Source organism: Pseudoxanthomonas taiwanensis, from assembly GCF_010093135.1.
Lineage (GTDB): Bacteria > Pseudomonadota > Gammaproteobacteria > Xanthomonadales > Xanthomonadaceae > Pseudoxanthomonas > Pseudoxanthomonas taiwanensis.
The window spans coordinates 1-51,274 of record NZ_PDWK01000015.1 but is presented as its reverse complement, the minus strand read 5'-3'; the positions used below and the strand labels follow the sequence as shown (position 1 = coordinate 51,274).

Here is a 51,274-nt window from a genome sequence, read left to right as displayed (position 1 = left end):
TGCAGACGGTGGCCGTGTTCCGCCTGGCCGCCGACGCGCGCCCGGCGCCGCAGGCGGCCAGGGCGCGGGGCGAGGATCGTGCGGCCCCGTCCAGGCCGGTGCCGGCCGGACTGCGCCGCATCACCGCGCCGGCACCCGCCGCCGCGGACGTGGCCGACGGGCAGGACTGGCAGGAATTCTGACGCCTCCCCCTGCGTGCCGGCGCGGCCGGGCACGCGGCGTCGGATGGGCCGGCCCCTTCGCGGGGCCGGTTTTTCTGTGGGCCGGTGCCCCGGCCCGGACGGGCCGTCAGGCGATGGCGATGCCGGCCGCCTCCAGCGCGGCGCGGGTGGGCGCGTCGCCCTCCGGCGTGACCGGACGGGTCAGCTCCCACAGGAAGCGCACACGGAAACCGGCCGCCGCTGCGTCCTGCGCGGTCCACAGCACGCAGTAGTCGCGCGCCAGGCCACACACGTGCACTTCGGCGATGCCGCGCTCGCGCAGCCAGCCGGCCAGCCCGGTCGGCGGGCGGGTGCCGTCGGGGCCGTGGTTCTCACGGAAGGCGCTGTAGGAATCCACCTGCGGGCGGGTGCCCTTGCGCAGCACCAGGTCGGCGGCGCTCCAGTCCACGCGCGGATCCAGCGCGGCGCCGGGCGTGCCCTGCACGCAGTGGTCCGGCCACAAGGTCTGCGGCTGGCCATGCAGCCGGATCTGCTCGAACGGCCGGCGGCCGGGATGGCTGCTGGCGAAGGAGGCGTGGCCGGGCGGGTGCCAGTCCTGGGTGGCGACCACGGTGCGGTACCGGCGCTGCCGCAGCAGCGCGGAGATGTCCGCCACGATGGCGTCGCCCTCGTGGCAGGGCAGCGCGCCGCCGGGCATGAAGTCCGGCTGCAGGTCGACGACGATCAGGGCGGTGGATTCGGGATGCATGGCGTGCGGGGCGGGCCGCGCCGGCGCCGGGCCGGCGCGGCCGCCCGGGTCTCAGGCGATGGAGGCCTCGTAGATGGACTGGATGGAGGCGTCCAGGGCGCGGTTGAACTCCTCGTCGCTCTGCTGCGCGGTCAGGCCTTCGGTGAGCGCGCGGCTGAAGCTGGCGATCACGCCCGGATTGCGGGCCAGCAGGGCATTGGCCTCCTCGCGGCTGTAGCCGCCGGACAGCGCCACCACGCGCAGCACCGACCTGTGCTCGACCAGCTCGCGGAAGAAGCCGTCCACGCTGGGCAGGGTGAGCTTGAGCATCACCGGGGTGGCCGGGTCGATGGTGTCCAGGCGCTGCAGGATGCCGCGCTTGAGCTCGGCCTCGATCGCGGCCTTGTCCGGGGCCTTGATGTCCACTTCCGGCTCGACGATCGGCACCAGGCCGGCGGCCAGCACCTTGCGCGCCAGCTCGAACTGCTGGTCCAGCACCGCGGCGATGCCGGCGGGGTTGTTGGCCTTGATCACCGAACGCTCCTTGGTGCCGAACACGCCCTTGGCCTTGGCCGTGGCCAGCAGCTCCTCCAGGCCGGGGATCGGCTTCATCAGCTGCACGCCGCCGTCCTCGGCCTCCAGGCCCTTGTCGATCTTGAGGAACGGCACCACGCGCTTGTCCTCCCACAGGTAGCGCGCGGCCTCCTTGCCGGCGAAGCTGCCGTCGAGGGTGCGCTCGAACAGGATCGCGCCGAGGATGCGCTCGCCGGTGAACGCCGGGCTGGTGACGATGCGGGTGCGCATCTGGTGGACCAGCGCGAACATCTCATCCTCGTTCGAGTACGCCGACTCGTCGATGCCGTACAGCTTCAGGGCCTTGGGCGTGCTGCCACCGCTCTGGTCGAGCGCGGCGATGAAGCCCTTGCCGGATGCGATGCGGTCCCGCTGTTCCTGGTTGATGGTCACGACTGCTCCCTTGGCGTTGAAGGTGGAACGGATGGGCGAATCTTAGCCTCCCGCGCGTGGCCGGACCGTAACCGCGGCTGGCGACAGCGCTGTCGTGCGGGCGCCCGGCGGGCGCCGGCGGTGGGACCGTCTTGGACCCATGCATGCCGCCGCCGCCGTTCCCGCCGCTCCGCCGCCGGCCGACGCCGCGGCGCTGCGCCGCTTCCTGGACCGCCACCGCCGCCTGTTCGTGCTCACCGGCGCCGGCATCAGCACCGGCTCGGGCATCCCCGACTACCGCGACGCCGACGGCGCCTGGAAGCGGCCGCAGCCGGTGTCCTACCAGGCCTTCACCGGGCAGGCGGCGGTGCGGCGCCGCTACTGGGCACGCAGCCTGGCCGGCTGGGCGCCGTTCGCCGCGGCGCGGCCCAACGCCGCCCACCACGCCCTGGCCGCGCTGGAGCGGCAGGGGCGGATCGGACTGCTGGTGACCCAGAACGTGGACGGCCTGCACCAGCGCGCCGGGAGCACGGCGGTGGTGGACCTGCACGGCCGCCTGGGCCGGGTGGTGGGCCTGGACTGCGGCGCGCGCACGCCGCGCGCGGGCCTGCAGCCGCGCCTGCTGGCGCTCAACCCCGGCTGGGAGCGGCTGCTGGCGCGGGTGGCGCCGGACGGCGACGCCGGCCTGGAGGCCGACTTCTCGGAATTCCGCGTGCCGGACTGCGAGGCCTGCGGCGGCCTGCTCAAGCCGGCCGTGGTGTTCTTCGGCGAGGCGGTGCCGCGGGCGCGGGTGGAGGGGGCGGTGGCCGGCCTGCACTGCTGCGACGCCGTGCTGGTGGTGGGCTCCTCGCTGATGGTCTATTCCGGCTACCGCTTCGTGCGCCTGGCCGCCGAGGCCGGCCTGCCGGTGGCAGCGGTGAACCGGGGTCGGACCCGCGCCGACCCGCTGTTGCGGCTGAAGGTGCAGGCCGACTGCGGCCAGGTGCTGGCGGCGCTGGCCGGCGGTGATCCGGCCGCGACGCAGTGATCCGCCGTTGGCGTTGAAGCGGGACCGGCGCGGCGCTGGAATGCGTCCCTCCGGTTCCCGTGACGTCCATGAGCCTGCTGTTCACCCCGCTCGACCTCGGTCCGCTGTCCCTGCCCAACCGCATCGTCATCGCGCCCATGTGCCAGTACTCGGCGCACGAGGGCTGCGTGTCGGAGTGGCACCACATGCATCTGGGCAACATGGCCCTGTCCGGGGCCGGCCTGCTGATCCTGGAGGCGACCGCGGTGGAGCCGCGCGGGCGCATCACCCACGCCGACCTGGGCCTGTGGAACGACGACCAGGAGGCGGCGCTGGCCGCGCTGGTGGCCGTGCTGCGGCGCTGGGCGCCGATGCCGCTGGGCATCCAGCTGGCCCATGCCGGGCGCAAGGCCTCCACCGTGCGGCCATGGGAGGGCGGCGGCCCGGTCGCCGCGGACGACCCGCGCGGCTGGACCACCGTGGCGCCCTCCGCGCTGCCGTACGACGCCGGGCACGGCGTGCCACAGGCGCTGGACGAGGCGGGCATCGGGGCGCTGGTGGAGGCCTTCGCCGCATCGGCGCGGCGCGCCGCGCGCATCGGCCTGGACCTGGTCGAAATCCACGCCGCGCACGGCTACCTGCTGCACCAGTTCCTCTCGCCGCTGAGCAACCGCCGCCAGGACGCGTACGGCGGCAGCCTGGAGAACCGCATGCGCCTGGTGCTGCGGGTGTTCGACGCGGTCAGGGCGGCGCTGCCGCCGCAGGTGGCCGTGGGCGTGCGCATCTCCGCCACCGACTGGGTGGACGGTGGCTGGGACCTGGAGCAGAGCCTGGCGCTGGCACGCGCGCTGGACACGCGCGGCTGCCACTTCATCCACGTCTCCAGCGGCGGCCTGGATCCGCGCCAGCGGATCGAGGAGGCGCCGGGCTACCAGGTGCCGTTCGCGGCGGCCATCCGCGCGCAGGTGCGTATGCCGGTGATCGCGGTGGGCCGGATCACCCGGCCGCGCCAGGCCGAGGCCATCCTCGCCGAGGGCCGTGCCGACGCGGTGGCGCTGGCGCGCGGCATCCTCTACGACCCGCGCTGGCCCTGGCACGCTGCCGCCGAGCTGGGCGCGCAGGTGCGCCCGGCGCCGCAGTTTCTGCGCTGCGAGCCGAAGGAGGCGCGCGGGCTGTTCGTCCGCTGAGGCCAGGGCCCGGGACGGCGGCGGTAACAGATGCAACCGGCGCCCACGCGCGGCGCCGGCCTCGCCTACCATGGCGCCCGTATGCGCCACGACCACATCCTCGCCCTGGTCTGCCCGGACCGCACGGGCATCGTCTACCGGGTCAGCGGCCTGCTGTTCGAGCAGGGCTGCAACATCCTCGACGCGCAGCAGTTCGGCGACCCGGAAAGCGGCCGCTTCTTCCTGCGCGTGCACTTCGACGTGCCCGCGCCGGAGGCGCTCGGGCAGGTGCGCGCGCGCTTCGCGGAGGCGGCCGCCGCCTTCGGCATGGACTGGCAGATCCACGACGCGCGCCGCCGCGCGCGCCTGCTGGTGCTGGTCAGCCGCCAGGGCCATTGCCTCAACGACCTGCTGTTCCGCACCCACAGCGGCCAGTTGCGCGCCGACATCGCCGCGGTGGTGTCCAACCATCCGGACTTCGCAGCGCTGGCGGCTTCCTACGGGGTGCCGTTCCACCACCTGCCGGTGGACGCAGGCAACCGCCCGCAGCAGGAGCAGGCGATCCTGGACCTGGTCGAGCGCGAGCAGGTGGACCTGGTGGTGCTGGCCCGCTACATGCAGGTGCTGTCGCCGCGCATGTGCCAGGCCCTGGCCGGGCGCGCGATCAACATCCACCACAGCTTCCTGCCCAGCTTCAAGGGCGCACGCCCGTACCACCAGGCGCACGCACGCGGGGTCAAGATCATCGGCGCCACCGCCCACTACGTCACCGCCGACCTGGACGAGGGGCCGATCATCGAGCAGGACGTGGCGCGCGTGGACCACGGCATGACCCCGCGCGACCTGATCCGCGTCGGCTCGGACATCGAGTCGCAGGTGCTGGCGCGCGCGGTGCGACTGCACGTGGAGCACCGCATCCTGCTCAACGGCCACCGCACCGTGGTGTTCCGCTGAGGCCGCACGGCGGTCGCGTCAAGTGCCGCTTTTCCATTCCCCCCGGTATGGGGCCGATCCGCGGAAAGCCTTGGGGCGCCTGGCTTTCCGCTGCACCGCAATAAAATTCACATTCGTGTGAGTGAGTATTGACGGCGGCTGCCGGGGCCGGCAGTATCCGGGCCGCACCCGCGTTTTAACCAGCATCCTGGGAGGGATTCGGAGATGGGGCGTCGTCTGCTGGCGGCCGCGTCCGCGGCCGCGTTGTTCGCCATGCCTGTGTCGCTGCTGGCGCAGGCCACCAACTAGGCCATCGAGGCCGAGCGCCAGGCCGCCGCGCCTGCCGAGCTCGACACGGTGGTCGTCACCGCCACCCGCCGCAGCGAGCCGTTGAAGGACGTGCCGCTGAGCGTGACCGCGCTGTCGCAGGAGGAGCTCGACTCCAAGGGCATCGTCGGCTACGAGGGCCTGGGTTATGAGACGCCGGGCGTGGTGCTCAACCGCGCCAGCGCCAACTTCAACAACTTCACCGCCCGCGGCATCGCCACCAACGGCTACGGCGCCGGCCTGCAGAGCACGGTGGCCATCTACATCGACGAGCTGCCGATCTCCGCCAACGGCAACTCCACCGTGCTCGACCCGAGCCTGTACGACGTGGAGCGGGTGGAGTTCCTGCGCGGTCCGCAGGGCACGCTGTTCGGCTCCGGCTCGCTGGCCGGCGCCCTGCGCATCATCACCCGTGCCCCGGACCCGAACGCCTTCGACGCCTCGTTCCTGGCCGACCTGGGCATCACCGGCTCCAGCGCGCTGCGCCAGCGCTACAACGCCATGGTCAACGTGCCGCTGGCGGAGGACCGCCTGGCCCTGCGCGTGGTCGGCTTCGCCCGCAACGAGGAGGGCTACATCGACAACGTCGGCACCGGGGTCGAGGACGCCAACAGGCTCAAGGCCTCCGGCGGCCGCGTCACCCTGCTGTGGGAGCCGACCGACCGCCTGTCGGCGCAGCTGCGCGTCTCACGCGAGGAGAGCGCGCCGGAGGATTCGTTCCTGGTCAACCCGGAGCTGGGCAAGGACAAGCGCTACTCCGACCGGCCGGACCTGTTCACCGGCACGATGACCAACTACAACGCCACCATCAACTACCAGTTCGATGGGGCCAGGCTGACCAGCTCCTCGACCCTGTCCGACTACGAGGCGCTGTTCAACGTGGACCTGGCCGGCACCTACGGCCATGCCTTCGCCTTCGCCCTCGACGCCCCGGCCGAGTACCGCACCTTCGTCCAGGAGACGCGCCTGGTGTCCGACACCGGCGGCCGCTTCGACTGGGTGCTGGGCGCCTTCTACTACAAGCGCGACCGCGACGTTTATTACGCCTACCGCTCCAACGAGGACTACCTGGCGCGCAGCGGCATCACCGGCCTGCCGGACGAGTACTATCTGAAGTTCCACTCCTACGACGTCACCCGTGAGCAGGCTCTGTTCGGCCAGCTGACCTGGCGCTTCACCGACGACCTGTGGGCCAACCTGGGCCTGCGCTACGGCAGCATCGAGGCGCAGGGCTTCACCCGCGAGGGCGGCTACAACTCCGACTACCTGACCCTGGCCTACTACTGCAGCTTCTTCAACGTCTGCGGCCTGCAGGCCACGCTCACCCCGGTCGAGGCGGCCACCGGCGTCAAGGCCAGGGAGACCGCGCCCTCGTACCGCGCCAGCCTGTCGTGGCGGCCGACGCCGTCCATCACCACCTACGCGGCGGTGGCCACCGGCTTCCGCGCGCCGATCGTCAACGCCCAGGCCGGCAACGCCAGCACCCTGGACCCGGACGACATCGTCATCCCGTATGGCGCCGACTCCGACGAGCTGGTCAGCTACGAGCTGGGCATGAAGGGCCGCTGGCTGCAGGGCCGCCTGGCCGGCAACATCGCCCTGTACTACATCGACTGGAACGACATCCAGGTGCAGGCCAACCGCGTCTCCGACTCGGTGCAGTTCGTCACCAACATCGGCGGCGCCTACAGCCGCGGCGTGGAGTTCGAGCTGATGGCCATGCCGACCCTGGGCTGGACCTTCGCCCTCAACGGCGCGTTCAACCAGACCAGGGTGGACGACCTGACCGCGGCCGAGGCGGCAATCTCCGGCACGGTGAAGGGCGCGCGCCTGGCCGGTCCGAAGTTCAGCGGCTCGTTCACCGCCGCCTACGACTTCGACCTGTTCGACAACGCGGCCGGCAAGGCCTCGCTGGCGGTGGTGCACGTGAACGGCTTCCCGAACTCGTTCCCGTACGTGCCGGGCCAGCCGGGCGTGCCCAGCGCGACCTTCGGCCACACCGACAGCTACACCTTCGTCAACGCCACCCTGGCGGCGGTGTTCGAGAATTGGACGGTCGGCCTGTACGCCGAGAACCTGTTCGACGACCGCTCGGTGACCTACGTGCACCCGGAGGCCTTCCTCGACGGGCGCTTCGCCACCCTGCGGCCGCGGACGGTGGGCGTCCGCGTCGGGTACCAGTTCTGATGGCCGGCATCGCGGGCCATACGGGCACCGCACCGGGCGCGCCAGTGGCGCGCCCGGGCCCGTATGCGTGGTTCGTGCTGGCGATCCTGTGCTTCGTCTACGTCCTGAACTTCCTGGACCGGCAGCTGCTGTCCATCCTGGCCAAGCCGATCCAGGACGAGCTGGGCGTGAGCGACAGCCAGCTGGGCCTGATCGGTGGCCTGTACTTCGCCATGTTCTACTGCATCCTGGCCATCCCGGTCGGCTGGCTGGCCGACCGCGGCAACCGGGTGCGGGTGCTGGCCTTCTCCTGCGCGCTGTGGAGCGCGGCCACCGCCGCCTGCGGTATGGCCTCCAGCTATCCGCAGCTGGTGGCCGCGCGCATGACCGTGGGCGTCGGCGAGGCCGGCGGCGTTCCGCCGTCGTACGCGATCATCTCCGACTACTTCCCCTCGGGCACCCGCGGCACCGCGCTGAGCCTGTTCAACCTCGGCCCGCCGATCGGCCAGGCCCTGGGCGTGGCCTTCGGCGCCTCCATCGCCGCCGCCTACTCCTGGCGCCAGGCCTTCATCTGGGTCGGCGTGGTCGGCGTCATCACCGCCACCGCGGTATGGCTGCTGGTGCGTGAGCCGGCCAAGGGCGGCCTGGACCGCGGTGCCGTCCCGGCCCCCGCGCCGGAGGCGGGCAAGGGCGGGGCGCCGTTCTGGCCGACCCTGCGCGCATTCTTCGCCAGCCCGGTGCTGCGCGGCATCGCCCTGGCCTGCGGTGCGACCCAGTTCATCACCTACGCCATGCTCAACTTCACCGTGCTGATGCTGATGCGCGAGAAGGGCATGAGCCTGGAGCAGGTGGCGGTGTGGTACGCGCTGGTGATGGGCGTGGGCATCGCCGCCGGCATGGCCGCCTCCGGCTGGCTGATCGACCGCCTGGCGCGCCGCTCCAAGGCCGCCTACGCCTGGCTGCCGGCCCTGGGCCTGGCCCTGGCCGTGCCGCTGTTCATCGCCTTTGTCTCGGCCGGCAGCTGGCAGCTGGCGCTGGCGTTCCTGCTGCTGCCCACCGGCCTGAACTACTTCTACCTGTCGCCGGCGGTGACGCTGGTGCAGGAGGAGGTGCGCCCGGACCAGCGCGTGCTGTCCGGCGCGCTACTGCTGCTGGTGATGAACCTGATCGGCCTCGGCCTGGGCCCGACCTACCTGGGCGCGGCCAGTGACTTCTTCCGCGCGCAGGGTACCGAGCGCCCGCTGCAGATGGCGTTCTACTCGCTGCTGCCGTTCTACGCGCTGGCCATTGGCATGTTCCTGCTGGTGGCGCGGCGCATCCGCCAACAGACCATGCAGGAGGCAAACCGATGATCCGTTCCGCCGCCCGCCTGTGCATCGCCGCCGCGGCGCTGTGCTGCGCCCTGCCGCTGGCGGCCCGCGAAACGCAGGGCCCGGTCGTGGAGGCGCCGGCAGGCGCCGTGCGCGGCCAGGCCGTGGACGGGCTGCACGTGTTCCGCGGCATCCGCTACGCCGAGGCCCCGGTGGGCCAGCTGCGCTGGAAGCCGCCCGTGCCGGCGCGCCGCTGGGACGGCGTGCGCGACGCCACCCGTTTCGGCGCGTCCTGCCACCAGCCACCCTCGCGTCCGGGCAGCCTGTATGCGCCGGCGGAGATGCCGGCGATGAGCGAGGACTGCCTCTTCCTCAACGTGTGGGCGCCGCAGGACGCCAGGGACGCGCCGGTGTTCGTGTGGATCCACGGCGGCGCCCTGTCCGGCGGCACCAGCAGCGACCCGATGTACGACGGCGCCGCGCTGGCGCGGCAGGGCCTGGTGGTGGTCTCGATCAACTACCGCCTGGGCGTCCTCGGCTATCTGGCGCATCCGGACCTGAGCAGGGAGTCGCCGGAGGGCGTGTCCGGCAACTACGGCCTGCTCGACCAGATCGAGGCGCTGCGCTGGGTCCAGCGCAACATCGCCGCCTTCGGCGGCGATCCGGGCAACGTCACCATCGCCGGCGAGTCGGCCGGCGCGCTGAGTGTGATGTACCTGATGGCCTCGCCGCAGGCGCGCGGCCTGTTCCACAGGGCCATCGCCCAGAGCGCCTACATGATCACCATGCCGGCCCTGCGCGAGACCGTGCACGGCACGCCGTCGGCCGAGCAGACCGGCCTGGAACTGAGCCGCAGGCTGGGCGTGCGCGGCCTGGCGCGGCTGCGCGCGATGGATCCGCAGGAGCTGACCATCAAGGCCGCCCTGGCCGCGTACATGCCGCTGGGCAACGTGGACGGCAAGGTGCTGCCGGCGCAGCTGGTGGACGTGTTCGACCGCGGCCAGCAGGCGCCGGTGCCGATCCTGGCCGGCTTCAACGAGGGCGAGATCCGCTCGCTGCGCTTCCTGCTGCCGCCGCCGCCGGCCGACGCGGCCACCTACGAGGCCGAGATCCGCGCCCGCTACGGCAGCCTGGCCGAGGCCATGCTGGCCCGCTATCCATCCACCGACCTGGACGCGGCGATGCTGGCCACCACCCGCGACGCCATGTACGGCTGGACCGCCGAGCGCCTGGTGCGCGCGCAGACCGCGCTGGGCCAGCCTTCGTACCTGTACTTCTGGAACCACGGCTATCCGGCCATGGACCAGTCCGGGCTGCACGCCTTCCACGCCAGCGAGATCCCGTACGTGATGGGCACCCGGGCCGGTACCCCGCCGGCCTGGCCGAAGGTGCCGGACACCACGGCCGACAACGCCATGGCCCGGGCCACCCGCGAGTACTGGGCCTCGTTCGCCCGCGACGGCAGGCCGGCGGCCGCCGGCCTGCCGGCGTGGCCGGCCTATGGCGAGGCACGCGCCTACATGGCCTTCGCCGGCACCCCGCAGCCGGGCGAGCACCTGATGCCGGGCATGTTCGAGCTGGTGGAGACGGTGGTGTGCCGCCGCCGCGCGCAGGGCGACCAGCCCTGGCACTGGAACGTGGGCGTGATTGCGCCGGTGCTGCCCGAAGGAGTGGCTGGATGCCCGTGATGCACGGCCAGATGCAGGACTGGCCGCTGACCCTGGACAAGTTCTTGGAGCACGGCGCCAAGTGGCATCCGCAATCGGAAGTGGTGACCGCCGGCGTGGGGGATGACCGCACCGGCTACGCCGAGCTGCACCGGCGCGCGCGCCGCGCCTCGGCGGCGCTGGCGGGCCTGGGCATCGGCCGCGGCGACATGGTCGCCACCCTGGCATGGAACACCCGCGCGCACATGGAGGTGTGGTTCGCGGTGATGGGCATGGGTGCGGTCTGCCACACCCTCAACCCGCGCGTGGGCGAGGCCCACCTGGGCGCGATGCTGGCGCAGTCGCAGGCGCGCCTGGTGGTGGCCTCGGCCGACCTGGTGCCTTTGGCGCAGCGCATCGTCGGCCGTGCCGGCACCGGCGCGCGCATCCTGGCCATCGACGCCGGCGCCGCAGAGGCCGGCGTGGAGGCCTTCGAAGACCTGCTGCAGGCCGCCGCCGGCGAGGTGCCCTGGGGCGGTTTCGACGAGCACAGCCCGTGCGGGCTGTGCTTCACCTCCGGCACCACCGGCGCGCCCAAGGGCGTGACCTACACCCACCGCGGCGTGTTCCTGCACACCCTGCGTGCGCTGCAGGCCGACACCATGGCCCTGTCCCGGCGCGACAGCGTGCTGCTGGCCGTGCCCATGTTCCACGCCAACGCCTGGGGCGTGCCGTTCGCCGCCCCGGCGGTGGGAGCGAAGCTGGTGCTGCCCGGACGCCACCTGGACGGCGCGCGCCTGGCCGGGCTGATCAACCGCGAGTCGGTGACCGTGGCCATCGGCGTGGCCACGGTGTGGCTGGGTCTGGTGGACCACCTGGACGCGCACGGTGGCGAGGTGCCTTCGCTGCAGCGCGTGCTGGTCGGCGGCGCGCCGATGGCGCCGGCGCTGATGCGCCGCATCGAGGAGCGCCTGGGTGTGGAGGTGCAGACCAGCTGGGGCATGACCGAGCTTTCCCCCACCGGCACCGTGGCCCTGCCGGGCGATCCGCAGCGCGCCGCACACCTGTCCGGGCGCCCGGCGCTCGGTGTGGACCTGCTGCTGACCGACGCCGAGGGCGTGCCGCTGCCGCGGCAGCGCGGCTGCGAGGGACACCTGCGCGTGCGCGGCTCCAGCACCGTGTACCGCTACTTCGGCCAGGAGGAGCCGGCGGTGGACGCCAACGGCTGGTTCCCCACCGGCGACCTGGCGCGGATCGACGAGCACGGCAACCTGACCATCACCGGGCGGGCCAAGGACCTGATCAAGTCCGGCGGCGAATGGATCAACCCGGCCGAGATCGAGGAGATCGTCGGCCGCATCCCCGGCGTGTCGCTGGCCGCGGTGATCGGCCGCGCCCATCCCAGGTGGGGCGAGCGCCCGGTGCTGGTGGTGGAGCTGCGTCCGGGCGCGGAGCTGGACGACGCCACGCTGCTGGACGCGCTGCGCGGCGAGGTCGCCTCGTGGTGGGTGCCGGACGAAGTCATTCGCGTGGAACGCATGCCTTTGGCAGGGACCGGCAAAATTGACAAAATGCGGCTCAGGGCCGAGTTCGGCTGCGCGCAGCGGCGGCAGGAGGCGTGATGTCTCCGGTCCGCGCATATCCGAAGCGGCATGGGAGGCTGCAGGGTGCCAGCAAAGGCTACGACTTCCAGAACCCGCCAGGGCGGCGACGGGACGAAGCGCACGAAGGCCGTCGGTCCGCGGCGCATGACCAAGGCCGAGCAGCGCGCGGAGATGACCGAGCAGATCCTCGACGCGGCCGAGCACCTGTTCTCGCGCGAGGGCCTGTACGGGGTGACGCTGAAGGACGTGGCCAAGCGGGTGGGCGTGCACCACACGCTGGTCAACTACTACTTCCACGACAAGCAGACGCTGTTCGACGCGGTGATCGCGCGCCGCGCCGGCGTCACCAGCAGCGCTCGCATGCAGGCGCTGGACGCCTACGAGAAGGCCTGCCGGGGCAAGCCCACCGTGGAAGGCGCGCTGCGCGCGTTCCTGGACACCGACCTGGACCTGTACAGCCAGGGCGGCGAGGCCTGGAAGAACTACGGCGCGCTGGGCGCGCTGATGTCCAACACCCGCCACGGCGCCGAGCTGATGGACCAGCACTTCGATCCGGTGGTGCTGCGCCTGATCGGCCTGCTGCGGCAGGCCATGCCGGAGGCGGCCGACGAGGACATCTTCTGGGGCTACCACTTCGTCACCGGCGCGCTGATGCTCACCCTGGCGCGCACCGGGCGCATCGACCGCCTCTCCGGCGGCCTGTGCCGCTCCGACGACTACGAGGCGGTCAAGGCCCGCATGGCCAGGTTCATGGCCGCGGGCTTCAAGGCCATCTGCAAACCGCGGAAGGGGACGCGCGGCAAGTCCGGCTGAGCCCGGCCGGCGCACTCCCGTTCCGCACCAGACGACAGACGGGAGTTCGATGATGCCACTTGAGGGACGTACTGCGATCGTCACCGGCGCCGGCGGCGGCCTGGGCCGCCAGCACGCGCTCTACCTGGCGCGCAAGGGCGCGCGCGTGCTGGTCAACGATCTGGGCCAGGACGCGGCGATGGCGGTGGCCGACGAAATCCGCGCGGCCGGCGGCCAGGCCCTGGCCTTCGCCGGTTCGGTGACCGACGAGGCCGCGGTCGGCGAGATGGTCGGCCGCGTGCTGGCCGAATGGGGCCGGATCGACATCCTGGTCAACAACGCCGGCATCCTGCGTGACAAGAGCTTCGGCAAGATGGACCTGGCCGACTTCCGCCTGGTGGTGGACGTGCACCTGATGGGCGCGGCGATCTGCTGCAAGGCGGTGTGGGATGCGATGCGCGGACAGAAGTACGGCCGCATCGTCATGACCACCTCCTCCAGCGGCCTGTACGGCAACTTCGGCCAGGCCAACTACGGTGCGGCGAAGATGGCGCTGGTGGGCCTGATGCAGACCCTGGCCATCGAGGGCGCCAAGTACGGCATCAAGGTCAACTGCCTGGCGCCGACCGCGTACACGCGGATGATGGAGGGCATCCTCCCGCAGGAGCAGCTGGACACGCTGGATCCGGCGCTGGTCAGCCCGGCGCTGCTGCCGCTGGTGGTGGAGGACGCGCCCACCCGCGCCATCCTGTGTGCCGGCGCCGGCCATTTCGCCCGCGCCTATGTGACCCTGACCGAGGGCACCTTCGTCGGCGGCGGCGAGGACGCCGGCGAGCGCCTGATGATGGCCTGGGACGCGGTGTCCAGCAGCACCCACCAGATCGTGCCCGAGTACGGCTTCACCCAGGCCGAGCGCGAGGTCGCCAGCGCCTGGCGCCACGCCGCCAATCGAACCTGAGCCGGGCCGCGCCCGTGCACCGCCGCGGGGAACCGCCGCGCCGCGGTTCCCCGGCTTCCGCATGAACAGGGAATTCCCATGACCGACGTGTTCATCGTCTCGGCCGTGCGCACGGCCATCGGCACCTTCGGCGGCAGCCTGCGCGACGTGCCGCCCTCGGACCTGGGCGTGGCCACCGCCCGCGAGGCCATCGCCCGCGCCGGCGTGCCCGCCGGCGCGGTGGGCCATGCCGTGTACGGCCGGGTGCGGCCCAGCGAACCGGCCGACGCCTCCTGGCCCGGGGGATCGCGGTGAAGGCGGGTGTGCCGGTGGAAACCCCGGCGCTGCCCGTCAACCGCCTGTGCGGCTCCGGCCTGCAGGCCATCGTCTCGGCGGCGCAGGCGCTGATGCTGGGCGACTGCGAGGTGGCCCTGGCCGGCGGCGCCGAGTCCATGAGCCGCGTGCCGTTCCAGCTGCCGACCCAGCGCTGGGGCCGCAAGCTGGGCGACGCGGTGCTGGTGGACGGGCTCAACGAGGGCCTGAAGGATCCGTTCGACAAGGTGCTGATGGGCGTCACCGCCGAGAACGTGGCCGCGCGCCACGGCATCGGCCGCGAACGCCAGGACGCGCTGGCCGCCGAGAGCCACCGCCGCGCCGCCCGCGCCATCGCCGAGGGCCGCTTCGAGGGCCAGATCGTGCCGGTGAAGGTGGGCCGCCGCGGCAGGGAGACCGAGTTCCGCGTGGACGAGCACGTGCGCCCCGGCACCAGCGTCGCGGAGCTGGCCGCGCTGCGCCCGGTGTTCAAGGCCGACGGCACGGTGACCGCGGGCAATGCCTCGGGCATCAACGACGGCGCCGCCTCGGTGGTGCTGGCCACCGGCGAGGCGGTGCGCCGCCATGGTCTGAAACCGCTGGCGCGGCTGGTGGCCTACGCCCACGCCGGCGTGGAGCCGCTGTACATGGGCATGGGCCCGGTGCCGGCGGTGCGCAGGGTGCTGGCGCGCGCCGGGCTCACCGTGCAGGACCTGGACGTGGTCGAGTCCAACGAGGCCTTCGCCGCCCAGGCCTGCGCGGTGGCCGACGCGCTGGGCTTCGACCCGGAGAAGACCAACCCCAATGGCAGCGGCATCTCGCTGGGCCATCCGGTCGGCGCCACCGGCGCGATCATCACCGTCAAGCTGGTGCACGAGCTGCAGCGCACCGGCGGCCGCTACGGCCTGGCCACCATGTGCATCGGCGGCGGCCAGGGCATCGCCGCGGTGTTCGAGCGGACCTGACCGGGCCGGCGCGGTGCGCGGGGGCCGGCCGGCGGCTATGCTCGGCCGGGATCCCAACAGGAGGTGGTCGATGCGTCCGGTTCCCTGCCTGCTGTCCCTGCTGCTGGCCGCGCTGTCGGCCCTGCCCGCGTCGGCCGAGGTGGCGCGCGCGCAGCGCCCCGAGGTGGCCGAGGCCGCGCAACGCCTGCGCGACCAGGTCGTCGCCTGGCGGCGCGATTTCCACCGGCATCCGGAGCTGTCCAACCGCGAGGAGCGCACCGCCCGCGTGGTGGCCGAGGCGCTGCGACGCATGGGCCTGGAGCCGCGCACCGGCATCGCCGGCCACGGCGTGGTGGCGGTGGTCCGCGGCGGCCGCCCCGGCCCGCGCATCGCCCTGCGCGCGGACATGGACGCGCTGCCGGTGGCCGAGCGCACCGGCCTGCCGTTCGCTTCCACGGCCACCGCCGAATACCGCGGGCAGACCGTGGGCGTGATGCACGCCTGCGGCCACGACGCGCACACCGGCATCCTGCTGGGCGTGGCGCGCGCGCTGGTGGACATGCGCGAGCGCCTGCCCGGCGAGGTGCTGCTGGTGTTCCAGCCGGCCGAGGAGGGTGCGCCGCCGGGCGAGGAGGGCGGTGCGTCGCTGATGCTCAGGGAGGGCCTGTTCGACGCGTTCCGCCCGGAGGCGGTGTTCGGCCTGCACGTGTTCTCGTCGGTCCAGGCCGGGAAGATCGCGGTGCGCGGCGGCCCGCTGATGGCCGCTTCGGACCGCTTCGCGATCACCGTGCGCGGCCGGCAGACCCACGGCTCGAGGCCGTGGGGCGGCATCGACCCGATCGTGGCCGCGGCCGACCTGGTCGGCACCGCGCAGAGCATCGTCAGCCGCCGCACCGACATCGCCCGCCTGCCGGCGGTGGTGACCTTCGGCGCGATCAACGGCGGGGTGCGCTACAACATCATCCCGGACGAGGTGGAGATGGTCGGCACCATCCGCACCTTCGACCCGCAGATGCGCGAGGCGATCCTGGCCGACCTGCGCAACGTCGCCCGGCACGTGGCCGCCGCGCACGGCGCCACGGTGCAGGCGCAGGTGCCCGAGGGCGAGGGCAACCCGGCCACGGTCAACGACCCGGCCCTGACCGCGCGCATGCTGCCGAGCCTGCAGGCGGTGGTGGGCACGGAGAACGGGTACGAGCCGCCGCTGCAGATGGGCGCGGGGGACTTCGCCTACTACGCGAAGGAGGTGCCGGCGATGTTCTTCTTCGTCGGCGCCACCGCGCCGGGCATCGATCCGGAAACGGCCCCGTCCAACCACTCGCCGGAGTTCCTGTTGGACGAAACCGCGCTGGACGTGGGCCTGCGCGCGCTGCTGCAGGTGGCCCTGGACTACCTGGAAGGCGCCGGCGCCTGAGCGCACGCCGGCGCCTGGCGGTGGCCGGCTACAGGCCCAGCCACTGCCGCAGCGGGTGCGACGGGTCGGCCAGCAGGCGCGCGGCCAGCAGCAGCGACACCGTCACCAGCAGCGGCCGGACCAGCTGCGCACCGCGGCGCACGGCCAGGCGCGAGCCCAGGTGCGCGCCGAGCACCTGGCCGGCGCCCATCACCAGGCCGACCTTCCACAGCACCGTGCCCGAGGCCAGGAACACCGCGAAGGCGCCGAGGTTGGAGCCGAAGTTGAGGAACTTGGTGTGGGCGGTGGCCTTGAGCACCGGATAGCCGGCCAGGGCCACGAAGCCCAGCATCAGGAACGAGCCGGTGCCCGGCCCGAACACGCCGTCGTAGAAGCCCACCACCGGGACGAAGCCGGCGCCGAAGGCCAGCGGGCCCAGGCGCCGCTGCCGCTCCACCGTGCCGATGTCGCGCTTGAGGGCGAAGTACAGGGCGATGCCGGCCAGCAGCAGCGGCAGCGCCGCGCGCAGCCATTGCCCCGGCACCACGGTGGCCAGCATCGCCCCGCACGCCGCGCCGGCCGCGGCGGCCGTGGCCATGGGCAGCTGCGCGCGCAGGTCCACCAGGCCGTGGCGCGCGTAGTTCCAGCTGGCCGAGCCGGAGCCGAACAGCGACTGCAGCTTGTTGGTGCCCAGCACCTGCAGCGGCGGGATGCCGGCCAGCAGCATGGCCGGGATGGTGACCATGCCGCCGCCGCCGGCGATGGCGTCGATGAAGCCGGCCGCCACGGCGGCCAGGAACAGCGCCGGCAGCAGGTGCAGGGCAAGGTCGGTCACGGCGTGGGGCGCGGTCGCGGATGCGCTTACAGGTCGAAGCCCAGCAGCAGCGGATCATGGTCCGAGCTGCGCCACGGGCCGGGCTCGTTGCGGCCGGCGTAGCCGGCCTCGTCCGGCTCGTCGGCGTTGACGTGCCACTCGGCGGCGCCGCGCAGGTGCGCGGCCAGCGCCGGGCTCAGCAGGGCGTGGTCCAGGCGCCCGCTGTGGCCACGGTAGACATAGCTCCACGGCCGTTCCACCCCGGCCACCTCGAAGGCGTCGCGCCAGCCGCCCTCGCTGCGCAGCCAGTGCAGCGGGTCTTCCATGGCGTAGGCGTTGAAGTCGCCCAGCAGCACCACCCGCTCCAGGTCCGGGCCCAGCGGCCGGCCGGCCAGCCACTGGTGCAGGCGCCGGGCCGATTCCAGGCGCAGCGCGTTCCAGCAGCCCTGGCCGTCGCCCTGGTCGGCGTCGGCGCCTTCGGCCTCGCTGCAGCCCTTGGACTTGAAGTGGTTGGCCACCACCACCAGCGGCACGCGCCCGCCCTTGCGCACGAAGGCCTGGGCCAGCGGCACGCGGCTGCGCTGGCCGAACGGGCCGCCTTCCAGCATCGCGGGCCGGCCCCTGGGCACGACCCGGTCGGCGCGGTAGATCAGGCCCACGCGGATGGTGTCCCCGCCCGGGCCGTGGCCGGTGTCCACGAAGCGCCATTGCGCGCCATCGGCGTTGAGCGCCTCCACCAGCTGGGCGATGCTCGACTCCGGTCCGTAGCCGTCGTTCTCCAGCTCCATCAGCGCGGCGATGCCCGCGTCCAGCGCCTGGATGGTGGCCACCAGCTTGGCCAGCTGCGCGCGCATGGCCGCCTCGGTCCTGGCGCCGCGCGGGGTGGGGAAGCCGCCCCCGCGGCCGTCGCCGTTGAACAGGTTCTCCAGGTTGAACGCCGCCACCTTCAGCGTGCCCGGCACGGTGGGCGGGGCCGGGCGCGGCGCCGGCTGCAGCGCCAGCGGCGCGGTCAGCTGCAGGCGCCAGCTGCCGTGGCGGTGCTCGAGGATGCCCTCGGCCGCGGTGATGGTGCTGCCCACGCGCGGCGCGCGGCCGCCTTCCAGGTAGGGCACCGGGCCGTGCGGGCGGCCGCTGCCGCCGTCGTCCAGCAGCAGGCGCAGGCGCGCGTTGTCGGCCGCGATGCGGGCGTGTTCGGCGCTGCCCGGACGGGCCAGCTCCGCCGGCTGCCACAGGCGTCCGCCGAAGCTGGCCAGCAGCTCGCCGTACCGCCCCAGATCGTGGCTGCCGGCCACGGTGAGCGGGGCCTGGATGCGCCCGGCCATGCCTTCCAGCGGCTCCCAGTCCCCGGGCACGGCGGTGATCAGCTGCGGCTGCGGCGTCCGGCCGGGGCGGCAGGGGCCGACGGCGGCCGCCTCGATCGCGGTCAGGCTTTCGCGCCCGGAGCCCAGCTCGGCCACGGTGCCGCGCACCCGGCAGCGCGCGCCCACCGCCAGCGTGTCCGGCGCGGCCACGCCCTCCGGCAGGCGCACGAAGATGCCGTCGGAGGTGCGCGGATCGCCGTCGCCGCCGTCCTGCAGGTAGAAGCCTTCCAGCCCGGTGCGGAAATCCGCAGTCACCGTGCCTTCGACCGTGACCGCCTGTCCAAGCAGCGGACTGCGCGCGTCCGCGCCCTGCACCTGGCCGATGGCGAGCGGGCTGGCGGCATCGCAGGCGAAGGCGGCGGCGCACAGCAGCAGCGACCAGGCGTGACGGGACGGACGGGGGGACATGGCGGATCTCCGTGGACGTAAACGCAAGACGCCGCCCGGAGGCGGCGTCTGTGCGGATGCGGGTGGGGCTTACTGCAGGTTGGCCAGCATCCAGTCGACGGTGGCCTGGACCTGCTCGTCGGTCAGCGCCGGGTTGCCGCCCTTGGGTGGCATCACGCCGGCCGCACCGGTGAAGCCCTCGATGGCGTGCCGGTACAGGGTTTCCTTGCCCTGGGCGATGCGCGCGGCCCAGGCGCCCTGGGTCAGGGTCGGGGCGTTGCCCACGCCGGTCTTGTGGCAGGCGCCGCAGAGGTTGTCGAAGATCACCGCACCGTCGGTGGTGCCGCCGTAGGCGACCTGCGAGGCGGCCGCGGCGGCGGCCGCGGCGGCGGCGGCCGCCTGGGCGGCGGCGCCGGTCTCGCCGGCGTAGACCGCGCCGACCGGGGCGATGCGCTCCTCGGTGCGCTTGGCCGCGCTCGGCGAGACCTCGGGCGGGATGCGGGTGTGCAGGTAGGCGGCCAGGAGGATCAGGCCCAGGGTGAGCACGGCCAGCAGGCCGATCACCATCGAGAAGCGCTTCAGGAATTCAAGGTCGTAGTTACGCACATCCCATCCTTATGGCGCGTGGCCCCGGCCACATGCTGACCGGCGATTATAGAGCATGGTCTCCGCCCGGCCGGAAGCGGTGCCGCCCCGGTGGCGCGCGCGTCCCAGGCATCGCAGCGGCCTGGTGCGGCGCAGCAGGCACGGGGCCCGGCCCGGCACCGCGGCCGCCGGGGCCGGCCTGGCGCCAACCGGCCGCAATCCCGGTGCCTGCGGGCTTTTCCCGCGTCCCGGGCGGGGCCGGCCGCGGCCGCCGGGCCCGCCCGGCGGATTCCCGGAGGGGGCCGGAGTTGACAGCGCTGCCAACCGTCCGGAAGCCTCTGCGCCGAGCCTGCCCCGTGCCGCGGGGCCGGGGTGCATCCACCTGACGCGGAGGGACCACCTTGACCAGCAGCATGCTTCCAGGCGCCCGCGTGCCGGGCATCCGTTTCCGCTTTCCCCTGGCCGCCGCGCTGGCACTGGCGGTGGCACTGCCCGGCGGCGCCGCGCCGGGGCAGGATGCCGGCGATGGCCGCATCCATCCGGAGCGCTGGCCGCAGGTGCAGTGGCCGTTGCCGCCCGATCCGGCGCTGGAGCGCCAGGTCGAGGACCTGCTCTCGCGCATGAGCTTGGAGGAGAAGGTCGGCCAGGTGGTGCAGGGGGACATCGCCAGCATCACCCCGGAGGACGTGCGCCGCTACCGCCTGGGCTCGATCCTGGCCGGCGGCAGTTCCGACCCCGGCGGCCGCTACAACGCCCCGCCCGCCGACTGGCTGGCCCTGGCCGACGCCTTCTACGAGGCCTCGATGGACACCTCCGGCGGGCACAACGCCATCCCGGTGATCTTCGGCATCGACGCGGTGCACGGGCAGAGCAACGTGGTCGGCGCCACCCTGTTCCCGCACAACATCGGCCTGGGCGCCACCCGCAACCCGGAGTTGATCCGCCAGATCGGCCGTATCACCGCCATCGAGACCCGTACCACCGGCATGGAGTGGACCTTCGCGCCCACCGTGGCGGTGCCGCAGGACGACCGCTGGGGCCGCACCTACGAGGGCTATTCGGAGGACCCGAAGCTGGTGGCCGGCTATGCCGCGGCCATGGTCGAGGGCCTGCAGGGCAAGCCCGGCACGCCGGAGTTCCTCGACGCCCACCACGTGGCCTCGTCGGTGAAGCACTTCCTCGGCGACGGCGGCACCACCGACGGCCGCGACCAGGGCGACACCCGGGTCAGCGAGGAGGAGCTGCGCGACGTGCACGGCGCCGGCTATCCGCCGGCGGTGGCGGCCGGCGCGCAGATCGTGATGGCCTCGTTCAACAGCTACCACGGCACCAAGCTGCACGGGCACAAGCCGCTGCTGACCGACGTGCTCAAGGGCCGGATGAACTTCGGCGGCTTCGTGGTCGGCGACTGGAACGGCCACGGCCAGGTCGCCGGCTGCACCAAGGACGACTGCCCGGCGGCGCTGCTGGCCGGCCTGGACCTGTACATGGCGCCGGACAGCTGGAAGGGCGTGTACGAGAGCACCCTGGCCGCGGTGAAGGCCGGCACCATCCCGATGGAGCGCCTGGACGACGCGGTGCGGCGGATCCTGCGGGTGAAGTTCCGCCTGGGCCTGTTCACCGCCGGCAAGCCTTCGCAGCGCCCGCTGGGTGGCCGCTTCGAGCTGCTCGGCGCGCCCGAGCACCGCGCGGTGGCGCGGCAGGCGGTGCGCGAGTCGCTGGTGCTGCTGAAGAACAACGGCGGCCTGCTGCCGCTGGATCCGCGCAAGCGCCTGCTGGTGGCCGGCAGCCACGCCAACGACGTCGGCCGCCAGTCCGGTGGCTGGACCCTCAACTGGCAGGGCACCGGCACCACCCGCGCCGACTACCCCAACGCCGACACCATCTGGGAAGGCATCCAGCGAGCGGTGCAGGCGGCCGGCGGCAGCGTCGAGCTGGCCGAGGACGGCCGCTACACCCGCAGGCCGGACGCGGCCATCGTGGTGTTCGGCGAGGAACCCTACGCCGAGTTCCAGGGCGACCTGGCCAACCTGCTGTACAAGCCCGGCGACGATTCGGACCTGGAGCTGCTGCGCCGGCTGAAGGCCGACGGCATCCCGGTGGTGGCGGTGTTCATCAGTGGCCGCCCGCTGTGGGTCAACCGCGAGATCAACGCCGCCGACGCCTTCGTCGCCGCGTGGCTGCCCGGCTCGGAGGGCGCCGGCGTGGCCGACGTGCTGCTGCGCACCGCCGACGGCGCCATCGCCCACGACTTCAAGGGCAAGCTCAGCTTCTCCTGGCCGCGCCGCGCCGACCAGTACCGCAACAACGTCGGCCAGCCGGACTACGACCCGCTGTTCCCCTACGGCTACGGCCTGACCTACGCGGACAAGGGCGACCTGCCGCCGCTGCCGGAGGACTCGGGCATCCGCGGCGAGGCCGCGCCGGTGGGCGTGTACTTCGTGCGCGGCCGGGTCGCGGCCGGCATGGCGATGCGGCTGGAGGACGCCGGCGGCGGTGCGGTGCCGGCCGACGCAGTGCCGGCGGCGCTGCCGGACCGCAGCCTGGCCCTGCGCGGGGTGGACCACAACGCGCAGGAGGACGCGCGGCGCATGCAGTGGTCCGGCCAGGCGCCGGCGGCGGTGGCGCTGCTGGCCGAGCGGCCGCAGGACCTGTCCCGCGAGACCAACGGCGACGTGCTGCTGGTGCTGACCCTGCGCCGCGAGTCGGCGGTGGCCGGGGCGGTGGGCGCGGAGGGGGACTGCGGCGAGGACTGCGGCGCCAGCCTGCCGCTGCAGGCGGCGCTGGCGCGGCTGCCGGAGAACGCCTGGACCACCCTGGGCCTGCCGCTGAAGTGTTTCGCCGCCGCCGGCGCCGACATGACCCGGCTGCAGACCCTGCTGCGCCTGCGTGCGGACGGCCCGCTGGCGCTGTCGGTCTCGCGCGTGGCCCTGGGCTCGCTCAGCGACGCCGAGCACGTGGCCGGCTGCCCGGCCGCCAACTGAGTTCACCGGGGAGGCGCGCCGCGCCGCCCACCTCCCTTGCGCCCGCCGCCGTGCGGGCGCTTTTCTTTGGACGCTCAGGCCGCGCGCGCGTCGGGCACGATGCGCAGCGGATCGTCCCACCGCGCCAGCAGCTCGGCCTGGCGCGCCAGCGCGCGCTGCAGGTGCGCCTCCTTGACGTGGCCGTAGCCACGGATCTGCTCGGGGATGCGTGCGATCTCCACCGCCAGGTCCAGGTTGCCGGCATCCAGCCTGGCCAGCAGGCGCCCGACGGTGGCGAAGTAGTCGTCGATCAGCTGCCGCTCCGCGCGCCGCTCGGCGGTGCGGCCGAACGGGTCGAAGGCGGTGCCGCGCAGGAACTTCAGCTTCGCCAGCCAGCGGAACGCGGTGAGCATCCACGGGCCGTACTCGCGCTTGACCAGGCGGCCCTGCTCGTCGCGGTCGGCCAGCAGCGGCGGGGCCAGGTGGAAGCGCAGGGTGTACCCGCCCTCGAACTGCTGCTGCAGGCGGCGCAGGAACGGCCCGCTGGTGTACAGCCGCGCCACCTCGTACTCGTCCTTGTATGCCATCAGCTTGAAGGCGTAGCGCGTCACCGCCTCGGTCAGCGCGGTGGAGCCGGGCACGCGCGCCTGCTCGGTGGCGCGCACGCGGTCCACCAGCTCGCGGTAGCGGCGTGCGTAGGCGGCGTCCTGGTAGTCCGTGAGGAAGCGCTCGCGGCGGGCGATCAGCTCGTCCAGGTCGCGCGACAGGCGCAGATCGTCCACCGGCAGCAGGACAGGTTCGCCGGGGCCGTGCTCGGGCAGGACCTGGCGGCCGTGGCCGTGCTCCTGCGGGCGCGGCGCGCTGGGGCTGCCCCACTCGCTGCCTTCCCACTGTCCCGGCGGCAGCTCGCGCAGCTCGGCGGCGCGGCCCGCGTCGTGGCCGCCGGCCCCGACCTGCAGGCCGGCGGCGCGGGCCACCGCCTCCGGGTCCACCGCGGCCAGGCGGCCCCAGGCGAAGGCCTGCCTGTTCATCTCCACCGCCGCGCCGTTGAGCTCGATGGCGCGCATCAGCGCCGCGTGGGACAGCGGCACCAGGCCCAGCTGCCAGGCGTAGCCGAGCATGAACAGGTTGGTGGCGATGGCATCGCCAAGCAGCGCGGTGGCCAGCTGGGTGGCGTCGAGCAGGCGCGGCTGCCGCCCGCCCAGGGCCAGGCGTACCGCGGCGATGATCTCGGCCGCGGGGAAGTGCAGGTCCGGGCGGGTGGTGAAGCTGCCAGGCATGGCCTGGTAGGTGTTGAGCACCACCTCCGAGCGCTCCGGGCGCACCTTGGACAGCGACCAGTAGTCGTTGACCACCACCATGTCGCAGCCCAGCACCAGGTCGGCCTCGCCGGCGGCGATGCGCACGGCGTGGATGTCCTCCGGGCGCCGCGCCAGGCGCACATGGGTGGTCACCGCGCCGCCCTTCTGCGCCAGGCCGGTCTGGTCGAGCACGGTCGCGCCCTTGCCCTCCAGGTGGCCGGCCATGCCCAGCAGCGCGCCGATGGTGACCACACCGGTGCCGCCCACGCCGGTGATCAGGATGTTCCAGGGCCGCTCCAGGCCGGTGCGCACCTGCGGCTCGGGCAGGTTGTCGAGCAGGGCCTCGGCCTGCGCGCGCGGGCCCTTGCGCAGGCGCCCGCCGTGCACGGTGACGAAGCTGGGGCAGAAGCCCTCGACGCAGCTGTAGTCCTTGTTGCAGTTGGACTGGTCGATCTGGCGCTTGCGCCCGAACTCGGTCTCCAGCGGCAGCACCGAGACGCAGAAGCTCTTCTGCCCGCAGTCGCCGCAGCCCTCGCACACCAGCGAATTGATCACCACGCGCCTGGCCGGGTCCTCGAGCTTGCCGCGCTTGCGCCGGCGCCGCTTCTCGGTGGCGCAGGTCTGGTCGTAGATCAAGATCGACACGCCCTTGACCTGGCGCAGGCGCCGCTGCACTTCGTCCAGTTCCTTGCGGTCGTGGAACTCCACGCCCGGCGGGAACAGGTCGCGGCGCGACCATTTGCCGATGTCGTCGCTGACCACGACGATGGTGTGGATGCCCTCGGCGCGCATCTGCCAGGCGATGTCCGGGACGCTCAGCACGCCGTCCACCGGCTGGCCGCCGGTCATGGCCACCGCGTCGTTGTAGAGGATCTTGTAGGTGATGTTGACCCCGGCGGCGACGGCCTGGCGGATGGCCAGTGAGCCGCTGTGGAAGTAGGTGCCGTCGCCGAGGTTCTGGAACACGTGCCCGGTCTCGGTGAACGGCGCCTGCCCCGCCCAGGTGACGCCTTCGCCGCCCATGTGGGTGAAGGTGTCGGTGTTGCGGTCCATCCACGTGACCATGTAGTGGCAGCCGATGCCGCCGAGCGCGCGCGAGCCCTCGGGCACGCGCGTGCTGGTGTTGTGCGGGCAGCCGGAGCAGTAGTGCGGCACGCGCGGGAAGTTGGCGCGCGGCAGCGCCATCTCCGCCTCCTTCTGCTCCATCCAGCGCAGGCGCTGCTCGATGGACTCGGTGGTGAAGAAGCGCTGGATGCGCCGGCCGATGACGCCGGCGATGGTGGCCGGGGTCAGCTCGCCGGTGGAGGGCAGGATCCACTCGCCCTGCTCGTCGTACTTGCCGACGATGCTCGGCCGCCGGCCCCAGGCCTCCGGCCAGTTGTAGAACTGCTCCTTCATCTGCCGCTCGATGAAGGCGCGCTTTTCCTCCACCACGACGATGTCCTCCAGCCCGCGGGCGAAGGCGGCGATGCCCTCCGGTTCCAGCGGCCAGCTCATGCCGACCTTGTACACGCGGATGCCGATGTCGCGGCAGGCTTCCTCGTCCAGACCCAGGTATTCCAGCGCCTGCAGCACGTCCAGGTAACTCTTGCCGGTGGTGACGATGCCCAGCCGCGCGCGCGGCGAGTCCAGCACGATGCGGTCGATCCGGTTGGCGCGGGCGAAGGCCTGCGCCGCGCGCACCGCGTAGCGGTGCAGGCGCATCTCCTGCTCCAGCGGCGGATCGGGCCAGCGGATGTTGAGTCCGCCCGGCGGCAGCTCGAAATCCTCCGGCAGCACGATCCGGCGCGCGAACGGGTCCACGTCCACCGAGGCGGAGGATTCCACCGTCTCGGCGATGGTCTTGAAGCCGATCCAGCGCCCCGTGTAGCGGCTCATCGCCCAGCCGACCAGGCCCAGGTCGAGGATGTCCTGCACCCCGGCCGGGTTGAGCACCGGCATCATCGCGCTGACGAACTCGTCCTCGCTGCCGTGCGGCAAGGTCGAGCTGCGGCAGGCATGGTCGTCGGCGGCCAGCGCCAGCACGCCGCCATGCCTGGAGGTGCCGGCGGCGTTGCCGTGCTTGAACACGTCGCCGCAGCGGTCCACGCCCGGGCCCTTGCCGTACCACATGGCGTACACGCCATCGACCTTCGCCCCGGGGAACAGGTTGGTCTGCTGCGTGCCCCAGACCATGGTCGCGCCCAGGTCCTCGTTGAGGCCCGGCTGGAAGCGCACCTTGGCCGCTTCCAGGTGCTTGCGCGCGCGCCACAGTTCCAGGTCGAAGCCGCCCAGCGGGCTGCCGCGGTAGCCGCTGATGAAGCCGGCGGTGTCGAGCCCGGCCGCCGCGTCGCGCAGCTGCTGCATCAGCGGCAGGCGTACCAGCGCCTGCACGCCGGACAGGGAGATGCGGCCCTTCTGGCGCGTATACCGGTCCTCCAGCGTGTACTGGAGGTCGACCGGGGCGGAGGAGGGAGCGGGGGGGACGGTGCTGTTCATGGCGGGCCCTGTGCGGCGGGCGCGACCGGGCGGCGCCGGCCGGGGCGGATGATAACAAGGGTCCGTTGTGTGACGGTTGCCACGCAACGGGTGTGCTTCATGCCGCTATCCTCGGGGGTCCTGAACGTCCTGAGCACCGGGGGAACGCGCGATGGGGTTTCGCACGTGGTTGTGTCTTGGATCGCTCCTGCTGGCAGCGGCGGCGCAGGCGCAGTCGTTGCCGGCGCCGCGCGAGTTCTACTTCGACGAGGACCGCTACACCACCCGGCCGATCGTGGCCGTGCCCGGCGAGGGCGGGGGGGGGGTGGAGCGGCTGGCCGCGCGCGTGCAGCGCCGGCCCGAGGACGTGGAGGCCAGCGCGCAGCTGGCGCACGTGGCCATGCGCTCGGGCCGCACGGAGCTGGGCCACAGCCTGTACCAGGGCGCGCAGCGCAACGCCGCCAACAACACCCGGCTGCAGCGCGCGGTGACCTGGAACTACGCCTGGGACCTGTACCGTGCCGGCGAGGTGCAGCAGGCGCTGGAGCAATGGCGCACGCTGATCGGCGGCTGGCCCAAGGCGCCGTCCTGGCAGCCGCCGACCCTGGCCCTGGCGCTGTGGCGCCTGGGCCGGCAGCGCGAGGCGGTGGCCTGGTACGCGGCGGCGGTGCGCACCGAGCCGACGCTGTGGACCGACGCGGCCAACTTTCCGCGGCTGCTGCCGGACTGGGACGAGGCCGACCGCGCGGTGCTGGCCGAGGTGCTGGAGGCCTGGCGCGCCGACCCGCCGTCCTGGCCCTGAGCCGGCATGCGAAAATGGGCCGGCGCCGGACCGGCGCCCGACGGCCCCTCCCGTGACCTGCACCCAGCCGGACATCCACCCGCAGCGCACCCGTGGGCACGCCGCGGCGTGCCGTGCCCGTGGCGTGCGCCGCGGTCGGCGCCGTGCGGTGGACGCGCGGAGCCCGCCAGGCCGGCGCCGCGCGCCCGGTGGCTGGGGCCTGGCCACGCCGCGGCCGCGCCGGGCGCGCCGCGGCTATCGCGGCCGCTGGCGCCGCAACCGAGCTGACAATGGCATTTGACGCTTTCGCCCTGATCCTGGCCATGCTCGCCCTGGGCATGGCCATGGCCCGCACCACCCTGCTGCCGGACAACGCCGCCGACACCCTCAACCGGGTGGTGCTGTACGTGTGCCTGCCGGCGGCGGTGCTGCTGTACGTGCCGCGCCTGCACATGCAGTGGTCGCTGCTGGGCGTGGCGGCCACGCCCTGGATCCTGATGCTGGCCACCTGGCTGCTGGTCGGCCTGGCCGCGCGGATCTGGAAGTTCGGCCGCGGAGAGTATGCGGCGCTGCTGCTGCTGGTGGGCCTGGGCAACTCCAGCTTCGTCGGCTACCCGATGGTGCGCGCGCTGCTGGGCGAGCACGCGGTGCAGTACGCGGTGGTGTACGACCAGTTCGGCACCTTCATGCTGCTGTCCAGCGTGGGCCTGTACATCTGCGCCCGCTACGGCGGCAACGGCACGCCGGGCGCGCGCCGGATGCTGGGGCGCGTGCTGCGCTTCCCGCCGTTCTGGGCGCTGCTGTTCGGCCTGACCCTGATGCCGGAGCGGCCGCCGGAGTGGATCGCCGCGGGCCTGCAGCGCCTGGCCGACGCCATGCTGCCGCTGGTGATGCTGGCGGTGGGCCTGGCCATCCGCCTGCGCCTGCCGCGCGGCGAGCTGGGCCCGCTGGCCGCCGGCCTGGGCCTGAAGCTGGTGGTGATGCCGGCCATCGCCCTGCCGCTGTCGCTGCTGTTCGGCATGCCGAAGGAGATGCTCTCGGCCAACGTGCTGGAATCGGCCATGCCGGGCATGGTCTCGGCCGCCGGCCTGGCCATGGCCCACGGCCTGGCCCCGCGCCTGTGCGCGGGCCTGGTCGGCTACGGCATCGTGCTGTCGCTGGCGACCCTGCCGGCCTGGGCCTGGCTGCTGGCGCACGTGGCCTGAGCGCCGCGCGCTCAGGCCGCCGGCACCGTGCGCGTGGCCGCCCAGGCGCGCAGGGCCTCGACCTGCTCGGCCATCAGCACCGACAGCGGCCGGGTGCCGCGGATCTCCTGCATCAGCAGCGTGGTGTCCAGCGGGCGCTGCTCGGCATGGGCGGCGTACAGGCCGGAGACGATGGCCTGCTCGATCTCGGCGCCGGAGAAGCCCGCGCCGGCCGCGGCCAGCGCGGGCAGCGCGAACGCCTCCGGGTCCAGGCCGCGTTCGCGCAGGTGGATGCGCAGCAGCTCCACCCGCGCCTCCGGGCCGGGCAGGTCCACGAAGAAGATCTCGTCGAAGCGGCCCTTGCGCAGCAGCTCGGCCGGCAGGTGCTGCACCTGGTTGGCAGTGGCCACGAGGAACACCGGCGCCTTGCGCTCGGCCATCCACGTCAGCAGATAGCCGAGCACGCGCCGCGACACGCCGCCGTCGCCCTCGCCGGCGTCGGCCGCCACCCCCTTCTCGATCTCGTCGATCCACAGCACGCATGGGGCCAGCTGCTCGGCCGAGGCCAGCGCGGTGCGCAGGTTGGCCTCGGTCTCGCCGTGGTACTTGGCATAAAGCGTGCCGAAGTCCAGGCGCAGCAGCGGCACCTGGAACTCGCCGGCGATGGCCTTGGCCAGCAGCGACTTGCCGCAGCCCTGCACGCCCAGCAGCAGCACGCCCCGCGGCGGGTCCCGGCCCGGGGGCGCGTTGCCGGCGAAGGCCGCGCGGCGCAGGCCGATCCAGCGTTTGAGCCGGGCCGCGCCGGCCACCTCGGAAAAGCCGGCCGCGTCGTACTCGTAGTGCAGGTGGCCGCTGCGGTTGAGCAGCTCGTACTTCAGCCGGGCCAGCTGCGGCAGGTCGGAGGCGGTGAGGGCGCCGTCGGTGTGGATCAGCTGGCGGGCGATGCGGCGCGCGTCGTGCAGGTCCAGGCCCTGCAGGGGGCGCACGATCTGCTTCCCCGCCCCCGGGTCGGCCTCGCCCCGGCGCCCGCCGTTCTCGCGCGCGTAGGCCGCGGCCTCCTCGCGCACCAGCTTCAGCAGCGCGGCCGCGTCCGGCAGGCGCGGGGTGAAGCGCACCGCCAGGCTTTCCAGCTCCGCCGGCAGCTCCACCTTCGCGCCGACCAGCACGACCACGTGCGGCTGGCAGTGGCGGCGCTGGATGATGTCGCGCAGCAGGCGCTGGTGGCTGGCGTAGCCGAGGTAGGGGTGGAAGTCCAGCAGCAGGTAGATGCCGCGCTGTTCGGCGGCCTGGATGGCGCGCAGCACCGAGGAGGCGTCCGGCGGGCCCTCGGGCGGATCCTCGCGGTCCAGGTCCAGGCGGCGCAGCCCCTCGGTGATGGTCCAGCGGTACAGTGCCCGCCACACGTGCAGCAGGGACTGCCGGAACAGCTCCACCACCCGGTCCTCGTCGCGTGTCTCCACCACCACCAGCGGGGTGTTGGCGCGGATCAGGGCGGTCAGGTCCTGCAGCTGGCTCATACGGCGGTCCGGGGGGATCCGCGCCACGATAGCAAGCCGGCCGGCGCGCTTCCTACCGCCGCCACGGCACGCGGTGTACCCTGCCGGCAGGCCAATCGGGAGGCAGCCGCGGATGAAGACGATTCTGGTGGCCGGTTCCAAGGGCGGCGTGGGCAAGACCACAATCGCGACCCACCTGGCGGCCCATTCGGCCCTGCAGGGCAGGCGTACGGTGCTGGCCGACGCCGACCCCCAGCATTCGGCCACCCGCTGGGCGCAGCGGCGCGCGGCGCTGGACAGCGCGGTGCTGCCGGTGGACGCCACCCGCCGCAACTGGCGCGCCGCGGTGCCGGCCGACAGCCAGCAGATGGTGATCGACGCGCGCGCCGGCGCCCTGGCCGGCGACCTGGAGGGGCTGCTGGAGGCCGCCGACGCGGTGGTGGTGCCGGTGCAGCCCTCGGCCCTGGACATCGAGGCCACCGTGGAATTCCTCAACACCCTTGGCAAAGTGCCGCGGGTGCGCCAGCGGCGCCTGCCGGTGGGGCTGGTGCTCAACCGCACCCGGCCGTGGACGCACGCCTCCCGGCAGGCGCTGGAGATGCTGCAGGGCTGGCCCTACCCGGTGCTGGCGCAGCTGCGCGACACCCAGGCCTACGTGGTCCTGGTGGGTCTGGGGCGCAGCCTGTTCGACTACCGTTCGGCCCAAGTGCGCGAGCATCAGGCCGACTGGGAACCGCTGCTGAAATGGATCGCCAAGGCATGAACGGGGAGCCCGCGTGCGCGAACTGATCCTGCTGCGCCATGCGCACGCCGAGCCGGCCGCGCCGGGCCAGGCCGACATCGACCGGCCGCTGTCGGCGCAGGGCCTGGCCGAGGCCGAGGCCGCCGGGCGCTGGCTGCTGGCCCAGGGCCTGGTGCCCGACTGCGTGCTGTGCTCGCCGGCGCGGCGCGCCCGCGAGACGCTGGAGGCGGTGCTGCAGGTCGCCGGCTACGTCGAGCAGCGGCTGGAGCAGGCCATCTACGAGGCCACGCTCGGCACGCTGATCGGCCTGCTGCAGGAGCACCGGGAGGTCGAGCGGCTGATGCTGGTGGGCCACAACCCCGGCATGGAGCGGCTGGTGGCGCTGCTGCACAGCGGCCAGTCCGGCCAGTACCGCGGCATGCCCACCGCGGCGGTGGCGGTGCTGTCGCTGCCGGGGACGGACATCGAGCCGGGCGTGGGTCGCCTGTCGGCGTTCTGGTGGCCCTGAGCGCATGGTGCGGCCGGTCCGGGAACGCAGGTGGATGCCCTGGTTCCTGCTGGCGGCGTTGCTGGCGCCGCCCGGCAGCGCCGCGCCGGTGTCCGCGTCGCAGCCGCCGCTGCGGGTCGATCCGGCGCGCAGCCACCTGGGCTTCGAGGTCCGCACCCGCGTCGGCCACCGCCTGGGGGGCGAGTTCCCGCGCTACGAGGGCCTGGTCGAGCGGCTGGCCGACGGCCGTCACCGCGTGCGCCTGCGCGTGGCCACGGCCGAGGCGGTCATCCCCGGCCGTCCGCGCTACACCGCCTGGATGCGCGGCGAGCACTTCTTCGACCCCCTGCGGTATCCGTGGATGGAGTTCGTGTCCGAGCCCTACGACCCGGCCGTGCTGGCCGCCGGCGGTCCGCTGCGCGGCCATCTGACCCTGCGCGCGCACACCCACGCCGAGGTTCTGGAGGTGGCACCGGCCGCCTGCGCCCGTCCCGGCCGCGACTGCCCGGTGTCGGTGCGCGGGGACATCGACCGCGGCCGCTACGGCATGGCCGACTGGCGGATGGTGCTGTCCGACCGGGTCCGCTTCGTCATGCAGGTGTGGCTGCGGGAGGAGGCGCCATGAGGCTGCCGCTGCGCCTGCTGCTGCTGACCCTGCTGCTGCCGCTGGCCGCCTGCGCCACGCTGTCCCCGGAGAAGCGCGCGCAGGCCGAGGCCGTGGCCCTGGCCGCGCGCGACACCACGGTGAACTGCCAGCGTCCGGACCGCTGCGCCCCGCCCTCGCCGCTGCGCGGCCTGGCCGGGCAGGCCTTCGCCGCCTCCGCGCCGGAGGCGCCGCGCCACTACGCGCTGATCCTGGACAGCGGCGCCGACGCGCTGGTGGCGCGCCTGGACCTGATCCGCGGCGCGACCCGGCGCATCGACCTGCAGACCTACATCTTCGACAAGGACGACAGCGCCCGCCTGGTGCTGGACGAGCTGCTGGCCGCGGCCCGCCGCGGGGTGAAGGTGCGGCTGCTGATCGACCAGCTGTCGGCCATCGCCGACCTGGACATCCTCGCCGCCCTGGCCGGCGCGCACGCCAACCTGGAGCTGCGCATCTACAACCCGACCTTCGGCCTGGCCAAGCCCAACTACCTGCACTACGCCGCCAGCGTGCTGTGCTGCTTCCGCCGCTTCAACCAGCGCATGCACAACAAGCTGCTGGTGGTGGACGACGCGGTGGGCATCACCGGCGGGCGCAACTACCAGGACGACTACTACGACTGGGACCGGCAGTACAACTTCCGCGACCGCGACGTGCTGGTGGCCGGCCCGGTGGTGCGGGAGATGGCGCGCAACTTCCAGGAGTACTGGAACGACCGCCGCGCCGTGCCGGTGGCGCACCTGCGCGACGTGGGCAAGCTGCTGCTCGCGCGCGGGGTGCCGGAGATGCCGCCGGCGCGGCCGGCGCACCCGGAGCGGGTGGAGCGGATGTCGGCGGTGGCCGCCGACCCGGCGCTGGTGCGCGAGCGCCTGGCCGGCCGCGCCCTGCCGGTGGGCCGGGTGGCCTACCTGGCCGACCGCCCGGACAAGCACCACGAGGGCGTCACCGACGGCGGCGCGCCCGGGCTGGCCAGCCTGCTGTCCCACGCCGAGCGCGAGGTGCTGCTGCAGACCCCGTACCTGGTGCTGTCCGACCGCGCGGTGGAGGTGTTCCGCGAGCTGCGCGCGCGCCCGCGGCCGCCACGGGTGGTGGTGTCGACCAACAGTCTGGCGGCCACCGACAACCCGATCGTCTACGCGCTCAGCTACAAGTACAAGCGCCGCAACGTGCGCGAGCTGGGCTTCGACCTGTACGAGTACAAGCCGTTCCCGGCCGATCCGCCGGTGGACCCGGCCCTGTCCTGGCTCCCCGGCGCCGACGCCGGCCCCACGGTGCCGCGCAGCGAGCTTCCCGGCGGCAGCCTGGGCGGCAGCCGCGGCCCGCAGCCGCGCCAGGTGGAGGACAAGCTGCGCACCGAGACCCGGCCGTCGCTTCTGCGCGCCAGCGCCCCGGCCAACCGGCCGCTGCCGGTGACCCGCAGCGGCTCGCGCATGGGCCTGCACGCCAAGTCACTGGTGATCGACCGCCGCATCGGCGTGATCGGCACGCACAACTTCGACCCGCGCAGCGAGAACTACAACACCGAGGCGGTGGTGGTGATCGAGGACCCGGCCTTCGCCCGGGCGCTGGCCGCCAGCATCGAGCGCGACATCGCCCCGGGCAACGCCTGGGCCGTGGCGCCGCGCTCCAGGCCGCCGGTGCTGTCGGGCCTGAACTACAGCGTGGGCAAGGTGCTGGAGCGTTCGCCGGTGCTGGACGTGTGGCCGTGGCGCTACGCCACCAACTACGAGTTCCGCCCGGGCCCGGACTGCCCGGCGCCGTTGCCGCGCACCGCGCCGGACTTCCACCGCTGCTACGAGCCGGTCGGCGACTTCCCCGAGGTCAGCCTGGGGCCGCGCTCGCTGATCACGCGTATGCTCCCCGCCTTCGGCGCCGGCCTGGTGCCGATCCTCTAGCCACCCCGGGAACCCGCACCTCCATGATCTTCCGCGCCCCCGTCGACCTGGACGCGCTCAACCGCCTCAGCCAGGGCACCCTGATCGAGCACCTGGGCATCGTCTTCACCGCCGCCGGCGAGGACTGGCTGCGTGCGACCATGCCGGTGGAGCCGCGCACCCGCCAGCCGTACGGCCTGCTCCACGGCGGCGCCTCGGTGGTGCTGGCCGAGACCCTGGGCAGCAGCGCCGGCAACCTGTGCCTGGACACCCGCCGGCAGATGGCCGTGGGCCTGGAGATCAATGCCAACCACCTGCGCGCGGTGCGCGAGGGCGTGGTCACCGGCACCGCCCGCGCCCTGCACGTGGGCCGGACCACCCAGGTCTGGGAGATCCGCATCGAGGACGAGCGCGCCCGGCCGGTGTGCGTCTCGCGCCTGACCCTGGCGGTGGTGCCGGTGGGCTGAGGGGACGGATGCGCAGGCGGCGGCGCATCCGGTATCGTGGGCGCCCTATGGCTCAGCATCCCCATCGCGCCAGGGCCGGTGGCCTGGCGCGCAGTCTCCGTTACCTCTACCGCCTCCCGCTGCTGCTGCTGCACCTGCTGGTGTCCCTGCCGCTGTGCCTGCTGTGCCAGGCGCCGGTGCTGGGGCGCCGGCGCTGGGGCCAGGAGACCGTCGCCGACCGCGCGGTGCGCGCCTGGTCGGCCGGGCTGATGTGGATCTTCGGCTTCCGCCTGCGCCGGGTCGGCGCGCCGCTGCCCGGCCCGACCCTGTTCGTGGCCAACCACGTCAGCTGGGTGGACATCGAGGTCCTGCACAGCCAGCGCATGATGGGCTTCGTGGCCAAGCGCGAGATCGCCGGCTGGCCGGTGGTCGGTTGGCTGGCGGCGCGCGGGCAGACCATCTTCCACCAGCGCGGCAACAGCGACTCGCTCAACGGCGTGATGGAGGAGATGCGCCGGCGCCTTGAGTCGGGCCGCTCGGTGGGCGTGTTCCCGGAGGGGCGCACCCGCGACGGCCGCGAGGTGGGGCCGTTCCACGCCCGCATCTTCCAGGCCGCGGTCGAGGCGCAGGTGCCGGTGCAGCCGGTGGCCCTGCGCTACGGCGAGGGCGGCGGCGCCCAGACCGTGGTGGCCTTCGGCCCGGGCGAGAGCTTCGTGGCCAACTTCTTCCGCCTGCTCGGCGAGCCGGCGCGGGTGGCCGAGGTGCACTTCCTGGAGCCGATCCCGCCGGGCAACGTGGAGGGGCGCCGCCGCATCGCCGAACAGGCGCGCGAACGCATCGTGGCGGTGATGGGGCGGTGAGGCGCGGCCGGCGGGGGTGATGGCTGTGGATGCGGGCCGGACCGGAGCGGGGGTGCCCATGCCGACGGCGGCCGACTACCTGCCGCCGCTGCTGCTGCGCAATCCCCACCTGCAGTCGGTGCTCGGCTCCAGCCACCTGCGCCGCCTGCGTGGCCGCCGCGCCCTGGCCGCCACCGGCGCGCACACCCGGGAGCTGATCCTCGACGGCGGCAACGGCGCGCGCCTGCAGGGCTGGCACAGCCGCGTCCCCGGCGCGCGCGCGCGCGGCATGGCCCTGCTGCTGCACGGCTGGGAGGGCAGCGCCGAGTCCGGCTACATGCGCCTGGCCGCAGCCCGCCTGCTGCGCTGCGGGTTCGAGGTGTTCCGCCTCAACTTCCGCGACCACGGCCAGACCCACCACCTCAACGAGGAGCTGTTCCACTCCAACCGTCTGGACGAGGTGGTGCACGCCGCCGTCGACATGGTGCGGCGCCTGCGCGTGCGCGACCTGGTGGTAGCCGGCTACTCGCTGGGCGGCAACTTCGCCCTGCGCCTGGGCCTGTGCGCCCGCGTCGCCGGCCTGCCGCTGCGGCACATCGCCGCGGTCTGCCCGCTGGTGGACCCGGCCACCACCTTGGCGCACATGGAGCGGGCCCCGGCGATCTACGACTGGTACTTCCGGCGCAAGTGGCGCAGCTCGCTGCGGCGCAAGCGCGAGCTGTTCCCCGAGCGCTACCGCTGGGACGACTCGGTGCTGGCCCAGGACATGCGCGGGCTGATGGCCTGGCTGGCGCAGCGCCACGCCGGCTTCGACAGCCTGGACGCCTACTTCGACAGCTACTCCATCGCCGGCGACCGCCTGGCCGGGCTGCAGGTGCCGGCCGACATCCTCATGGCGCAGGACGATCCGGTGATCCCGTTCGAGGACTTTCGGCGCTGGCGCCTGCCGTCCACGGCGCGCCTGGAGGTGGCGCGCTGGGGCGGCCACTGCGCCTTCGTGGAGAACCTGGCCGGCGACGGCTTCGCCGAGCGCTGGCTGGCCGCGCGCCTGTGCGCGGCCCTCCCGGCGGACTGAGCCGGCCCGTTACACTCGGGACTTTTCCACGCGAAAGTCCCGGAAACCATGCAGGAAGCGATCCAGCAGGCGCTGCAGGGCGGCGACCTGGACAAGGCTCTGGCCCTGGCCCGCGAATGGGCCGAGGCCTCCCCCGACGATGCGGCCGCCCGGCACGCCCTGGCCGTGGCCCTGGCCCAGTCCGGCGATCCGGACGCGGCGCTGGCCGCGCTGGACGAGGCCCTCCGCCTGGCGCCGGAGAACGCCTGGCTGCACATGGACCGTGCCGTGCTGCTGGTGCAGGGCGGCCGCCTGGAAGCCGCGCGCGAGGCCCTGGACCAGAGCTTGGGCCTGGACCCCAACCTGGTGCCGGCCTACCTGGCGCAGGCGCGGCTGGCGCTGCTGCGCGGCGACCTGGACGCGGCCGGGCAGGCCCTGCGCACCGCCGCGCGCATCGCCCCGGAGGGCGACCCGCACCTGGCCACGGTGCAGGCGATGCTGGCCCTGCGCCGCGGCGACGCCGAGCAGGCGCTGCGCCACGCCAGCGCCGCGGCCGAGCGGCTGCCGGACGATCCGCAGCTGCTGTCGGTGCTGGCCCTGGCCTACCTGGCCCGCGGCCACCTGGCGTTCGCCGAGCAGGCGCTGCGCCGGGTGATGGAGCTGGCGCCTCCGGCCGCGGCGAAGCTGCGGCCGCTGCTGGCCCAGCTGGTCGACGCCCAGCGCCGTCCCGGCGAGGCCGTGGACGTGCTGGCGCCGCTGCTGGAGGGCGAGGCCGCCCCGGCCCTGTACCGGGCCGCGGGCCTGTACGCGCTGCGCGCCGGCCGCGCCGGGGAGGCGCTGGCCCACCTGCGCCGCGCGCTGGACGGGCTGCCGGACGACCTGGCGGTGCTGGACGGGCTGATGCGGCTGTGGCAGGCGCGCGGCGAGCGCGAACAGGCCCGCGCCACGCTCGAGTCGGTGCTGGCCGCGCACCCCGATGCCGGCGCGGCGTGGTCCGCCCGCCTGGTACTGGAGACGCCCGGCACCGCCGAGGGCGCGCAGGTGCTGGAGCGCTGGCTGGCGGCCATGCCGGAGCACGTGCCGGCACTGCACGCGGCGCTGTTCGACCGCGAGCGCGCCGGCGACCCGGCCGGGGTCGAGGCGTTCGCGCGGCGCGTGCTGGCGCTGCGCCCGGAGGACTTCGTGGCTGGCCGCATGCTGGCCGAGACCCTGCTGGAGCGCGACGCCGAGGCCGCGCTGGCGCAGGCCCGTGCGCTGCTGGCGGCGCAGACGGAGGAGGCCGCGCGCGCCGGTGTGCGCAGCTGGCTGGGCCAGCTGCTCGACCGCGCCGGGCGCCCGGACCAGGCCCTGGCCGAATGGCTGGCGCTGCACGCCGAGCACGGCGGGCGGCTGCCGCCGCCGCCACCGCCGGCGGAGGTCGCCGGCCCGTGGCCGGACGCGGCCGCGCCGGCGCCGGAGACGCAGGTGCTGCTGGTATGGGGTGCGCCGGGCTCGGGCGTGGAGCGGGTGGTGGACACCCTGGTGGCCGGCGGCGGTCCGGTGCTGCGCGACCGCTTCGGCCCGCGGCCGCCGGACGATCCGCTGCAGCCCCGCCACCGCCGCGGCGCTGGCCGCGGGCCGGCTGCCGCCGGACGAGCTGGTGGCGCGCTGGCGCCGTGCCCTGCCGGCGCGCGGCATCGGCAACGGCGTTGCGGTGGACTGGCTGCCGTGGTGGGACAACGCACTGCTGCTGGCGCTGCGCCCGCACCTGCCGGAGGGCCGCCTGCTGCTGGCCCTGCGCGACCCGCGCGACATGCTGCTGGGCTGGATCGCCGGCGGCGCGCCGTTCGCGCTGGAGGCGCCCGGGGCGGCCGCCGCGTGGCTGGCGGCGCGGCTGGAGCAGGTGGCGCAGCTGCACGAGCAGGACCTGTACCCGCACGTGCTGCTGCGCCTGGACGAGGTGCTGGCCGATCCGCCGCAGCTGGCCGCCCGCCTCGGCCAGGCGCTCGGCTTCCCGCTGCCGCCGGCCCCGCGCGATCCGCGCGGGCTGCCCGCCGGGCGCTGGCGCGCCTACACCGGGCTGCTGGCCGACGCGTTCGCGCGCCTGCAGCCGGTGGCCGTGCGCCTGGGCTACCCTGAACACTGACCACGGAGGACTGCCATGCGCATCTGGAGCGACAGTTTCGAGCATCGCGGCCGGATCCCGGCCGAGTTCGCCATGGGCCGGCCCGACGGGTTCGCGCCCAATCGCAACCCGCACCTGGCCTGGGACGGGGTCCCCGACGGGACCCGCTCCTTCGCCCTGCTGTGCATCGACCCGGACGCGCCGACGGTGCCGGGGACCGTCGGCCGCCAGGACCTGCAGATTCCGGTCGAACAGCCGCGCGCGGAATTCGTGCACTGGGCGATGGCCGACATCCCCGCCGACGTGCGCCAGATCGCGGCCGGCAGCTGCAGCGATGGCGTCACCGCGAAGGGCAAGCGGCAGCCGCCGGGCCGGGCCGGCGCGCGCCAGGGCCTGAACGACTACCCCGGCTGGTTCGCCGGCGACGCCGACATGGGCGGCGCCTACTTCGGCTACGCCGGCCCGTACCCGCCGTTCAACGACCTGCGCGTGCACCGCTACTTCTTCCGCCTGTTCGCACTGGACGTGGACAGGCTGGAGCTGCCGGAGCGGTTCACTGCCGCCGACGTGCTGCGCGCCATGCAGGGCCACGTGCTGGCCGAGGCGGTCCTGTACGGCACCTACACGCTCAATCCGCAGCTGGGCTGAGTCGCGGGGGGGCGTCGCGAAGATCGACCTCAAGCGCCGCCTGGGACCGCTGTACCGTCCGGCAGCGGGCATCGTCGAGCTGGACGTTCCCGCCTTCCCCTTCCTGATGGTCGACGGCGGCGGCGACCCGGACACCGTGCCGGCCTGGCGCGAGGCCGTGGAGGCGCTGTACGCGGTGTCCTACGCGGTGAAGTTCGCGCTCAGGCGCCGGCACGCGCTGGACTACGTGGTGATGCCGCTGGAAGGCCTGTGGTGGGCGGACGACCCGGCCAGCTTCCTGCGCGGCGAACGCGCCGCCTGGCGGTGGACGGCGATGATCATGCAGCCGCCGGAGGCGGGCGCGGAGCTGGTCGCCGAAGCGGTGGCCGGCGTGCGCGCGAAGAAGGCGCTGCCGGCGCTGGAGCGACTGCGCCTGGAAACCTTCACCGAAGGGCGTTGCGCGCAGGTGCTGCACGTGGGGCCGTACCGGGACGAGGGGGCGGCCATCGCGCGCCTGCACGCCTGGATCGGCGAACGCTCGACGCTGCGCGGCCGGCACCACGAGATCTACCTGGACGATCCGCGGCGCAGCGCGCCGGAGAAGCTGCGGACCCTGCTGCGCCAGCCGATGGCCTGAGCGGCTACGGGGCGACCTGCTTCGACTCGACCACCATGTCCAGCACGTAGGCGTAGCGCGAGGCGTCGGCCGGCGCCGGCTCGCGCACGTAGCGGTCCACGCGCAGCACGTTGCGCACGCCCGGCTGGTGCCGGTAGCCCTCGATCGGCCCGGAGAAGTTCTCCCAGGGCCCGGGGTCGCCCACGGCCAGGCCGCGCTCGTCGTAATGCAGCCGGCGCACCTGCAGGCACTGCACCTGCCCCATCAACGGGTGCTCGCAGGGCCGGGTCTCGGCGGCCACCTCCAGGAAGATCCGCTCCGGTTCGCCGCCGTAGCGGGTGGCGGCGGTGGGCCGGCCCGCGAACACCAGGCGCTCGCCGGCGGCGGTGGCCAGCACCAGCCGCGGCGGCCCACCGTCCTCCAGGGCCAGGTGCGGCCGGCCTTCCAGGCGCGTGCCCAGCTCGCGGTCCAGGGCCATCAGCGCCGGGTCCGGGCAGGCCATCAGCGTGGACACCAGCCGCTCGATCACCAGCAACCCGTCCTCGATCCGGTAGCGGCCGGACATGCGGTTGCAGGTGTTGGACACCACCAGGCGGCCGTCGGCGAAATCCAGCTGCACCGGCCGGTCGGCGCGTCCGGCCAGCGCCGGCACGGGCCGGCCGGCGGCGTCGCGGGCCTCGCGCAGCTACCAGTGGTGGGCCGCCAGCAGCGCCGGCGCGGCGGCCTTCCCGGCGGCGGGCGCGGGGCTGGCCGGATCGGCTGGCGGGGTGCTGCCGCAGGCGGCCAGGGCCAGCAGCAGGCCCGGCAGTGCCAGGCGGAAATACGGGGTGGCAGGGCGCATGGCAGCGGCTCCTTGTCGGGGGAACGTGTGCCGGGCCCTGCGCCGGAGGGCTACTGTCCGGGCATCAACGCCAGCAGCAGCAGGCCCAGCACGATGCGGTATAGCGCAAAGCCCGTGAAGCGGTGGGCCTTGATGTACCCCATCAGCCAGCGCACCACGGCAAAGCCGGTCACCGTGGCGGCGGCGAAGGCCAGCGCCACCTCGTCCCAGGGCTCGCGGCCCAGGCCGCCCGCGGCGGCCAGTTCCACGAAGGCGTAACCGCTGGCGGCGAACATGGTCGGGATGCCGGCCAGGAACACGAATTCGGCCGCGGCCGGGCGCCGCGAGGTGCCGGCCAGCATGGCCATGAAGATCGCCGCGGCCGAGCGCGAGGTGCCGGGGAACACGCCGGCCACCACCTGGGCCAAGCCCACCAGCACCGCCACCTTCCAGCTGACCGTGGCCACGTCGCCGCGGCGCTCGGCCAGGCGTTCGGCCACCAGCATCCACACGCCGCCCAGCACCAGGGCGGTGGCCACCGGCGTGACCGTCTCCGGCAGCTCCCAGCCGGCCAGGCGCACCGGCAAGCCGACCAGTGCGGTCACCAGGAAGGCCACCGCCAGCTTGGCCACGTAATCGCGGTTGGCCGGGTCGTCCAGGCCGGTGAGCAGGCCCCACAGGCGCTGCCGGAACACCAGGGTGACGGCGAGGATCGCGCCGGCCTGGATGACGATGTTGAAGAAGTCCGAGCGGGCGCCCAGCCAGTGCTGGGCGATCAGCAGGTGGCCGGTGCTGGACACCGGCAGGAACTCGGTCAGGCCTTCGAGGACGCCCAGCAGCAGGGCGGAGAGCATGTCGGACACGGGCGGGTGCGGGGTCAAAGGTGCCCAGCATACGTGACCGGCCGGCGGTGCGTGGCACCGCACCAGGTGCACCTTTACAGTGCATTCCTGCACAGGAAAAGTGCAAATGGCTGGACGGGGCGGCGCATACTCCTGTGGAAATACATTCGAATCAATGGCTTACGTACGCGCCGCGGGTTGGCACAGCCCCTGCTATGGAAGGGGTACCCACCAACCCGAGGTTTGCAAGCGATGTCCGTGGAGAACGTTGAGAAGCTGATCAAGGACAACAAGGTCGAGTTCGTCGACCTGCGTTTCGTCGACATGCGCGGCGTGCAGCAGCACGTCACCTTCCCCGCCAGCATCGTCGACGAGTCGCTGTTCGAGGACGGCAAGATGTTCGACGGCTCGTCGATCGCCGGCTGGAAGGGCATCAACGAGTCGGACATGGTGCTGCTGCCGGACGCGGACACCGCCTTCATCGATCCGTTCACCGCCGATCCGACCCTGGTCCTGACCTGCGACATCCTGGACCCGGCGACCATGCAGGCCTATTCGCGCTGCCCGCGCGGCGTGGCCAAGCGCGCCGAGGCCTACCTGAAGTCCCTGGGCATCGCCGACGCCGCGTTCTTCGGTCCGGAGCCGGAGTTCTTCATCTTCGACGCGGTGCGCTTCGCCAACGAGATGGGCCACACCTTCTTCCACATCGAGTCGGAGGAGGCGGCCTGGAACAGCGGCCGCGAGTACGACACCGGCAACACCGGCTACCGCCCGGGCGTGAAGGGCGGCTACTTCCCGGTGGCCCCGACCGACTCGCTGCACGACCTGCGCGCGGAGATGTGCAAGGTGCTGGAGGAGATCGGTATCCCGGTCGAGGTCCACCACCACGAGGTGGCCACCGCCGGCCAGTGCGAGATCGGCACCCGCTTCAACACCCTGGTGCGGAAGGCCGACGAGCTGCTGACCCTGAAGTACGTGGTCAAGAACGTCGCCCACCGCAACGGCAAGACCGCCACCTTCATGCCCAAGCCGATCGTCGGCGACAACGGCAGCGGCATGCACGTGCACCAGTCGCTGTCCAAGGACGGCAAGAACCTGTTCGCCGGCGACGGCTATGGCGGCCTGTCGCAGCTGGCGCTGTGGTACATCGGCGGCATCTTCAAGCACGCCCGCGCCATCAACGCCTTCGCCAACGCCGGCACCAACAGCTACAAGCGCCTGGTGCCGGGCTTCGAGGCGCCGGTGATGCTGGCCTACTCGGCGCGCAACCGCTCGGCCTCCTGCCGCATCCCGTGGGTGTCCAGCCCGAAGGCCCGCCGCATCGAGATCCGTTTCCCGGATCCGCTGCAGTCCGGCTACCTGACCTTCACCGCGCTGATGATGGCCGGCCTGGACGGCATCCGTAACCAGATCGACCCGGGCGCGCCCTCCGACAAGGACCTGTACGACCTGCCGCCGGAGGAGGAGAAGAACATCCCGAAGGTGTGCTCGAGCCTGGACCAGGCGCTCGAGGCGCTGGACGCGGACCGCGAGTTCCTCAAGGCCGGCGGCGTGATGAGCGACGACTTCATCGACGGCTACATCGCGCTGAAGATGCAGGAGGTCACCCGCTTCCGCGCGGCGACCCACCCGCTGGAGTACCAGCTCTACTACGGCAACTGAGCGCAGCGGCGCGGGGGGGAACCCCGCGCCGCTTCCGCATCCGCATCCGACCAGCGCCGCCCGGCCGGGGAACCGGGCGGCCTCCGGCAGAGGAGAACGCACGCAGCTACAGGGGAAGCAACGGGATTCGACGGGCCTGCACACCTCCCCCCAGGGAAGTCGGGTGCAGTCCGTGAATCGGTGCGCCGCCGCCGTCATGGAGCGGCCATGTCGTACGGGGCGCGCCGGGCCCGCGGGTCCGGCCGCTCCTGGTTCCGAACGCCGGCCGCCAGGCCGGGACCTCCACCATCGGGATGCGAACATGAAACTGATCACTGCCATCATCCGGCCGTTCAAGCTCGACGAGGTGCGGGAAGCCCTCGCCCAGGCGGGCGTGTCGGGAATCACCGTGACCGAGGTCAAGGGCTTCGGTCGCCAGAAGGGCCACACCGAGCTGTACCGGGGGGCCGAGTACGTCGTGGACTTCCTGCCCAAGATCCGCATCGAGACGGTCGTGACCGACGACCGCGTCGAGGCGGTGCTGGAGGCGATCCAGCAATCGGCCGGCACCGGCAAGATCGGCGACGGGAAGATCTTCGTGACCCCCGTCGAACAGGTGGTCCGCATCCGTACCGGCGAAATCGGCGCCGACGCACTCTGACCCGTCCACTCCGGAGTACAGCCATGAACGTCCGTAGCCTGCCCGGGTGGAAGACCCGGTTCCATACGCTGTGCCTGATGCTGCTGGTGGCCGTGGCCGCCGGCACCGCGGCCGTCCCCGCCACCGCCCAGGAAGGGACGGGGGCGCCGGTGACCGAAGCGGTCCCTGCCGGGCCTGTCGCCGCACCGGCCGATGCCACCGCCGAAGCCGCTGCCGACGCCGTCGCGGGCGAGGAGGCGGCCGCCGGTGAGGAGGCCGCCCTCGACTCGGGCGACACCGCCTGGATGCTGACCTCGACCCTGCTGGTGCTGCTGATGATCGTGCCGGGCCTGGCCCTGTTCTACGGCGGCCTGGTGCGCAGCAAGAACGTGCTGTCGGTGCTCAGCCAGGTGCTGGTGGTGGCCTCGCTGGTGATCGTGCTGTGGTCCTTCTACGGGTACAGCGCGGTGTTCACCGAGGGCAACGCCTTCTTCGGTTCCTTCGCCGAGAAGTCGTTCCTGAAGGGGATCGGCGTGGAGACCCTCAGCGGCTCCATCCCGGAGCTGCTGTTCGTCGCCTTCCAGTCCACCTTCGCCGCCATCACCACCGCGCTGATCGTCGGCGCCTTCGCCGAGCGCATCAAGTTCAAGGCGGTGCTGCTGTTCTCGGTGCTGTGGTTCACCTTCAGCTACGTCCCGATGGCGCACATCGTCTGGGGCGGCGGCTACCTGGCCGAGCTGGGCGCGATCGACTTCGCCGGCGGCACCGTGGTGCACATCAACGCCGGCGTGGCCGGCCTGGTCGGCGCCTACTTCGTCGGCAAGCGCCTGGGCTACGGCCAGGTCGCGCTCAAGCCGCACAACGTGCCGTTCACCTTCATCGGCGCCGCCCTGCTGTGGGTCGGCTGGTTCGGCTTCAACGCCGGCTCGGCCGTGGCCGCCGACGGCACTGCCGCACTGGCCTTCATCAACACCATCCTGGCCACCTCGGCCGCGGTGGTGGGCTGGACCGCGGTGGAGGCCCTGACCAAGGGCAAGCCCTCGGCGCTGGGCGCGGCCTCCGGCGCGGTCGCCGGCCTGGTCGGCATTACCCCGGCCTGCGGCACCGTCGGCCCGCTGGGTGCCATCGTGGTCGGCCTGGCCGCCGGCGTGGTCTGCGTGTGGGGCGTCACCGGCCTGAAGCGGCTGCTCAACGTGGACGACACCGCCGACGTGTTCGGCGTGCACGGCATCGGCGGCATCGTCGGCGCCATCCTCACCGGCGTGTTCACCGCCCCGTCGCTGGGTGGCACCGGCGAGGCCGACTTCTCCATCGCCAGCCAGGTCTGGATCCAGGTGGTCAGCGTCGGCTTCACCATCCTCTGGTGTGCGGTGGTCACCGCCGTGGCGCTGCTGCTGACCCGCGTGGTGTTCGGCCTGCGCGTGAGCGAGGACGCCGAGCGCGAGGGCCTGGACATCGCCTCCCACGGCGAGTCCGCGTACGAGCTGTGAGCCAGGGTGCCGGCCCGCGACGTGCGCCGCGGGCCGGCACCGGTCCTCTGCCGCCGGTCGCGGCCGGCGGCCCAGTGCGGCGGGCAGGGCCTGCCCGCCATCGCCGAGGTGATCCGTGTCTGCCGCTGTTTCCAGGGACCATGGCGTGCGCCGCTTGCCAGGCACGGCGCGGCGCGGTGCAATGCACGGCCATGATCCCGCGTCTCCTGCTCCTGTCCCTGGTCCTGCTGCTTGCCGCCTGCGCGCAGGCGCCCGTGCGCAATCCCCTGGCGCAATGGCGGCCCTCGCCCAACCACGACGAGCGCCGCGCAGTGGCCATCGTCATCCACGCCACCGAGCAGCGTTCGGTGGCCGAGAGCCTGCTCACGCTCAGCACCGGCAACAGCGGCGGCCCGGTGAGCGCGCACTACCTGGTCGGCGAGGACGGGACGATCTACCAGCTGGTCGAGGAGTCGCGCCGCGCCTGGCACGCCGGCGGCGGCCGCTGGGGCACGATCACCGACCTCAACTCCGCGTCCATCGGCATCGAGCTGGACAACGATGGCGCTGAACCCTTCCCGCCCGCGCAGATCGAGGCGCTGCTGCGCCTGCTCGAGGACCTGTGCACGCGCCTGGGCATCCCGCGCCACGCGGTCATCGCCCATGCCGACCTGGCGCCCACGCGCAAGCGCGACCCGGGCATCCACTTCCCGTGGCGGCGCCTGGCCGAGGCCGGCTTCGGCCTGTGGCCGGACCCGGCCGACGGCGATCCGCCGCCCGGCTTCGACCCGTGGCTGGCCATGGAGGCCATCGGCTGGCCGCTGCACGACCGCGCCGCGGCGGTGCGCGCCTACCGCCGCCACTACCGCGGCGACGAGGCCGACACCCTCGACGCCGAGGACCTGCGCATCCTCCACTCGCTGGTCCAGCAGGCCCGCCGCCTGCGCTGAGCATGCCGCGTGGCCGGCATCGCGCCGGCCGGCGTCTTGCACTAGATTGGTGCAATGGACGCCATGACCGCTCCCCCGACCCTCGACCAGCTCGGCACGCCGGTGGCCTGGGCCGACGCGCAGGGGCGCATCGCCGGGGTCAACCCGGCCTTCCAGCGCTGGCTGGGGGTCGGTCCCCGGCGCGTGCTCGGCCAGCCGCTGGCCGCGCTGGAGCAAGAGGGCGACGCCCTGGCCCGCTTCCTGCGCCAGGACGAACGCGACACCCTGCGCCTGAAGCGTTCGGCCCTGGGTCTGCCCGGGGAGACGCCGCACTACGCCGACGGCTGGCTAACCCGCACCGGCGAGGGCTGGCTGCTGGAGGTCCACCCGGCCGACGGCTCCCCCGAGCTGGACACCGCACAGTCGTTGCCCGGCGCGCTGGCCGCCGCACTCAAGGGCCTGGCCCACGAGCTGCGCAACCCGCTGGCGGGGATGAAGGGCGCGGCCCAGCTGCTGGCCCGGCGCGCCGCGCAGCGCCCGGAGGACGCCGCCGAGCGCGAGCTGATCCAGCTGATCGGCTCGGAGATCGAGCGCCTGAGCCAGCTGCTGGACCAGCTGATGTCGCCGGCGCCGCACCGGCCGCACGCCCCGCTCAACATCCACGCCGTGCTCGAGCGTGTGCTGCGCCTGGCCGAGGCCGAGGGCGCCCCCAGCGTGCGCCTGCAGCGCGACTACGACCCCAGCATCCCCGAGCTGGCCGGTGACGCCGACCGGCTGACTCAGGCGGTGTGGAACCTGGTGCGCAACGCGCAGCAGGCCGGCGCCTCGACCATCGTCCTGCGCACCCGCGTGGAGAGTGGCCTGCACATCCGCGAGCGCGTGCACGCGCGGGCGGTGCGGGTGGACATCGTGGACGACGGCTGCGGCGTGCCGGAGGCGCTGGCCGACCACCTGTTCCTGCCGCTGGTCAGCGGCCGCGCCGAGGGCACCGGCCTGGGCCTGGCCCTGGCCCACCAGGTGGCGCGCGAGCACCGCGGCTCGCTCACCTACCGTTCCCGGCCCGGGAACACCGTGTTCACCCTGCTGCTGCCGTTGGCCGATCCCGAAGGAGGTTCCACCGCATGAGCGCCGACAGCCGCCGTGTTTGGGTGGTCGACGACGACCGCTCGGTCCGCTTCGTGCTGGCCACCGCGCTGCGCGACGCCGGCTACGAGGTCGACGGCTTCGAGGACGCGGCCAGTGCGCTGGCCGCGCTGGAGGTGCGCGGCGCGCCGGACCTGCTGTTCACCGACGTGCGCATGCCCGGCGAGGACGGCCTGGTGCTGCTGGACCGGCTCAAGGCCGCGCACCCGCAGCTGCCGGTGATCGTGATGAGCGCCTACACCGACGTGGCCAGCACGGCCTCGGCGTTCCGCGGTGGCGCCCACGAGTTCCTGTCCAAGCCCTTCGACCTGGACGACGCCGTGGCCCTGGCCGCGCGCGCGCTGCCGGCGGCCGACGCGCCGCCGGCGCCGGTGTCCGAGCCGGCACCGGACGGGGATGGCCAGCAGGAGCTGATCGGCGACACCCCGGCCATGCGCGCGCTGTTCCGCGCCATCGGCCGCCTGGCGCAGGCGCCGCTGTCGGTGCTGATCACCGGCGAGACCGGCACCGGCAAGGAGCTGGTGGCCAAGGCCCTGCACCGCGAGTCGCCGCGCGCCGGCGGCCCGTTCGTGGCGCTCAACACCGCCGCCATCCCGGCCGAGCTGCTGGAGAGCGAGCTGTTCGGCCACGAGGCCGGCGCCTTCACCGGCGCGCAGAAGCGCCACATCGGGCGCTTCGAGCAGGCCCACGGCGGCACCCTGTTCCTGGACGAGATCGGCGACATGCCGGCCTCGCTGCAGACCCGCCTGCTGCGCGTGCTGGCCGAAGGCGAGTTCTTCCGCGTCGGCGGCCGCGAGCTGATCCGGGTGGACGTGCGGGTGATCGCCGCCACCCACCAGGACCTGGAGGCGCTGGTCCAGCAGGGCCGCTTCCGCGCCGACCTGCTGCACCGGCTCAACGTGGTGCGCCTGCAGTTGCCGCCACTGCGCGAGCGCCGCGGCGACATCCCGCTGCTGGCCACCACCTTCCTGCGCAAGGCCGCACGCAAGCTGGGCGCCGGGGCCAAGCGCTTCGACCGTGGCGCCCTGGCCGCGCTGCAGGCCATGGACTGGCCCGGCAACGTGCGCGAGCTGCAGAACCTGTGCTGGCGCCTGGCCGCGCTGGCGCCGGGCGAGACCATCACCGTCGAGGACCTGCGCCTGGCCCAGGGGCCGGTGGCCGCGCCCGGCGTGGCCGCGGCCGGCGGGGACGACTGGGACCGGCGCCTGGCGCAGTGGGCGCTGGCCGCGCTGCGGGCCGGCGCGCGCGAGCTGCACGCGCAGGCGCGCGAACGCTTCGAGCGGGCGCTGTTCAACGCCGCCCTGGAGCACACCGGCGGGCGCCGGGTGGAGGCGGCCGCGCTGCTTGGGGTGGGCCGCAACACCGTGACCCGCAAGCTGGGACCGGGGCGCCGCCGGCGCGGCTGAACGCCCTCGCACGGCGCTCATCCGCCCTGGACCGGGCAGGCGCTATGCTTGGGGCTTTCCCCGGATCAGGAGGACCGACCATGCGCACCATCCTCGCCTCGCTCGGCCTGGTGGCCCTGGCCGCCTGCAGCAGCACGCCCCCGTCCGCCCCGCCCGTGGAGCCGGCCGCGCCCGCCGCGGGCACGGCGCAGCAGGCGGTGGCGGTGCTGGCCTCGGCCTCCGGCAGCCGGGTCAGCGGCAAGCTGACCCTGGCGCCGATGGGCGACGGCGTGCACATCGCCGGCGAGGTCGGCGGGCTGCCGCCGAACGGCCAGTTCGGCTTCCACGTCCACGAGAAGGGCGACTGCAGCGCGGCCGACGCCAGCAGCGCCGGCTCCCACTTCAACCCGGCCGGGGCGCCGCACGGCCGGGCCGGTTCCGGCGCGCACCACGCCGGCGACATGGACAACCTGGCCTCCGACGCCGACGGCGTGGCCCGGGTCAACGTGCACCTGCGCGGGGTCAGCCTGGGCGGCGGCGCGGCCAACGACATCGCCGGCCGCGCGGTGATCGTCCACGCCGACCCGGACGACTACCAGAGCCAGCCCACCGGCAACGCCGGCGCGCGCCTGGCCTGCGGCGTCATCCGCATCGTGCAGTGATCCGTCGGCCCCGGGGCGCAGCCCCGGGGCCTCGCGCCGGCGGGGTCAGGCGTCCTGGCCGCCCTGGGCGAGCAGTTCGCGCGGGTCATGGGCGCCGTCACAGTGCACGTACAGCACCGGGATGCCGTGCGCCTCCAGCACCGCGGCCAGCTGGCGCTGGCGCGCCAGGAAGAGCTCGTAGGCGCGCTGCAGCTGCCCGCACTCGCCCGCGCCGCCGTGGTAGTGCCGGCACCAGGCGGCTGGGTCGAACAGGGCCATCCGCGCCTGCCCGCCCTGCACCCGCAGCAGCGGCTCCGGTCCGGCGTCCAGCCATTCTTCCGCCGACGGCGCCAGCAGTGCCGCCTCGATCAGCGGCCACAGCGGGGCCAGGCCGCGGTGCTCGTACTGCATGGCGGTCATCGCCGCCAGGTCGTGCGCGGTGAGGTAGCGGGCGTGCTCGATGCGTGCGCCGAAGGCCTCCTGCGCCAGCAGCGCGGTGTCCGCGGCGGCCATGCCGAACTGCAGCAGCTGCTCCTCCAGCGCCTCGGCCACCGGCTCCAGCACGGCGCGCGGGCCGGCCAGCAGGTACGGCAGCACGCGCAGGCTGCCGCCGGCCAGTTCCGGGTCGGCGCGGAACGGCAGCGGCACCTCGCCGCCGGCGTCGGCGCCGAAGGCCAGCACGCGCGGCCCCTGCTTGCGGCCGGGCGCGCGCGCGTGCCGTTCCTCCAGCCGCTGGTGCAGCGGCCAGACCGGGCGCAGCGCCTCGGCCGGGTCGAAGTGCGCGGCGGCCAGGACCAGGTCCAGCTCCGCCACCTCCGGCCCCAGCCGGGCCAGGTCCCGGCCCACGCGCACGGCCAGCTCGCCGGCCGGGTCCGGGGACAGGGCGGGGACGGCCGGCACGGTGCCACCGGCCAGCTCGAGGGCGAACACGCCGCGGGCGACGGCCTCAGCCATGGCGGGCCTGCCTCGGCGCGGCCGCGCGCCGGTTGTTCATGCCGGGGAAGGAGTGGGTCATTGGCCGCCTTGCGGGTGGAAGCTACACTCCACGCATTATGCCTGCGCGCGCGTGCAGGCATCCCCACACGATCCCAACGTTTCGAGGTAGGCCGATGCCCGCTGCCCGTCCTGTCGCCATTCTCGGCGGCGTCCGTATTCCCTTCTGCCGGCAGAACACCGCCTATGCGGACGTGGGCAACCTCGGGATGTCGGTGCGCACCCTCGGCGCGCTGGTCGAGCGCTTCGGCCTGCACGGCCAGCAGCTCGGCGAGGTGGCCATGGGTGCGGTCATCAAGCATTCCTCGGACTGGAACCTGGGCCGCGAGGCGGCGCTGTCCTCCGGCCTGTCGCCGCTGACCCCGGGCATCACCCTGCAGCGCGCCTGCGGCACCAGCCTGGACAGCATCATCACGGTGGCCAACAAGATCGCCCTGGGCCAGATCGACTCGGGCATCGGTGGCGGCTCGGACACCACCTCCGACGTGCCGATCGTCTACGGCAAGAAGCTGCGCTCGCGCCTGCTGGCCGCCAACCGCGGCAAGACCACCCGCGACAAGATCGCCGCGTTCAGGGGTTTCAAGCTGGCCGAGCTCAAGCCCGAGTTCCCGGGCGTGGCCGAGCCGCGCACCGGCAAGAGCATGGGCCAGCACTGCGAGGACATGGCCAAGGAGTGGAACATCTCCCGCGACTCGCAGGACGAGTGGGCGCTGTCCTCGCACAAAAAGCTGGCCGCGGCCTACGAGCGCGGCTTCTTCGCCGACCTGATCGCGCCGTTCCGCGGCGTGGAGCGCGACAACATCCTGCGCCCGGACACCACCCTGGAGAAGCTGGCCGCGCTCAAGCCGGCCTTCGACAAGTCCGGCCGCGGCACCCTGACCGCGGGCAACTCCACCCCGCTGACCGACGGCGCGGCGGCGGTGCTGCTGGCCTCGGAGGAGTGGGCGCGTGCCCACGGCCACGAGCCGCTGGCCTACCTGCGCGACGCGCACGTGGCGGCGGTGGACTTCGTTCACGGCGAGGGCCTGCTGATGGCCCCGACCGTGGCGGTGGCCGAGATGCTCCGCCGCAACAACCTGACCCTGCAGGACTTCGACATCTACGAGATCCACGAGGCCTTCGCCGCCCAGGTGCTGTGCACCCTGCGCGCCTGGGAGAGCGAGGACTACTGCCGCAACCGCCTGGGCCTGGACGCGCCGCTGGGCCGGATCGACCCGGAGAAGATCAACCCGGTCGGCTCCTCGCTGGCCACCGGCCATCCGTTCGCCGCCACCGGGGCGCGCATCGTCGCCACCGCCGCCAAGCAGCTGGCCGAGCGCGGCGGCGGACGCGCGCTGGTGTCCATCTGCACCGCCGGCGGCATGGGCGTGGTGGCCATCATCGAGCGCTGAGCCGGCCCAAGGCGGCATGGAAAAAAGGGCGGCCCGGGGGCCGCCCTTTGGCTTCTGCGGGCCTGGCGGGCTCAGAACTCCTGCCAGTCGCCGTCGTCGTCGCCGGCCGGGACCGGTGCGGCCGCCGCGGTGCGCACCGGCCGGGCCACGGCCGGCCGGGCCGGGGCCGGGCGCGCTTCGGCCCGGGGCGCCGGCGGCAGCGCCGGGCGCGCGTCGGCGGCCAGGCGGAACACGGCCACCGCGTCGG

General features: G+C 73.6%; 45 protein-coding genes. 34 read left to right on the top strand and 11 right to left on the bottom strand.

Going from position 1 to position 51,274, the window contains the following annotated elements:
* The coding region (locus tag CR938_RS04645; RefSeq protein WP_211365175.1) for a hypothetical protein at positions 1–182 on the top strand (182 nt) is incomplete at its 5' end.
* A gap of 106 nt (positions 183–288) precedes the next feature.
* Here CR938_RS04645 and pncA read toward each other — a convergent pair.
* On the bottom strand, positions 289–909 hold the full coding sequence (gene pncA / locus CR938_RS04640) for a bifunctional nicotinamidase/pyrazinamidase (protein WP_162123886.1): 621 nt from the start codon (positions 907–909) through the stop codon (positions 289–291).
* Positions 910–960: 51 nt separating this feature from the next.
* Positions 961–1,854, bottom strand: coding sequence for a fructose bisphosphate aldolase (locus CR938_RS04635; protein ID WP_211365174.1), 894 nt, complete (start codon positions 1,852–1,854; stop codon positions 961–963).
* A gap of 139 nt (positions 1,855–1,993) precedes the next feature.
* Here CR938_RS04635 and CR938_RS04630 point away from each other — a divergent pair, with 139 nt between their 5' ends.
* The 12 genes from CR938_RS04630 to CR938_RS04580 all read left to right on the top strand — a co-directional run bounded on the left by CR938_RS04630 (position 1,994) and on the right by CR938_RS04580 (position 16,390).
* On the top strand, positions 1,994–2,860 hold the full coding sequence (locus CR938_RS04630; protein WP_162123885.1) for an NAD-dependent protein deacetylase: 867 nt from the start codon (positions 1,994–1,996) through the stop codon (positions 2,858–2,860).
* Between the two features lie 68 nt (positions 2,861–2,928).
* The gene (locus CR938_RS04625) at positions 2,929–4,026 is read left to right on the top strand and encodes an NADH:flavin oxidoreductase/NADH oxidase (RefSeq protein WP_162123884.1); all 1,098 of its coding nucleotides are present in this window, start codon (positions 2,929–2,931) and stop codon (positions 4,024–4,026) included.
* An 81-nt stretch (positions 4,027–4,107) separates the two neighbouring features.
* Positions 4,108–4,959 carry a formyltetrahydrofolate deformylase gene (purU, locus tag CR938_RS04620; protein WP_162123883.1) on the top strand — a complete coding sequence of 284 codons (852 nt, stop codon included), beginning with the start codon at positions 4,108–4,110 and terminating at the stop codon, positions 4,957–4,959.
* Positions 4,960–5,295: 336 nt separating this feature from the next.
* Complete coding sequence (locus CR938_RS04615; protein ID WP_211365173.1) at positions 5,296–7,452, top strand: TonB-dependent receptor; 2,157 nt, start codon at positions 5,296–5,298, stop codon at positions 7,450–7,452.
* Positions 7,452–8,783: a spinster family MFS transporter gene (locus CR938_RS04610; protein WP_162123882.1), complete on the top strand. Its 1,332-nt coding sequence runs from the start codon at positions 7,452–7,454 to the stop codon at positions 8,781–8,783. Before CR938_RS04615 ends, CR938_RS04610 begins: the two co-directional genes overlap by 1 nt.
* Positions 8,780–10,429, top strand: a complete 1,650-nt coding sequence (locus CR938_RS04605) for a carboxylesterase/lipase family protein (protein WP_162123881.1) — start codon at positions 8,780–8,782, stop codon at positions 10,427–10,429. Before CR938_RS04610 ends, CR938_RS04605 begins: the two co-directional genes overlap by 4 nt.
* A complete protein-coding gene (locus tag CR938_RS04600; RefSeq protein WP_162123880.1) occupies positions 10,420–12,009 on the top strand; it encodes an AMP-binding protein in 1,590 nt (529 codons plus the stop codon). Before CR938_RS04605 ends, CR938_RS04600 begins: the two co-directional genes overlap by 10 nt.
* Positions 12,010–12,135: 126 nt before the next feature.
* Entirely contained in the window at positions 12,136–12,804 is a 669-nt protein-coding gene (locus CR938_RS04595; protein WP_170296518.1) for a TetR/AcrR family transcriptional regulator, read from the top strand.
* A gap of 52 nt (positions 12,805–12,856) precedes the next feature.
* On the top strand, positions 12,857–13,741 hold the full coding sequence (locus CR938_RS04590) for an SDR family NAD(P)-dependent oxidoreductase (RefSeq protein ID WP_162123879.1): 885 nt from the start codon (positions 12,857–12,859) through the stop codon (positions 13,739–13,741).
* 78 nt (positions 13,742–13,819) lie between these two features.
* Complete coding sequence (locus tag CR938_RS14780; protein ID WP_281350219.1) at positions 13,820–14,035, top strand: thiolase family protein; 216 nt, start codon at positions 13,820–13,822, stop codon at positions 14,033–14,035.
* Positions 14,032–14,997, top strand: coding sequence for an acetyl-CoA C-acyltransferase (locus CR938_RS04585; protein ID WP_281350218.1), 966 nt, complete (start codon positions 14,032–14,034; stop codon positions 14,995–14,997). The genes CR938_RS14780 and CR938_RS04585 overlap by 4 nt, the downstream gene beginning before the upstream one ends.
* 70 nt (positions 14,998–15,067) lie before the next feature.
* Positions 15,068–16,390 carry an amidohydrolase gene (locus tag CR938_RS04580; RefSeq protein ID WP_162123878.1) on the top strand — a complete coding sequence of 441 codons (1,323 nt, stop codon included), beginning with the start codon at positions 15,068–15,070 and terminating at the stop codon, positions 16,388–16,390.
* 28 nt (positions 16,391–16,418) lie between these two features.
* Here the strand turns inward: CR938_RS04580 and CR938_RS04575 are convergent, their stop codons facing one another.
* The 3 genes from CR938_RS04575 to CR938_RS04565 all read right to left on the bottom strand — a co-directional run bounded on the left by CR938_RS04575 (position 16,419) and on the right by CR938_RS04565 (position 19,537).
* The gene (locus CR938_RS04575; RefSeq protein WP_162123877.1) at positions 16,419–17,204 is read right to left on the bottom strand and encodes a TSUP family transporter; all 786 of its coding nucleotides are present in this window, start codon (positions 17,202–17,204) and stop codon (positions 16,419–16,421) included.
* 26 nt (positions 17,205–17,230) lie between these two features.
* On the bottom strand, positions 17,231–18,952 hold the full coding sequence (locus tag CR938_RS04570) for an ExeM/NucH family extracellular endonuclease (RefSeq protein ID WP_162123876.1): 1,722 nt from the start codon (positions 18,950–18,952) through the stop codon (positions 17,231–17,233).
* Positions 18,953–19,021: 69 nt separating this feature from the next.
* The gene (locus tag CR938_RS04565; RefSeq protein ID WP_162123875.1) at positions 19,022–19,537 is read right to left on the bottom strand and encodes a c-type cytochrome; all 516 of its coding nucleotides are present in this window, start codon (positions 19,535–19,537) and stop codon (positions 19,022–19,024) included.
* Positions 19,538–19,929: 392 nt separating this feature from the next.
* On the opposite strand from CR938_RS04565, the gene CR938_RS04560 reads away from it, so the two are divergent.
* Complete coding sequence (locus tag CR938_RS04560; RefSeq protein ID WP_162123888.1) at positions 19,930–22,500, top strand: glycoside hydrolase family 3 protein; 2,571 nt, start codon at positions 19,930–19,932, stop codon at positions 22,498–22,500.
* A gap of 74 nt (positions 22,501–22,574) precedes the next feature.
* Here CR938_RS04560 and CR938_RS04555 read toward each other — a convergent pair whose 3' ends face one another.
* Positions 22,575–26,258, bottom strand: a complete 3,684-nt coding sequence (locus tag CR938_RS04555) for an indolepyruvate ferredoxin oxidoreductase family protein (RefSeq protein WP_162123874.1) — start codon at positions 26,256–26,258, stop codon at positions 22,575–22,577.
* A gap of 151 nt (positions 26,259–26,409) precedes the next feature.
* Between CR938_RS04555 and CR938_RS04550 the strand changes: the two genes are divergently transcribed.
* Together CR938_RS04550 and CR938_RS04545 are read left to right on the top strand one after the other, a co-directional pair.
* Positions 26,410–27,039, top strand: a complete 630-nt coding sequence (locus CR938_RS04550) for a tetratricopeptide repeat protein (RefSeq protein ID WP_162123873.1) — start codon at positions 26,410–26,412, stop codon at positions 27,037–27,039.
* A 269-nt stretch (positions 27,040–27,308) separates the two neighbouring features.
* A complete protein-coding gene (locus CR938_RS04545) occupies positions 27,309–28,223 on the top strand; it encodes an AEC family transporter (protein ID WP_162123872.1) in 915 nt (304 codons plus the stop codon).
* An 11-nt stretch (positions 28,224–28,234) separates the two neighbouring features.
* Here CR938_RS04545 and CR938_RS04540 read toward each other — a convergent pair whose 3' ends face one another.
* Positions 28,235–29,719: an AAA family ATPase gene (locus tag CR938_RS04540; protein ID WP_162123871.1), complete on the bottom strand. Its 1,485-nt coding sequence runs from the start codon at positions 29,717–29,719 to the stop codon at positions 28,235–28,237.
* A gap of 112 nt (positions 29,720–29,831) precedes the next feature.
* Here CR938_RS04540 and CR938_RS04535 point away from each other — a divergent pair, with 112 nt between their 5' ends.
* From CR938_RS04535 to CR938_RS04490, 10 genes are all read left to right on the top strand, one after another.
* Positions 29,832–30,461 carry a ParA family protein gene (locus CR938_RS04535; protein WP_162123870.1) on the top strand — a complete coding sequence of 210 codons (630 nt, stop codon included), beginning with the start codon at positions 29,832–29,834 and terminating at the stop codon, positions 30,459–30,461.
* A gap of 13 nt (positions 30,462–30,474) precedes the next feature.
* Positions 30,475–30,948 (top strand): SixA phosphatase family protein, encoded by a 474-nt coding sequence (locus tag CR938_RS04530; protein WP_162123869.1) that lies wholly within the window; start codon positions 30,475–30,477, stop codon positions 30,946–30,948.
* A gap of 34 nt (positions 30,949–30,982) precedes the next feature.
* A complete protein-coding gene (locus CR938_RS04525; RefSeq protein ID WP_246190973.1) occupies positions 30,983–31,552 on the top strand; it encodes a YceI family protein in 570 nt (189 codons plus the stop codon).
* On the top strand, positions 31,549–33,468 hold the full coding sequence (locus CR938_RS04520) for a phospholipase D family protein (RefSeq protein ID WP_162123867.1): 1,920 nt from the start codon (positions 31,549–31,551) through the stop codon (positions 33,466–33,468). The genes CR938_RS04525 and CR938_RS04520 overlap by 4 nt, the downstream gene beginning before the upstream one ends.
* Before the next feature lie 23 nt (positions 33,469–33,491).
* Entirely contained in the window at positions 33,492–33,914 is a 423-nt protein-coding gene (locus CR938_RS04515) for a hotdog fold thioesterase (protein WP_162123866.1), read from the top strand.
* 47 nt (positions 33,915–33,961) lie between these two features.
* Positions 33,962–34,753: a lysophospholipid acyltransferase family protein gene (locus CR938_RS04510; protein ID WP_162123865.1), complete on the top strand. Its 792-nt coding sequence runs from the start codon at positions 33,962–33,964 to the stop codon at positions 34,751–34,753.
* A 58-nt stretch (positions 34,754–34,811) separates the two neighbouring features.
* Positions 34,812–35,807: a YheT family hydrolase gene (locus tag CR938_RS04505; RefSeq protein WP_162123864.1), complete on the top strand. Its 996-nt coding sequence runs from the start codon at positions 34,812–34,814 to the stop codon at positions 35,805–35,807.
* 48 nt (positions 35,808–35,855) lie between these two features.
* Positions 35,856–37,904 carry a tetratricopeptide repeat protein gene (locus tag CR938_RS04500; RefSeq protein WP_162123863.1) on the top strand — a complete coding sequence of 683 codons (2,049 nt, stop codon included), beginning with the start codon at positions 35,856–35,858 and terminating at the stop codon, positions 37,902–37,904.
* 22 nt (positions 37,905–37,926) lie between these two features.
* Complete coding sequence (locus CR938_RS04495) at positions 37,927–38,538, top strand: YbhB/YbcL family Raf kinase inhibitor-like protein (protein ID WP_162123862.1); 612 nt, start codon at positions 37,927–37,929, stop codon at positions 38,536–38,538.
* A gap of 106 nt (positions 38,539–38,644) precedes the next feature.
* Positions 38,645–39,154, top strand: coding sequence for a GyrI-like domain-containing protein (locus tag CR938_RS04490; RefSeq protein WP_246190972.1), 510 nt, complete (start codon positions 38,645–38,647; stop codon positions 39,152–39,154).
* A 4-nt stretch (positions 39,155–39,158) separates the two neighbouring features.
* On the opposite strand, the gene CR938_RS04485 is transcribed toward CR938_RS04490, so the two are convergent.
* The 3 genes from CR938_RS04485 to CR938_RS04480 are packed head-to-tail and all read right to left on the bottom strand — an operon-like array spanning position 39,159 to position 40,816.
* Complete coding sequence (locus tag CR938_RS04485; RefSeq protein ID WP_246190971.1) at positions 39,159–39,785, bottom strand: META and DUF4377 domain-containing protein; 627 nt, start codon at positions 39,783–39,785, stop codon at positions 39,159–39,161.
* Between the two features lie 33 nt (positions 39,786–39,818).
* The gene (locus CR938_RS14555; RefSeq protein ID WP_246190970.1) at positions 39,819–39,974 is read right to left on the bottom strand and encodes a hypothetical protein; all 156 of its coding nucleotides are present in this window, start codon (positions 39,972–39,974) and stop codon (positions 39,819–39,821) included.
* 50 nt (positions 39,975–40,024) lie between these two features.
* Positions 40,025–40,816: an undecaprenyl-diphosphate phosphatase gene (locus tag CR938_RS04480; RefSeq protein ID WP_162123861.1), complete on the bottom strand. Its 792-nt coding sequence runs from the start codon at positions 40,814–40,816 to the stop codon at positions 40,025–40,027.
* 231 nt (positions 40,817–41,047) lie between these two features.
* On the opposite strand from CR938_RS04480, the gene glnA reads away from it, so the two are divergent.
* The 7 genes from glnA to CR938_RS04445 all read left to right on the top strand — a co-directional run bounded on the left by glnA (position 41,048) and on the right by CR938_RS04445 (position 48,664).
* Complete coding sequence (gene glnA / locus CR938_RS04475; RefSeq protein ID WP_162123860.1) at positions 41,048–42,457, top strand: type I glutamate--ammonia ligase; 1,410 nt, start codon at positions 41,048–41,050, stop codon at positions 42,455–42,457.
* A 301-nt stretch (positions 42,458–42,758) separates the two neighbouring features.
* Positions 42,759–43,097 carry a P-II family nitrogen regulator gene (locus CR938_RS04470; protein ID WP_162123859.1) on the top strand — a complete coding sequence of 113 codons (339 nt, stop codon included), beginning with the start codon at positions 42,759–42,761 and terminating at the stop codon, positions 43,095–43,097.
* Between the two features lie 23 nt (positions 43,098–43,120).
* On the top strand, positions 43,121–44,566 hold the full coding sequence (locus CR938_RS04465; RefSeq protein ID WP_162123858.1) for an ammonium transporter: 1,446 nt from the start codon (positions 43,121–43,123) through the stop codon (positions 44,564–44,566).
* Between the two features lie 191 nt (positions 44,567–44,757).
* Positions 44,758–45,495: an N-acetylmuramoyl-L-alanine amidase gene (locus CR938_RS04460; protein ID WP_162123857.1), complete on the top strand. Its 738-nt coding sequence runs from the start codon at positions 44,758–44,760 to the stop codon at positions 45,493–45,495.
* Positions 45,496–45,558: 63 nt separating this feature from the next.
* On the top strand, positions 45,559–46,599 hold the full coding sequence (locus CR938_RS04455; protein ID WP_162123856.1) for a two-component system sensor histidine kinase NtrB: 1,041 nt from the start codon (positions 45,559–45,561) through the stop codon (positions 46,597–46,599).
* Positions 46,596–48,023, top strand: coding sequence for a nitrogen regulation protein NR(I) (gene ntrC / locus CR938_RS04450; RefSeq protein WP_162123855.1), 1,428 nt, complete (start codon positions 46,596–46,598; stop codon positions 48,021–48,023). Before CR938_RS04455 ends, ntrC begins: the two co-directional genes overlap by 4 nt.
* Before the next feature lie 80 nt (positions 48,024–48,103).
* Positions 48,104–48,664 (top strand): superoxide dismutase family protein, encoded by a 561-nt coding sequence (locus CR938_RS04445; RefSeq protein ID WP_162123854.1) that lies wholly within the window; start codon positions 48,104–48,106, stop codon positions 48,662–48,664.
* A gap of 45 nt (positions 48,665–48,709) precedes the next feature.
* On the opposite strand, the gene CR938_RS04440 is transcribed toward CR938_RS04445, so the two are convergent.
* Complete coding sequence (locus CR938_RS04440) at positions 48,710–49,597, bottom strand: hypothetical protein (RefSeq protein ID WP_162123853.1); 888 nt, start codon at positions 49,595–49,597, stop codon at positions 48,710–48,712.
* A gap of 155 nt (positions 49,598–49,752) precedes the next feature.
* On the opposite strand from CR938_RS04440, the gene CR938_RS04435 reads away from it, so the two are divergent.
* Entirely contained in the window at positions 49,753–51,027 is a 1,275-nt protein-coding gene (locus CR938_RS04435) for an acetyl-CoA C-acetyltransferase (RefSeq protein WP_162123852.1), read from the top strand.
* Positions 51,028–51,274 lie beyond the last annotated feature (247 nt).

Excerpts from the sequence above, each read along its gene's own strand:
- pncA (WP_162123886.1), bottom strand. The coding sequence starts at position 909 with ATGCATCCCGAATCCACCGCCCTGATCGTCGTCGACCTGCAGCCGGAC.
- CR938_RS04630 (WP_162123885.1), top strand. The coding sequence starts at position 1,994 with ATGCATGCCGCCGCCGCCGTTCCCGCCGCTCCGCCGCCGGCCGACGCC.
- CR938_RS04625 (WP_162123884.1), top strand. The coding sequence starts at position 2,929 with ATGAGCCTGCTGTTCACCCCGCTCGACCTCGGTCCGCTGTCCCTGCCC.
- purU (WP_162123883.1), top strand. The coding sequence starts at position 4,108 with ATGCGCCACGACCACATCCTCGCCCTGGTCTGCCCGGACCGCACGGGC.
- CR938_RS04610 (WP_162123882.1), top strand. The coding sequence starts at position 7,452 with ATGGCCGGCATCGCGGGCCATACGGGCACCGCACCGGGCGCGCCAGTG.
- CR938_RS04605 (WP_162123881.1), top strand. The coding sequence starts at position 8,780 with ATGATCCGTTCCGCCGCCCGCCTGTGCATCGCCGCCGCGGCGCTGTGC.
- CR938_RS04600 (WP_162123880.1), top strand. The coding sequence starts at position 10,420 with ATGCCCGTGATGCACGGCCAGATGCAGGACTGGCCGCTGACCCTGGAC.
- CR938_RS04595 (WP_170296518.1), top strand. The coding sequence starts at position 12,136 with ATGACCAAGGCCGAGCAGCGCGCGGAGATGACCGAGCAGATCCTCGAC.
- CR938_RS04590 (WP_162123879.1), top strand. The coding sequence starts at position 12,857 with ATGCCACTTGAGGGACGTACTGCGATCGTCACCGGCGCCGGCGGCGGC.
- CR938_RS14780 (WP_281350219.1), top strand. The coding sequence starts at position 13,820 with ATGACCGACGTGTTCATCGTCTCGGCCGTGCGCACGGCCATCGGCACC.
- CR938_RS04580 (WP_162123878.1), top strand. The coding sequence starts at position 15,068 with ATGCGTCCGGTTCCCTGCCTGCTGTCCCTGCTGCTGGCCGCGCTGTCG.
- CR938_RS04570 (WP_162123876.1), bottom strand. The coding sequence starts at position 18,952 with ATGTCCCCCCGTCCGTCCCGTCACGCCTGGTCGCTGCTGCTGTGCGCC.
- CR938_RS04560 (WP_162123888.1), top strand. The coding sequence starts at position 19,930 with ATGCTTCCAGGCGCCCGCGTGCCGGGCATCCGTTTCCGCTTTCCCCTG.
- CR938_RS04555 (WP_162123874.1), bottom strand. The coding sequence starts at position 26,258 with ATGAACAGCACCGTCCCCCCCGCTCCCTCCTCCGCCCCGGTCGACCTC.
- CR938_RS04550 (WP_162123873.1), top strand. The coding sequence starts at position 26,410 with ATGGGGTTTCGCACGTGGTTGTGTCTTGGATCGCTCCTGCTGGCAGCG.
- CR938_RS04545 (WP_162123872.1), top strand. The coding sequence starts at position 27,309 with ATGGCATTTGACGCTTTCGCCCTGATCCTGGCCATGCTCGCCCTGGGC.
- CR938_RS04540 (WP_162123871.1), bottom strand. The coding sequence starts at position 29,719 with ATGAGCCAGCTGCAGGACCTGACCGCCCTGATCCGCGCCAACACCCCG.
- CR938_RS04535 (WP_162123870.1), top strand. The coding sequence starts at position 29,832 with ATGAAGACGATTCTGGTGGCCGGTTCCAAGGGCGGCGTGGGCAAGACC.
- CR938_RS04525 (WP_246190973.1), top strand. The coding sequence starts at position 30,983 with ATGCCCTGGTTCCTGCTGGCGGCGTTGCTGGCGCCGCCCGGCAGCGCC.
- CR938_RS04520 (WP_162123867.1), top strand. The coding sequence starts at position 31,549 with ATGAGGCTGCCGCTGCGCCTGCTGCTGCTGACCCTGCTGCTGCCGCTG.
- CR938_RS04515 (WP_162123866.1), top strand. The coding sequence starts at position 33,492 with ATGATCTTCCGCGCCCCCGTCGACCTGGACGCGCTCAACCGCCTCAGC.
- CR938_RS04510 (WP_162123865.1), top strand. The coding sequence starts at position 33,962 with ATGGCTCAGCATCCCCATCGCGCCAGGGCCGGTGGCCTGGCGCGCAGT.
- CR938_RS04505 (WP_162123864.1), top strand. The coding sequence starts at position 34,812 with ATGCCGACGGCGGCCGACTACCTGCCGCCGCTGCTGCTGCGCAATCCC.
- CR938_RS04500 (WP_162123863.1), top strand. The coding sequence starts at position 35,856 with ATGCAGGAAGCGATCCAGCAGGCGCTGCAGGGCGGCGACCTGGACAAG.
- CR938_RS04495 (WP_162123862.1), top strand. The coding sequence starts at position 37,927 with ATGCGCATCTGGAGCGACAGTTTCGAGCATCGCGGCCGGATCCCGGCC.
- CR938_RS04490 (WP_246190972.1), top strand. The coding sequence starts at position 38,645 with ATGGTCGACGGCGGCGGCGACCCGGACACCGTGCCGGCCTGGCGCGAG.
- CR938_RS14555 (WP_246190970.1), bottom strand. The coding sequence starts at position 39,974 with ATGCGCCCTGCCACCCCGTATTTCCGCCTGGCACTGCCGGGCCTGCTG.
- glnA (WP_162123860.1), top strand. The coding sequence starts at position 41,048 with ATGTCCGTGGAGAACGTTGAGAAGCTGATCAAGGACAACAAGGTCGAG.
- CR938_RS04470 (WP_162123859.1), top strand. The coding sequence starts at position 42,759 with ATGAAACTGATCACTGCCATCATCCGGCCGTTCAAGCTCGACGAGGTG.
- CR938_RS04465 (WP_162123858.1), top strand. The coding sequence starts at position 43,121 with ATGAACGTCCGTAGCCTGCCCGGGTGGAAGACCCGGTTCCATACGCTG.
- CR938_RS04460 (WP_162123857.1), top strand. The coding sequence starts at position 44,758 with ATGATCCCGCGTCTCCTGCTCCTGTCCCTGGTCCTGCTGCTTGCCGCC.
- CR938_RS04455 (WP_162123856.1), top strand. The coding sequence starts at position 45,559 with ATGACCGCTCCCCCGACCCTCGACCAGCTCGGCACGCCGGTGGCCTGG.
- ntrC (WP_162123855.1), top strand. The coding sequence starts at position 46,596 with ATGAGCGCCGACAGCCGCCGTGTTTGGGTGGTCGACGACGACCGCTCG.
- CR938_RS04445 (WP_162123854.1), top strand. The coding sequence starts at position 48,104 with ATGCGCACCATCCTCGCCTCGCTCGGCCTGGTGGCCCTGGCCGCCTGC.
- CR938_RS04440 (WP_162123853.1), bottom strand. The coding sequence starts at position 49,597 with ATGGCTGAGGCCGTCGCCCGCGGCGTGTTCGCCCTCGAGCTGGCCGGT.
- CR938_RS04435 (WP_162123852.1), top strand. The coding sequence starts at position 49,753 with ATGCCCGCTGCCCGTCCTGTCGCCATTCTCGGCGGCGTCCGTATTCCC.